The sequence below is a fragment of the Puniceicoccaceae bacterium genome (genome assembly GCA_040224245.1).
Classification (GTDB): Bacteria; Verrucomicrobiota; Verrucomicrobiia; order Opitutales; family JAFGAQ01; genus JAKSBQ01.
In genome coordinates this window covers 1-57,671 of sequence record JBEGIR010000047.1, presented here as the reverse complement: position 1 = coordinate 57,671, position 57,671 = coordinate 1, and the positions used below count along the sequence as shown (strand labels likewise).

Annotated in this window: 47 protein-coding genes and 1 tRNA gene (1 of these 48 running past the window's edge); 28 read left to right on the top strand and 20 right to left on the bottom strand. The window is 53.6% G+C overall.

The annotated features are described in order from the left end of the window. The 5 genes from gcvPB to ABQ298_07985 all read left to right on the top strand — a co-directional run. Positions 1-292, top strand: the 3' end of a protein-coding gene (gene gcvPB, locus ABQ298_08005; GenBank protein ID MEQ9824312.1) for an aminomethyl-transferring glycine dehydrogenase subunit GcvPB. It extends 2,693 nt beyond the left edge of the window; only the last 292 of its 2,985 coding nucleotides appear in the window; the start codon falls outside the window, past its left edge; its stop codon occupies positions 290-292. Continuing rightward, complete coding sequence (locus ABQ298_08000; protein MEQ9824311.1) at positions 289-990, top strand: hypothetical protein; 702 nt, start codon at positions 289-291, stop codon at positions 988-990. The genes gcvPB and ABQ298_08000 overlap by 4 nt, the downstream gene beginning before the upstream one ends. 128 nt (positions 991-1,118) lie before the next feature. Beyond that, positions 1,119-2,105, top strand: coding sequence for a biotin--[acetyl-CoA-carboxylase] ligase (locus ABQ298_07995; GenBank protein ID MEQ9824310.1), 987 nt, complete (start codon positions 1,119-1,121; stop codon positions 2,103-2,105). Further along, positions 2,102-2,911 (top strand): type III pantothenate kinase, encoded by an 810-nt coding sequence (locus ABQ298_07990; GenBank protein ID MEQ9824309.1) that lies wholly within the window; start codon positions 2,102-2,104, stop codon positions 2,909-2,911. Before ABQ298_07995 ends, ABQ298_07990 begins: the two co-directional genes overlap by 4 nt. Positions 2,912-2,934: 23 nt before the next feature. Then, on the top strand, positions 2,935-4,059 hold the full coding sequence (locus tag ABQ298_07985; protein ID MEQ9824308.1) for an LptF/LptG family permease: 1,125 nt from the start codon (positions 2,935-2,937) through the stop codon (positions 4,057-4,059). Positions 4,060-4,177: 118 nt separating this feature from the next. Here the strand turns inward: ABQ298_07985 and ABQ298_07980 are convergent, their stop codons facing one another. Together ABQ298_07980 and ABQ298_07975 are read right to left on the bottom strand one after the other, a co-directional pair. Continuing rightward, on the bottom strand, positions 4,178-5,332 hold the full coding sequence (locus tag ABQ298_07980) for an iron-containing alcohol dehydrogenase (protein ID MEQ9824307.1): 1,155 nt from the start codon (positions 5,330-5,332) through the stop codon (positions 4,178-4,180). A gap of 173 nt (positions 5,333-5,505) precedes the next feature. Further along, the gene (locus tag ABQ298_07975) at positions 5,506-5,697 is read right to left on the bottom strand and encodes a hypothetical protein (protein ID MEQ9824306.1); all 192 of its coding nucleotides are present in this window, start codon (positions 5,695-5,697) and stop codon (positions 5,506-5,508) included. 320 nt (positions 5,698-6,017) lie between these two features. Here ABQ298_07975 and ABQ298_07970 point away from each other — a divergent pair, with 320 nt between their 5' ends. Beyond that, the gene (locus ABQ298_07970) at positions 6,018-6,683 is read left to right on the top strand and encodes a response regulator transcription factor (protein ID MEQ9824305.1); all 666 of its coding nucleotides are present in this window, start codon (positions 6,018-6,020) and stop codon (positions 6,681-6,683) included. On the opposite strand, the gene ABQ298_07965 is transcribed toward ABQ298_07970, so the two are convergent. After that, complete coding sequence (locus tag ABQ298_07965; GenBank protein ID MEQ9824304.1) at positions 6,680-10,624, bottom strand: ATP-binding protein; 3,945 nt, start codon at positions 10,622-10,624, stop codon at positions 6,680-6,682. The genes ABQ298_07970 and ABQ298_07965 overlap by 4 nt on opposite strands. 379 nt (positions 10,625-11,003) lie before the next feature. Between ABQ298_07965 and ABQ298_07960 the strand changes: the two genes are divergently transcribed. From ABQ298_07960 to ABQ298_07950, 3 genes are all read left to right on the top strand, one after another. Then, entirely contained in the window at positions 11,004-11,915 is a 912-nt protein-coding gene (locus ABQ298_07960; GenBank protein MEQ9824303.1) for a hypothetical protein, read from the top strand. 173 nt (positions 11,916-12,088) lie between these two features. Beyond that, complete coding sequence (locus ABQ298_07955) at positions 12,089-12,532, top strand: NfeD family protein (GenBank protein ID MEQ9824302.1); 444 nt, start codon at positions 12,089-12,091, stop codon at positions 12,530-12,532. 45 nt (positions 12,533-12,577) lie between these two features. Beyond that, positions 12,578-13,513: a stomatin-like protein gene (locus ABQ298_07950; protein MEQ9824301.1), complete on the top strand. Its 936-nt coding sequence runs from the start codon at positions 12,578-12,580 to the stop codon at positions 13,511-13,513. 59 nt (positions 13,514-13,572) lie between these two features. Here ABQ298_07950 and ABQ298_07945 read toward each other — a convergent pair whose 3' ends face one another. Genes ABQ298_07945 through ABQ298_07935 form a run of 3 tightly spaced genes read right to left on the bottom strand, consistent with a single transcriptional unit; the run spans position 13,573 to position 19,291 of the window. Next, entirely contained in the window at positions 13,573-14,337 is a 765-nt protein-coding gene (locus ABQ298_07945) for an energy transducer TonB (GenBank protein MEQ9824300.1), read from the bottom strand. 60 nt (positions 14,338-14,397) lie between these two features. Beyond that, entirely contained in the window at positions 14,398-15,798 is a 1,401-nt protein-coding gene (locus ABQ298_07940; GenBank protein ID MEQ9824299.1) for an MFS transporter, read from the bottom strand. A gap of 37 nt (positions 15,799-15,835) precedes the next feature. Further along, positions 15,836-19,291 carry a hypothetical protein gene (locus ABQ298_07935; protein MEQ9824298.1) on the bottom strand — a complete coding sequence of 1,152 codons (3,456 nt, stop codon included), beginning with the start codon at positions 19,289-19,291 and terminating at the stop codon, positions 15,836-15,838. 373 nt (positions 19,292-19,664) lie between these two features. On the opposite strand from ABQ298_07935, the gene ABQ298_07930 reads away from it, so the two are divergent. Further along, positions 19,665-20,732, top strand: a complete 1,068-nt coding sequence (locus ABQ298_07930) for a LacI family DNA-binding transcriptional regulator (GenBank protein MEQ9824297.1) — start codon at positions 19,665-19,667, stop codon at positions 20,730-20,732. 86 nt (positions 20,733-20,818) lie between these two features. Continuing rightward, positions 20,819-22,255 (top strand): family 16 glycoside hydrolase, encoded by a 1,437-nt coding sequence (locus ABQ298_07925; GenBank protein ID MEQ9824296.1) that lies wholly within the window; start codon positions 20,819-20,821, stop codon positions 22,253-22,255. A gap of 10 nt (positions 22,256-22,265) precedes the next feature. On the opposite strand, the gene ABQ298_07920 is transcribed toward ABQ298_07925, so the two are convergent. From ABQ298_07920 to ABQ298_07900, 5 genes are all read right to left on the bottom strand, one after another. Beyond that, positions 22,266-25,184 carry a glycosyl hydrolase family 28-related protein gene (locus ABQ298_07920; GenBank protein ID MEQ9824295.1) on the bottom strand — a complete coding sequence of 973 codons (2,919 nt, stop codon included), beginning with the start codon at positions 25,182-25,184 and terminating at the stop codon, positions 22,266-22,268. Positions 25,185-25,344: 160 nt separating this feature from the next. Further along, positions 25,345-26,103, bottom strand: coding sequence for a 3-deoxy-manno-octulosonate cytidylyltransferase (kdsB, locus tag ABQ298_07915; GenBank protein MEQ9824294.1), 759 nt, complete (start codon positions 26,101-26,103; stop codon positions 25,345-25,347). A 41-nt stretch (positions 26,104-26,144) separates the two neighbouring features. Then, positions 26,145-27,197, bottom strand: coding sequence for a Holliday junction branch migration DNA helicase RuvB (gene ruvB, locus ABQ298_07910; GenBank protein ID MEQ9824293.1), 1,053 nt, complete (start codon positions 27,195-27,197; stop codon positions 26,145-26,147). 29 nt (positions 27,198-27,226) lie between these two features. After that, positions 27,227-28,525: a UDP-N-acetylglucosamine 1-carboxyvinyltransferase gene (murA, locus tag ABQ298_07905; GenBank protein MEQ9824292.1), complete on the bottom strand. Its 1,299-nt coding sequence runs from the start codon at positions 28,523-28,525 to the stop codon at positions 27,227-27,229. A gap of 97 nt (positions 28,526-28,622) precedes the next feature. Continuing rightward, positions 28,623-29,735 (bottom strand): hypothetical protein, encoded by a 1,113-nt coding sequence (locus ABQ298_07900; GenBank protein MEQ9824291.1) that lies wholly within the window; start codon positions 29,733-29,735, stop codon positions 28,623-28,625. A 269-nt stretch (positions 29,736-30,004) separates the two neighbouring features. Between ABQ298_07900 and ABQ298_07895 the strand changes: the two genes are divergently transcribed. From ABQ298_07895 to ABQ298_07880, 4 genes are all read left to right on the top strand, one after another. Continuing rightward, positions 30,005-30,376 carry a dUTPase gene (locus ABQ298_07895; GenBank protein MEQ9824290.1) on the top strand — a complete coding sequence of 124 codons (372 nt, stop codon included), beginning with the start codon at positions 30,005-30,007 and terminating at the stop codon, positions 30,374-30,376. Between the two features lie 21 nt (positions 30,377-30,397). Continuing rightward, positions 30,398-31,195, top strand: coding sequence for a uroporphyrinogen-III synthase (locus tag ABQ298_07890; GenBank protein ID MEQ9824289.1), 798 nt, complete (start codon positions 30,398-30,400; stop codon positions 31,193-31,195). Positions 31,196-31,215: 20 nt separating this feature from the next. Then, positions 31,216-31,881: a phosphoribosylanthranilate isomerase gene (locus ABQ298_07885; GenBank protein ID MEQ9824288.1), complete on the top strand. Its 666-nt coding sequence runs from the start codon at positions 31,216-31,218 to the stop codon at positions 31,879-31,881. A 70-nt stretch (positions 31,882-31,951) separates the two neighbouring features. Next, positions 31,952-33,058: a hypothetical protein gene (locus tag ABQ298_07880; protein ID MEQ9824287.1), complete on the top strand. Its 1,107-nt coding sequence runs from the start codon at positions 31,952-31,954 to the stop codon at positions 33,056-33,058. A gap of 118 nt (positions 33,059-33,176) precedes the next feature. Here the strand turns inward: ABQ298_07880 and ABQ298_07875 are convergent, their stop codons facing one another. Beyond that, positions 33,177-33,674: a low molecular weight protein-tyrosine-phosphatase gene (locus ABQ298_07875; protein ID MEQ9824286.1), complete on the bottom strand. Its 498-nt coding sequence runs from the start codon at positions 33,672-33,674 to the stop codon at positions 33,177-33,179. 269 nt (positions 33,675-33,943) lie between these two features. Between ABQ298_07875 and ABQ298_07870 the strand changes: the two genes are divergently transcribed. Further along, positions 33,944-35,101 (top strand): hypothetical protein, encoded by a 1,158-nt coding sequence (locus ABQ298_07870; protein MEQ9824285.1) that lies wholly within the window; start codon positions 33,944-33,946, stop codon positions 35,099-35,101. Between the two features lie 171 nt (positions 35,102-35,272). On the opposite strand, the gene ABQ298_07865 is transcribed toward ABQ298_07870, so the two are convergent. The 5 genes from ABQ298_07865 to panD form a co-directional block, all read right to left on the bottom strand. Continuing rightward, on the bottom strand, positions 35,273-36,133 hold the full coding sequence (locus tag ABQ298_07865; protein MEQ9824284.1) for a UDP-2,3-diacylglucosamine diphosphatase: 861 nt from the start codon (positions 36,131-36,133) through the stop codon (positions 35,273-35,275). Positions 36,134-36,415: 282 nt separating this feature from the next. Continuing rightward, positions 36,416-37,990, bottom strand: a complete 1,575-nt coding sequence (gene gpmI, locus ABQ298_07860) for a 2,3-bisphosphoglycerate-independent phosphoglycerate mutase (protein ID MEQ9824283.1) — start codon at positions 37,988-37,990, stop codon at positions 36,416-36,418. Between the two features lie 180 nt (positions 37,991-38,170). Continuing rightward, positions 38,171-40,693: a DNA topoisomerase III gene (locus ABQ298_07855; GenBank protein ID MEQ9824282.1), complete on the bottom strand. Its 2,523-nt coding sequence runs from the start codon at positions 40,691-40,693 to the stop codon at positions 38,171-38,173. 2 nt (positions 40,694-40,695) lie between these two features. Further along, positions 40,696-41,772: an alanine--glyoxylate aminotransferase family protein gene (locus ABQ298_07850; protein ID MEQ9824281.1), complete on the bottom strand. Its 1,077-nt coding sequence runs from the start codon at positions 41,770-41,772 to the stop codon at positions 40,696-40,698. A 65-nt stretch (positions 41,773-41,837) separates the two neighbouring features. Continuing rightward, positions 41,838-42,197 carry an aspartate 1-decarboxylase gene (gene panD / locus ABQ298_07845; protein ID MEQ9824280.1) on the bottom strand — a complete coding sequence of 120 codons (360 nt, stop codon included), beginning with the start codon at positions 42,195-42,197 and terminating at the stop codon, positions 41,838-41,840. 103 nt (positions 42,198-42,300) lie between these two features. Here panD and lpxK point away from each other — a divergent pair, with 103 nt between their 5' ends. The 3 genes from lpxK (at position 42,301) to ABQ298_07830 (ending at position 45,941) form a co-directional block, all read left to right on the top strand. After that, a complete protein-coding gene (lpxK, locus tag ABQ298_07840) occupies positions 42,301-43,518 on the top strand; it encodes a tetraacyldisaccharide 4'-kinase (protein ID MEQ9824279.1) in 1,218 nt (405 codons plus the stop codon). A 141-nt stretch (positions 43,519-43,659) separates the two neighbouring features. Further along, positions 43,660-44,886, top strand: a complete 1,227-nt coding sequence (locus ABQ298_07835) for a nucleoside monophosphate kinase (GenBank protein MEQ9824278.1) — start codon at positions 43,660-43,662, stop codon at positions 44,884-44,886. 56 nt (positions 44,887-44,942) lie between these two features. Beyond that, complete coding sequence (locus ABQ298_07830; protein MEQ9824277.1) at positions 44,943-45,941, top strand: RluA family pseudouridine synthase; 999 nt, start codon at positions 44,943-44,945, stop codon at positions 45,939-45,941. A 34-nt stretch (positions 45,942-45,975) separates the two neighbouring features. Here ABQ298_07830 and ABQ298_07825 read toward each other — a convergent pair whose 3' ends face one another. Beyond that, entirely contained in the window at positions 45,976-47,796 is a 1,821-nt protein-coding gene (locus ABQ298_07825; protein ID MEQ9824276.1) for a PAS domain-containing protein, read from the bottom strand. A 203-nt stretch (positions 47,797-47,999) separates the two neighbouring features. Between ABQ298_07825 and ABQ298_07820 the strand changes: the two genes are divergently transcribed. From ABQ298_07820 to ABQ298_07795, 6 genes are all read left to right on the top strand, one after another. After that, the gene (locus ABQ298_07820) at positions 48,000-49,316 is read left to right on the top strand and encodes a 3-deoxy-D-manno-octulosonic acid transferase (GenBank protein MEQ9824275.1); all 1,317 of its coding nucleotides are present in this window, start codon (positions 48,000-48,002) and stop codon (positions 49,314-49,316) included. 39 nt (positions 49,317-49,355) lie between these two features. Beyond that, positions 49,356-49,985, top strand: a complete 630-nt coding sequence (lexA, locus tag ABQ298_07815; protein ID MEQ9824274.1) for a transcriptional repressor LexA — start codon at positions 49,356-49,358, stop codon at positions 49,983-49,985. Positions 49,986-50,140: 155 nt separating this feature from the next. Then, positions 50,141-50,217: transfer RNA gene (locus ABQ298_07810), tRNA-His, on the top strand. A 181-nt stretch (positions 50,218-50,398) separates the two neighbouring features. Then, entirely contained in the window at positions 50,399-51,223 is an 825-nt protein-coding gene (locus ABQ298_07805; GenBank protein MEQ9824273.1) for a M14 family metallocarboxypeptidase, read from the top strand. Positions 51,224-51,293: 70 nt separating this feature from the next. After that, positions 51,294-51,947 (top strand): histidine phosphatase family protein, encoded by a 654-nt coding sequence (locus ABQ298_07800; protein ID MEQ9824272.1) that lies wholly within the window; start codon positions 51,294-51,296, stop codon positions 51,945-51,947. A gap of 388 nt (positions 51,948-52,335) precedes the next feature. Next, on the top strand, positions 52,336-52,989 hold the full coding sequence (locus tag ABQ298_07795; GenBank protein ID MEQ9824271.1) for a peroxiredoxin-like family protein: 654 nt from the start codon (positions 52,336-52,338) through the stop codon (positions 52,987-52,989). 41 nt (positions 52,990-53,030) lie between these two features. Here the strand turns inward: ABQ298_07795 and ABQ298_07790 are convergent, their stop codons facing one another. Both ABQ298_07790 and chrA read right to left on the bottom strand, forming a co-directional pair. Continuing rightward, entirely contained in the window at positions 53,031-54,068 is a 1,038-nt protein-coding gene (locus tag ABQ298_07790; GenBank protein ID MEQ9824270.1) for a glycoside hydrolase family 43 protein, read from the bottom strand. Between the two features lie 197 nt (positions 54,069-54,265). Then, complete coding sequence (gene chrA, locus ABQ298_07785) at positions 54,266-55,459, bottom strand: chromate efflux transporter (protein MEQ9824269.1); 1,194 nt, start codon at positions 55,457-55,459, stop codon at positions 54,266-54,268. 142 nt (positions 55,460-55,601) lie between these two features. Here chrA and ABQ298_07780 point away from each other — a divergent pair, with 142 nt between their 5' ends. The 3 genes from ABQ298_07780 to arsB are packed head-to-tail and all read left to right on the top strand — an operon-like array spanning position 55,602 to position 57,611. Beyond that, positions 55,602-56,021, top strand: a complete 420-nt coding sequence (locus tag ABQ298_07780; protein MEQ9824268.1) for a metalloregulator ArsR/SmtB family transcription factor — start codon at positions 55,602-55,604, stop codon at positions 56,019-56,021. A 1-nt stretch (position 56,022) separates the two neighbouring features. Continuing rightward, positions 56,023-56,502: an arsenate reductase ArsC gene (locus ABQ298_07775; protein MEQ9824267.1), complete on the top strand. Its 480-nt coding sequence runs from the start codon at positions 56,023-56,025 to the stop codon at positions 56,500-56,502. 17 nt (positions 56,503-56,519) lie between these two features. Beyond that, positions 56,520-57,611, top strand: coding sequence for an ACR3 family arsenite efflux transporter (arsB, locus tag ABQ298_07770; protein ID MEQ9824266.1), 1,092 nt, complete (start codon positions 56,520-56,522; stop codon positions 57,609-57,611). The last annotated feature ends 60 nt before the right edge of the window (positions 57,612-57,671 follow it).

The window sequence follows — 57,671 nt, the reverse complement described above, 5'->3', positions numbered from 1 at the left end:
AGCGTTTGGGGTGATGATTGAACCAACCGAGTGTTACTCCAAGGCAGAGCTGGATCGTTTTGTTCGCGTAGCGGTAACCGTTCTTGATCTCATCCGCAGTCGACCGGAAGTGCTCAAGCACGCCCCGTTTTTCACTCCGATTGATCGAGTGGATGAAGTGTTGGCCAACCGGAGTCCGCAGTTGAGCGAATGCATTGCTGAGTTGCCCGAACTTCATGCAAACCGACTCGCTCCGCTCGAACTCATCGATATGAACCCGGAAGACATCTTACAGCGCATCCTGGCGCAATGAAGCTTTGCATCCTTCTGGAGTCCTGTGAATCTGCTGCCGTCAACATGGCATTGGATGCCTGGATGTTGACTCAGGTTGATTCTGGTCGCCCTGTCTGGTTTCGGCACTACGGGTGGACGCACAGTGCCTTCACTTTTGGATATCCTCAGCGCTATGAAGAAGTCTCCGCTTTTGTGAAAGGCATCGAAGCTACGGGTGCGGAACTCTGCCGCCGTCCTACAGGCGGTGGCATTGTCGATCACCGGAATGACTGGACTTACGCCCTTGCCCTTCACAAGGATACAGACTGGGCATCTCTGCCGCCGCTCGAGCTTTATGGATGCTTGCATCAATGGCTCGCCGAAGCACTGTGCGAGGTCCATGCTCCCCAAGTGAAGCTCTTTGAGCCAGATGTATGGGAAACAGCCCCCAAGGCATGTTTTGAGCGACCATCTCCCTATGATCTGCTGGATGCTGAGTCGGGGATGAAAGTGGCAGGTGCAGCGCTCAAGCGAACACGTTCCGGTGTATTGGTTCAGGGCAGCTTGAGTCGGGAACGTCTGGCCGGGTGCGATTTTACCCGATTGGGAGATTGTCTTATGGAGGTGCTGCAACGGCAGCCATTTTTGGCGAAAGAGGGAGCGCGGGTTGTCGCTCCACCGGATTCGATCCCTGGTGTTGATGTCTTTGCATCCAGATCGTGGCTGGTGCGCAGGTGAAGCAACCCCGTTGGGCCTGTGTTCACCGCAGGCCGCATGGGTGACCGGAGTTCCCCTCCCATCGGATCTGCAAACCCTTTGAAAAGGGATTGCACCGTTTGGGTAAATGGGATGGGGTGAGGCTGCGAATGACCGATACCCGACACAGGATTCTTGCAGTATTGATTTCACACTGTGGCGAGTTTGTGTCGGGAGGGAAACTGGCGAACGACCTCGGCGTATCCCGTGTCAGCATCAAGCACCACATGGATCATTTTGCTACACTGGGATTTCAGATTGAAGCCGTGCGCAACCGTGGATATCGTTTGCTTGAAATGCCGAATACTTTTGAGGCGGATGCGTTTTTGCATCACTTTGGGGGAAGCCTGCCCAGCGAGCAATGTTGCCTCTTTGATTCAGTGGACAGCACCAATATGGAACTGGATCGAAGACTGAACCGTGGGGAACCTGCACCACTGTTGGCCATCGCAGGATCGCAGACACATGGAAAGGGTCGCCGGGGAAATGTATGGCACAGCGAAGATGGGGAAAACCTCTACCTGTCGCTCGGGTTTCGCCCTCATCTGACCGTGTCCCGAATGGGTATTTATACCTTGTGGATTGGACTTTGTCTGGCACGCCTTCTGCGGGAGCACGCTGGCGTGAAAGTCATGGTGAAATGGCCGAACGATCTCTATCTTGAAGACCGGAAACTGGGTGGAATTCTCACAGAGGCAAAGATTGATACGGATCATGTGCAGCACCTGATTGTTGGCTTGGGACTGAATGTGAATGCTTCCAGCTTTACGGGAGAGCTTGAACAAAAAGCCATCTCGCTGCGCATGGCGACGGGAAGGTTGGAAGCCTATAATTCGCTTGCGGCAGAGATCGCGCGTGAGGTGCTCACCGCGTCAACAGCCTATTTTGAAGCACCCAAAGAGGCTGAAATCCAGGAAATGTGGGGCGAATATGATTTTCTTGCCCATCGAACCGTGCAGGCACGGGCTGCCAATCGTGTGGTTTCGGGCGTCGCAGCCGGAATTGACGAACGGGGTGAATTGCGCATACGCTTGGACGGAAATGCCTTCTACACGGTGCACTCCGGGGAGGTGACCATGACTTTTGAAAACGAATGAATGTGCTTTGTCTTGATGTTGGCAACTCCAATACCCGGATCGCGGTTGTGAATGAGGAGGGCGTGTGCCTGAAGGAGAAATTTCCGACGCTGAAGATACCAAGCCCCGGGCCGGAAGTCGGAGAAATTCTGCACAGGATGGTTTCGAAGGGAAATGTATCTGGAATTGCGTTTTGCTCGGTGGTTCCCGGGATTTATCCCCACCTGATGAAACACCTGCGTATCTTTACCTCACATGTATTCAATTTGAATCCGAAAACCTGTCATGGTTTGGCCATTGACTACCCGAAGCCATCAGAGATCGGGCAGGATCGATTGGCAAATTCGATAGGTGCGCAGGCCAAGTATGGAGTGCCAGCCATTGTGATCGATATGGGCACTGCAGTTACCTTGGATATTCTCAGTGCTGACCGCGGGTATGAGGGGGGGGTAATCGCTCCGGGGCTTGCCCTCATGTCAAAATATCTTCACGAAAAAACGGCACTGCTTCCCGAGGTGGATCCGTCAGAATGGAAGGATGTTGCACTGATCGGAAAGAGCACTCGCGAGGCCATCAGTATCGGTTGCAAGCGGGGGTTTGCAGGGATGATTACGGCTCTGGTGGAACCCGTATATGCCGAGCTGGAGCAACGCCATGGAAAGCCACCGGTTTTGATTTCTGCTGGGGGCGATGCTTCTTTTCTTGAGAAGGGGCACTTTCATCAGCTCATCCATGACGAAGACATCACGCTGAAGGGCTTGCATGAAGCATTTTCTCGGGACTTGCAGGTGCGTGAACATGAGGGAGATGCGGAATACTCCATGTAACCCTGAATCGAAGTCGAACGAATATGGGGAAACGAATCCAGCGGTACATCTTTGCAGAGTGGCTGAAGGTGTTTGGCATCGCCTCGGCATTGATTCTGGGACTGCTTGTCGTGCAGGAGGTTTACAATCGCCTGGATGCCTTGCTGACGCGTGGGGCGACGACAGTTGAGATTTTGCTGAGCTTTGCCTACGCACTACCGCTGTATTTGCCGTCCATTGTTCCGATGATGTTGCTGCTTTCCATACTGTTCTGCGTGAGTTCGCTGCACCGTAAAAACGAAATCATTGCGATGAAGGCGGCCGGAATCAGTCTTTGGACGATCACGACGCCTCTGATCGCAGCGGCAGGGTTGTGCGCCCTCATGATTTTTGCGTTGAACAGTGTGGTCATTCCCTGGAGTGTGCGGGCACAGGAATCCCTGCGGCAGGAATTTCTGTTGCGAGGGTTGAATGAGGGGGATGTGCAGATTCCCGACAAAGACCGCAGGATCTTGAACCTGGGATCGCTGAACTTTCGGGAGAATCGGCTTTGGTTGATCGGTGTGTTTTTTCCGATTGAAGGATTTGCCGAAGACGTGACGGTGTATGATATCGATCCAGAGTCCGGGAGGGAACGCTATCGGGTTCGTGCTGCGTCCGCTCGGTTTGATATGGCAGCGGGACATTGGGTTTTTCGTAACGGGCACGAGTTGTTCTACGATGGAGAAAGCGATGAACCCTACCGAAATCGTGCCTTCGAAGTCCTTGAGAAACCAGCCTACACAGATCCTCCCGGATTGATGCTGACGCTGCGCAAGAAACCGCGTGATCTTTCCCTTGTGGAGCTTGGAGACTTGATCAAGGCCCACGAAGGGCATGAAAACTCGGAAATCCGTCCCTACCAGATTCGGTTCTACCGCATCCTGGCATCACCTTTTGTATGTTTTCTGGTGGTTACCTTTGGAGTCCCATTTGCGGCTGCCGGAGTTCGCACAAACCCGATGATAGGCATTTCCAAGGCAATCAGCATGTTCATGGTGTTTTTCCTGGTTTCCAATGTCTCAACTGTGATGGGGGAAGGCGGGCTGATCGCACCTATTGCGGCTGCACTGATACCGTTGGTTTTGATCGGGGTAATTTCATCCCGAATTTTTGTGAAAGCCCTTTAGCCACGACGCATTCGGTATCGACTCGAAGGTAGGCTAGGCATGACTTTCGATTTGAAGCCTGGGTCTTCTTCGCAATGGATTGGCGGTGTAACAGGACTGATTGCTGCGATGCAGGATTCTATGCCGCTGCTTCGAGAATGCGCTGGACCTTGTCGGGTGTGATATCGTTGTGCTCGCCGATGGCAGTGCTGCCTTGTGATCGAAGCCGATTGGCCACCTCTTGTGGAGTCGTTCGCGCGTCCAAGTCGTATTCGGAAAAGCGGACCCCGATGCCGAGTGAACGAAAGAACTTCTCCACGGCCTGAATCGTCTGTTCGATTCGTTCGGATTCGCTTCCGCTGCGGATTCCCCAAATGCGATCTCCGAACTGGAGCAATTTTTCTCTTTTTGAGTCTTTCTGTTCCCGTAACAGACTGGGTAGCACGATGGCGAGGGTCCGCGCATGGTCGAGTCCGTGCAGTGCCGTGAGTTCGTGTCCGATTTGGTGGGATGCCCAATCTCCAGGAACCCCCATGGATAGCAGGGTATTGAGAGCGAGGGTGCACGCCCACATGAAATTGGCCCGAATCTCGTAGTCCGTGCTCTCCACAGCCTGGACTCCCTGTTCGATAAGCGTGTGAAAGACGGCTTCTGCAAGGCGGTCCTGGAGATGTCCTCCGACGGGGTAGGTTAAATACTGCTCGACGACATGGGTGAATGCGTCGGCAACTCCGTTTGCAATCTGGTGTTTCGGGAGGCTAAAGGTCGTTTCGGGATCGAGTATGGAGAACCTGGGAAAGACTGCAGGTGAGTAGAATGAGCGCTTGGCAAGCGGTTCGATACGACTGATCACTGCATTGCCATTGGCTTCCGATCCCGTGCCGGGCAGAGTGAGAACCGTGCCAATCGGAAGGGCTTCCTTTACACTGTATTGCCCTGTCAGAATGTCCCAAGGGTCTCCTTCATACAGGGCCGCGGCAGCCAGCCATTTGACGGCATCGATTACGGAACCCCCTCCTGCTGCAAGGATGAATTGAATTCGGTGTTTTTGAATCAATTCGAGTCCGGGAAGCAATTGCTCATATTTCGGATTGGGGTCGATGCCTGAGAATTCGATGGTTTCGAATCCATTTAGGGCCTGTGTGATTTGATCATAGACCCCGTTTTGTTTGATGCTGCCGTGCCCGTAGGCAAGCATCACTCTGGAACCTGAGGGGATCAGTTTACGGAGCTTTGGAATCGTGTGGCGACCCAATACGATGCGGGTTGGGTTGTGGAAAACAAAGTTCTGCATAAGAACACAATGTAAAGGATTTCCTCAATTGGCAAAAGACAGAATCATAAAAGGTCCGCGCAAACAATGATTGTGGCATTGGACTCGGGGCAGGCGATCCGCAGATGGAACCTGCGCATCTAAGCAATGCGGTGAATTGCGCTCAGATGCATTGAGGGCGATTGCAACAAGTGTCAGCAACTGGAGACTTCGGCTTGCTGAGCGCGCGCTGCATGGATCATGGCCTTGAAAAGTGCATTCCTCCAGTCCTTGTGAATGGCAATGCGCTGCTCACTTGGAAGGTTACTGATCAGGGACTCAAGTGGGACGAGATCCGTGTCGAGTCCGCTTGTGTCCAGAACAACATAGTGGAACGGGCCGCTCATGTGACGTTGCAGCTCAAGCGTATGATCGGGAAACAAGTGCACTAACTGCAGCCGAGTACTCAAGATCACCGTGTGAGTGTTCACTCGAATTGCAAGAGAAGGCAGTTCCGGAATCTCAGTGATTGAAATTGTTGAACGGCGTAACAATTCGCTTGAGTCAGTGTACACTTTGGCCAAATCTTGCACATCATGCAAGCTGGGCGGTTCTCGGTCGAAAAGCGAAGCATTAAAAAAAGGTTCCATTGTTGATGAATTGCTCAATATACCGACTTTTCCTGTAATCGCCATCTGACTCGCCTACCTTAAATTGGGTATCCTCCGTGACTAGCAACGTTTTAGAAATCGCCATCATCGAAGATCAGAAGCTGTTCCAGGAGCTTCTGACGCACGTGGTAACTTCGGTTTTTGGGTATAAGGTGGTTGGTGTTGCAGGTGACGGTATCCACGCTCTTCGACTTTGTCGGGAAAGCAATCCGGGGTTGGTTCTGCTGGATATCTGCATTCCGCAGACCTCGGGTTTGGTCGTTGCTGAGATTCTCAAAGCCGAAAATCCGGAGGTCAAAATTCTTGCGGTTTCATCCGAAAGTGACCCGGTGACCATTCATCGGGCGTTCAAGATTGGGTTCCAGGGCTTTTTGGATAAGAGCACTCAGACCTTGGAAACCTTGACGGAAGCGATCCACAAAGTCTCAACAGGGGGCACGTATTTCAGTTCGTCAATTCTGAAAATCCGGGACCGTTTGCTCGAAGAGCCGATGTCATTTCAGAAAATTCTCAGCCCTCGTGAACAGGAAGTTTTAGCACTGATCGGAGGATGTTATTCGGATCAGGAAATTGGTAACCTGGTTGGACTTAGCCCCAGCACAGTGCAAACCCATCGAAAGAACATCATGGGCAAGATTGGTGTGCACAGCACTCCTGAGTTGATTCGCTATGCACTCGACAATGGGTTCTGGAAACCCCACGAAGAGAGATTGAATCATTAATCCTGCTCAGCTGGAGAGGATGAAACGTCTGCATGCGATGCATCCCGGTGGGCGGTGAGTGTTCCAGGCAGTGATAGACTAAATCCAGATTCAAAGGCGAGATAGGCCTCAACGCATTGTTGCAGCCAGGATTGTTCGAGCGGCAAGCGGTCAAGATAACGTTGAACGGTAGCTTCAGAACCACGATCTATGGCATCTTGAAATTCTCCAAAGTAGGTCACCGAGCGATGTGCCTGCAGGATACCGAGCAGGTTTTTGATCTCGTGCACAGCGGATCGCATGGATGAAAGATTTTGGGATCGGTGATGGTTGTGAATCTCATGAATCAACTGCTGTACAGGAGATAGGATTTCGATCTTAACTTCCTCTTCAAGGCTTCTCTTGTGCAGCATGGCCATCATGCGGCTGGTTTCGAGGTTCATGTCATTTCTCCCCCGACCTTCGTTGGAATCTTTGTTTCCTTTGGAGGCTGTCGGATCGGTTGGCACGATGACAACTCTGTCGGGCACGAGTTGGGTGAGTTCACTGAGGATTTTTTCCGGACTGAATGGTTTTTCGATGAAAGCGTTCATGCCAGCCATTCGACAGACTTCCTTTTGCGAATCACTGGTATAGGCTGTCTGGGCAATGAGTGGGGTTTCGGTATTGAGCGGAAAACTCCCGTTACGAATGATTTTTGCAATTTCAGGACCCTTGTAGTCGGGTAAACTCCAATCGAGAAAAATCGCATCATAGCGGTATTGCTTCAGTAGTTCAAAGGCTTCGCTTCCGCAGCTTGCCACATCGAGACTGGCATTCCACTGCTGCATGAACGCCTGAAAGATGGAGACATTGTATTCCTGGTCGTCGGTGATGAGGTAGCGACCCTTCAGGCGAACTGAGTCCCCTGCCCAAACGGACTCATTTTCATCCTGAGTTCGCAATGCCACCGGAATTTTGATTTTGAAACTGGTTCCTTCTCCAAGCTGGCTTTCAAATTCCTGTGTGCCGCCGAGCGTTGCAATGATGTCCTTCACGATTGCCAATCCCAGACCCGTTCCCTTTTCGGCAGGACCCATTGGCGAGACACTCGAACCTTGTTCAAACGGTTCAAAGATGCGCTGCTGGTCTTCCGGGGCAATCCCGGTTCCCGTATCACGAATCCAGAGACTCAGCATGGCTTCGGTCTCATTTTCTTGCTGAATGTGGATGCCTACCCTGACTGAACCCTCCGTAGTGAAGCGAATGGCGTTGCTGATAAGGTTGACGAGCACCTGTTCGATGCGACTTTGGTCGGAGTAGATGGAAATGCGGGAAGGAGCAAAATAGGCAACAATGAGTGCAATTTGGCTGCGATTGGCCATGTCGTTGAACAAGTGGCTGACGGTTGCCCGAAGGGGTTCGGGATCAAACCATGCTTTGCTAACGGTGCGTTTTTGAGAATCGATTTTTGAAAAATCGAGAATGTTTCGTACCAGGCGATTGAGGTATCCGCTCGAATAGCTCAGCGATTGCAGCAGTGTGGGATCGACGGGTTCATGAGGACGAAGCAGTCTCACATTGTTGATGATGCCATTCATCGGATTTCGAATTTCGTGACTCATGTTGGCCACAAATTCCGATTTGACGCGATTGGCTTTCTCAAGCTCGGCCGTTCGCTCCTTCACCTTGAGTTCAAGTTCCATGCGCCGTTTATGAGATTCTCTGAGACGCATGTAGAAGAGCATGAATCCAAACAATACCAATGTGAGTGCATAGCCAACGAAGGCAGGGACGGTTTTGTACCAGGGTGGAAGTACGCGAAAGTGCAGTACTGCAGGATTGGACACCTGCCCCAGTCCATTGACGGTCCGAACCTCAAAGGAGAAGCGACCGTCCTTGAGACCTGGAAATGAGCGTGTCGTCAGGTGGGTCGGTTCACTCCACTGCGATTCCAGGCCAGAGAGACGGGTCTGAAAATACATGGGTTCATCGGAACGCAAATGAGGAACATGATATCGGAATGAAGGGACGAGTTCGCTGCCTTCTTCAAAAGCAGCGTCGAGTTGACGGTTTGAGAGCTGGCGCATGCCTGGTGTTGCGAAGCGAAGAACAGGAGTTTGTGGAGCCAGAACAGGTGGCAACTGCTCGAGGTCGATGAAGTGTAGACCATCTGTTCCGATGAGGACGATGAGAGAATTTCCGGCGATTTCAATTTCCTGAATTTTGCGGATGGGGCCGAGAAACTCCTGACTTCCGATCGCCTGGCCATTCCAATGGGATTGACCGGTGCGGTCCATTGTGAGCTGGCCGATTTCGTAGCCTCCAAAACGCTGGTGTCGTCGAAGCAGCCAGATCTTGGAATCCTGCGGAAAGAACAGCGGGACGATCCACTCCCAGTCGTTCGATGTATCAGGGGAATTCGCAGGGGATACCTCTTCATACAATGCCTCGGTCTTCCATTGATAAAGTGATCTTTCGGTGAGAGCAAAGGGGTATCCCTGCAGACTGAAAAGTCCCAGGTTTGAGGCGGAAGCAGGCAAAGGTTGCTCCCCAAGTTGGGCGGTCTGATCGTAATGGGTCACCCGGCCTTGTGGCTGAGTGAAGCGGACCAGATGACCGCTGTTGCTGACAACCCAAAGAGCTCCGTCGGGATCGGAAACAGACTGAACAGCAGCTCCCCTGAAACCGGAGAGCTGGGCGGTTTCCTCCCATCCGGTCAAGGTGGGTTGTATCCGTCGCACGTCATTCTGAGTCGACACCCAAACGGAACCGTCCTGATTGAGTCCGGAGGCAATCGCAACCACATCATCCAGAACCTTTTCATACCGACCACTTTCATACAGTCGAACAAAGTCCCATGGGGTAGAGAGGTAGAGATCGTTTCCGTCAGGTGTCAGTCCGTAGACTAGATTATTAAAGAGAGGTTCGGGGGCAGATTGGGGGCGCGACAGATGGACGACATAAACTCCTTCATTGCAGGAAAAGTAGAGCTTGTTTCCGATGGCAGCGAGATCCCAGTAATTCGTATGCGGGTGATTGAGTGTGAAGTGGAATACCCTGGAGCCGGAGTTGATGTTCACCCTGAACAGATGATGTCGTGTGACCAGCCAGATGAAGTTTTCATCTTCGATGACGACATCTTCGATATTTTTGAAATCAATAAAATGCCGGGGGATGATGGGATAGGATGAGCGGGTTGCTGTATTGATGACCAGTGCTCCTTTATTGCTGGTAGTGGTGAACAGGAAGTTTCCGAGCCGCTTGGTGGATCGCCCTGGGATCAGTCCTTCCGCACCCAAATCGCGAAAACGGTGAGAGGTGAGAATCTGTTGCGGTTGAAATGTCTCGATTCCTCGTTGAGTAAGGATCTGCTTTGTTCCATCTTCATTTTTCCATCCGAGAAAAATCTGGGTTTGGAGAAGTTCGGGGGAGGAGTGTTCCAATACAAACTGGTTCCCATTCCACTGGTACAGGTTGGCTCCGGATTTGCAGTAAGCGGCATTGTCGAAAGTGAAGGGAAACAGCTCTGCATCTTCCGGGAATCGGTGTTCGGAGACCTTGTCGTTTTTGTAGCTGTAGATGGCAGCCTTTCCACAGAAGAAAACGGTGTCGCCCAATGTTTGGATATGGTAGATCGAATCCAAGCTGGTTTCTGTCTCCACCAGGCCCGAGAGGGACACGTATTCGGCACTCTCTTCAGAGATGGTCAGGCGACCAAATCCAGAGCGCAACCCAATCCAGAGCTGGTTCGTTCCGGCGCTAACCATACACCACACTGATTCGGGAAATGTGATTGAGAGATTTATCCAATTCCAACCGTCATATATCGAGATGGTATCACCGTCGCCGGCGAAGAGCATTCTTCCATCATCGAGGCGGATGCCAGTCCAGAATTCAGATAGTTCCGTGTCTTGAATGGCGTGAACTTCCTGCTGTGGACTTCCCAGTTCGATCGCAGCAACGAAGACAGGAAGCAGCATGCCGCATGTGAGCCAAATCAACAGTCGAAGGAGGGGGAAAGATTGGAAAATTGGGCACATGAATCATGTCAGGATGGCACTGGCAATACCTTAATTCAGGTATTTTGGCCCATTTCAAGCTATGCGGTACTTTGTTAGAAAGTAGCTCTAACCTATAACCAGTACCTATCATGAAACAATTCAAGAATCAAATTCTCGGAACCGTCGCATTTTTCCTTTTGCTCGTTGGTTTTTCCAACGCTGCTCAGTCCCTAGATCCAATGACTAACGACACCGATGTAAAGCAAGAAATTCGTGAATTCGTAACATTCTGCACGAAAAACGGAGATCCTCGTTGAGGGATTGTTATTCTTGCTATTGATTCCGGTGAATGCGGAGTTTGGCACCAGTTAAATATGCGAATTGTTTTGCATCCAATGGCGGTCCAATCGATTCACTGGAAGAATCTAAAATTCAATTTGGAGACGTAACGTGGTCGGTCGCAAATGCACGCTTGCGACCAGGCCTGCGTGTCGCTGATTTCTCAAATATCCTTTTTGCAGCGATGGATGGCACCGGTTTGGACCGGAATCCACTCGTTGCTCGCCACAAAGCGATATCAGAGGCGTTGGAACGCTGGGCGCATCATGTCTCCAGTTCGGGTCCAGAGCGGGAGAGGTTTGGATTTGACGCAGATCCAACCTCGAACGGAATGGCTGCCTTCCCGGGATGGTTTACCCGTCAGGCTCGCTCGTTTGCACTCGCAGAGGCGATTGAGCGATATGCAATTGTAGCCTGGTGGAGCGGATTGCTGCCGATAGTGCGCTGCCCGGGAATTCGATCAGGAAAAGCAGAGTTCACAGAGTGTTTCCGAATTCTGCATCCCTTTGCCAAGCATGAAGTGGCACTCGTGCGTCGGGAATTCAAGCAAGGCTTTATGGCGTATGGGTTTGCGGGTTCCCGAAGCTGGAGTAAGGCCTGCGAGTCGGCGACGCTTGAACTGGAACGCTGCGGAGTTTTGCTGGAACGCTACTACCAGCAAAATCCCGGGTTGGAAGTGGGGGACTTGGGAACAGTGCAGGACTTCATGGAGCAACGCATCCTTTACTTTTCGCTTCCTGAAGGGGCCGAGCAGTTTGAAGGTAAAGTCAAACAGAGCGAAGGTCTTGAGATGAAGTTGCAGAGTCCGGAAGTGTTGTTTGATGGAGAAATCCGTGGACCATGGTCTCGCTATGCAACGGTATGGAGGGTGTGTTTTTCCATGCCGTCGGATGCATATCTCGATACAGATCCGTGTTTTTTTTATTGGTAATACTGTGGTCGAGTTCTGGAAAAATGGACGGCACAGCTCTGTGAATTTGCAGATTATCCTACACACGCTAAAGATTGAAAAAACAGGAATCGAATAATTCGGAGCGTTTCAGGTTTATAAGTCGGGCGAACTTCATTATTATGGAGTTTTCCATCTCTTAAATTCCTGTTACCATGAATCTTCATCTCCCTGAAATATGGATCCTTATTGGATTCGTTTGCATCCTGTTGGAGTTTATTCTTCCGGGTGCGGTTATTGTTTTTTTCGGCACCTCGGCAATTCTTACCGGGTTGATGCTCAAGTTTGGCCTTCCGACAACAGGTGGCCTTCCCTTCTGGATTTTTATGGCACTTTCTGCTGGGCAGATATGGTTCCTTCGAAAGCACGTAAAATCTTGGTTCACGGGTTCGAGCATTGGTGCAGATGAGCAAGCCGTTGAAGAGTTTCTCGGAAAACCTGCAACTGTCATTCGAGGCTTCGAAAACGGAAGGGATAACGGGATCGTAGAGTTTAAAGGTTCGAACTGGGAAGCGGTTTCGGGCGATACACTGCTTCCCGGTGACCGAGTGGTGATTGCCCGGCAGGAGGGGCTTACCCTTTACGTGAGCAAAAAGTAAGCGCACTCGTTGGCCTACATCTTTTAACCTAAAACCATCAATACCATGGGCACTTCAACTCTATTGACCCTGGGGGTCTTGTTCATCTTCGTCATCACCGTCTTCAAAACAGCAAGGGTGGTGCCGCAACGCCAACAGTTTGTTGTCGAGCGACTTGGGAAATATTCCCGAACCCTGGATGCAGGATTTCATTTTCTGATTCCGTTTCTGGACAAGGTGGCTTACAAGCACTCGCTCAAGGAACGGGCGATTGATGTTCCCTCACAGCAATGCATCACCAAGGATAATATTTCAGTCGAAGTGGATGGCATTCTTTACATGCAAATCATGGATGCCAAAGCTGCGAGCTACGGTATCGAAAACTATGAGTTCGGTGCGTCCCAGCTCGCCCAGACTACACTGCGTTCTGAAATCGGAAAAATCGAATTGGACCGCACGTTCGAGGAGCGGGAAACGATCAACGCACAGGTGGTGGAAGCTGTAGACAAGGCGTCAAATCCATGGGGCGTTAAAATCCTGCGTTACGAGATTAAGGATATTGTGCCTCCCGTTTCTGTGAAGGACGCCCTGGAAAAGCAAATGCGTGCCGAACGGGAACGCCGGGCTGTTGTCGCTCAGTCGGAAGGCGAACGCCAGGCAAAGATCAACGTGTCGGAAGGCATGAAGCAGGAAACCATTAACATTTCCGAGGCCGATAAAATGCGTCAAATCAATGAGGCCGAGGGTCAGGCACGTGAGATTGAATTGATCGCAACGGCTACCGCTCAAGGTCTGCGCATGGTGGCGGAAGCGCTCAACAGTCCTGGAGGTCTGGAAGCCATGAACTTGCGGGTTGCTGAGCAGTATGTGCGGGAGTTTGGAAAGCTCGCTCAAACTACCAACACGCTCATCCTGCCTCAGAGCATGTCTGATGTTGGATCATTTGTTGCCGCAGTAACCAAAACGCTTGAGGCAACAAAAAAGCCGAATCCGGCAACTTGATCAGGGTTTTCCCATCTGGTGGCACGCGGAACTGAGAATCCGGGTGTCACCAGAGTGAATCAAAGTTTCTCTTGCGCGGAAGTGTTTCCAAACTGAAAACGCTGTCGCACCTTGACGTAAGTGGGGTTGAGATCTTTTCGAAGCGGCTTGAAACGCATGCTTTGCAGGCTTGCGAGTCCCGAAAGGCTTGCAAGCTCACTATCGGATTCCAACACGGACGGCAGGCGCGGTACTCCGTCAGAATCGATATAAAACTCGATCGTGCAACTCCCGGCTGGTGGTTGGCCTTCAGGACCCTCCACAATCCGCAGGGTCCCCTGTTCCAGTTGCAGTGGGACATCGAGTTCTGTCACTTCAGATTGAGTGTAGGCAAAAGCACTGGGTGCCTGGTCAAAGAACTTTCGACCCGTGCCGTCCGTGCTGACGCTGCCCATGGGTATTTGGCCAGAATCTCTCCATGCCTGTTGTTGAAAGTCTTCAAAGTGGATTCGAATGGTATGGCGAATCGGAATGGCCTTGCCCTCTTGTTGTGCAGGCTCAAAGTGCAGACGCTCTACCAGGCGTTGCGCAGGTGGAAGCAGTTTTGCATGATTCGATGCGGTTGCGACAAAATCTTTCACGACACCCGTTTCATCGATCAGTAGAAGGAAATCGACGTAGGGTTTCTGGATCAGCAGGTGCTTGAGGTCCTGCGGAATGGGCAGGTGAGTCACTTCCAGTGGAACCGGAGCTCTGACTTCCTGCGCAGGATCAGCTTCCTGTGAGAATCCCAAGGCAAGGCTTGCAGCGAAGTAGATGAACAGGATGGAAATTTGAGTTTTCATGGGAATGGTTGCATTCATGGGCGAAGGTGTTTGCGGGCTTCGCCCACTCGTGGAAATCACCTAGGTTCGGGTGGGGTCGTTGCTGCGCCGAGCTTCGAGATCGGACTCGATTTGCCTGAGCAACGGAGTGTTGATCTTGTAGAAGAGAATGGCGGCGGTTGCGATCATCAGCAGCAGAAAGGGAACAATCGTGAACATGAAGCGGATGCCAAAAATCGCCATGTCGCTCTGAGGTTGGTTGGCAATGAATCCGAACCAGCTCAGAATCCAGCCAGAGAGTCCCGCGCCGATGGCTAGGCCAGTCTTGTGTGAAAAAATGACCCCGGAAAAGACCAGGCCCGTCGTGCGCCGGTGAAACTTCCATTCTCCGTAGTCCGCAACGTCAGCATACATGGACCAGACAATTGCGGGTGTTGGGCCATTGATCAGCGTTGCAATCGTATTGACGATGAGCATGGTCCAGTACATCTCGGGCGGTATGAAAAAGAAAAGACCCAGCATCAGTCCGTGCAGTCCGAAGAGGCCGAGCATGAGACTCTTTTTCGAGAAAAACCGGGTGAGCAGTTTGGTGAAGGCAGCTCCCACCACCATTGATGCGGTTCCGCCCATGAAAAAGAGTGAGGTTTTGTCGAAGATCCAGAACACGGGTTCAGAATCCACCTGCGCATAATATTTCATGTAAAACAGGGTGGCACCCCCGCGCACAGCAACCATCATCAGGGTGAACAACCCACAGACCACCAGTGCAAGCCAAGGGCCGTTGCGCAGCAAAACCTTGAGATCTCCCTTCAAATCCTTGCTCTGGGTTGGTGATACGGGTACGCGTTCCCGCGTGCTTGCAAAGGTGAACATCCATAAGGCGATCGACAGGAACGCAAAAATCGCCATGGTGAGCTGGTAGCCGAGGGCTTCGTTTTCACCTCCGAGCAAGTTTTTCAAAGGAATCACGAAGGCTGAAATCAGCAATTGCGCCAGAAAGGCCATCACAAAGCGGTAGGTCGACAGGGAGGTGCGCTCGTTGGAATGGGGAGAGATCACGCCCAACAGTGAGGAGTAGGGTACGTTGATCGCGGTGTAGACGAGCATCATCAAGGAGTAGGTGAGGTAGGCATAGATCAGTTTGCCGTTGGAGGAGAGGTCAGGGTTTGCGAACATCGAGTAGCCGATGATGCCGTAAGGGATTGCCATCCAAAGGATCCATGGGCGAAATCGTCCCCACCGTGTTTTGGTGCGATCCGCGACCATTCCCATGATGATATCGGTGAAGGCATCCACTAGCTTTGTGACCAGAAACATCGTACCGACTGCAGCCGCTGTGAGTCCGAAGACATCAACATAGTAGCTCAGTAGAAAAATGTTGAAGGTGTGAAAAAAGAAATTGGACGCAGAATCTCCAGAACCGTAGGCGATTTTTTCGACAGTGGAAATCCGGTTGTGCGAATCAGATGGGGTGTTGCTCATAAGGATGGGTTTCGGGGTGAATCAAAGGCAGGGTGGTTCAGAGAGTGGCGGATGGGTTTGGGTGTTGCAGGTGGGCGGGAAGGGTGACCGTAATGTGCTCCACAAATCCCTTCCGTTCAAAGAGCTGAGCTGTCAAGGCTGTGTCGAGTTTTGCCTCTTTCATGGTACGGATGCTTCCATCTCTGAAGTGAACTTGAACGGTCGTCTTGAGCGCATTTTCGTCAAGGTGGTAGGTGATCGGGGTGTGGCAAAACGTAAACGCAATACTTCGGGATGAAACAGGTTGTTTCGTCAGCTTATGATTGTCATCAGCGTGAAGCAGTTCCATGGATTCCGTCGTGAAGTCATCGCATTGCAACAGTACGGGTTCAAAGTGCAGGGATCCGTTGCGAATGTGCAATCCCAGCTCCCCGAGGCGCACCAGTAAATCCTCCTTGACCTGCCCGGTCATTCCCGGTTGTTGGGCACCTGCATGTGCTGGAGTGTGTGAGTAAGCGTCTGTTGGGAATGCGCCATACTCTGCAGGTGACTTGTCGAGGCCAATGCCTTTTCGGATGCTGAAATAGTGTTCGATGAGCCGTGATCTGGCTGGTGAGGAAGAGGGGTTTTGGAGGATCACTTCCTGAACGGCCAAGAGCAGTTTGGAAACCATGTGCCAATAAATGCTTCCGAGTCCTTCGTAGGCAAAAAAAGTTCCCGAGCGACCAGTGAATGCGTGATGGTGAAAAGTAGCCTCGTAGATGCGGTGAATTTCCTCTTGCAGCCTGGTTGGCAGGTTGAGCCGCTGCATGGCAGCTTCCAGGTCGCCAGCATTGCGGAACGAAGCATGGAAGCGCAGACGCTGGTCGGGACCTTGCTGTGCCAGGCCTGAATCAGTGCGTTGCAGCAGCTGAGCAGCGTCGGGGTATTCGGCAAGCACGGATGTTGGTATCGCGCCCTTTTCGATGAAGTTGGGCAGGGATCGATTGGGGTAGAGCAGAAAACTCTGCTGATCTTCGCGATAGAGGTCACTGGCCATCAGCGAAGTGGTCAGCTCGACACACTCTTCAAGATTCAGAATTCCGGAGGAAAGAATTGATACCTGTCCTTCAAGCATCAGTGCGAGATTTTCGACGCTCACACTGCCATCAGGCAGGAAATGCAGCAGGTTGTAGGCGTGGTAGAGGGCGTCCTCGCGACGGTTGTGGCGCAGTGTTGCGGCGACATGCTTTCGGAAACAATGCAACGCTTCGAGGATGCGCTCTGCGTTTGTGTTAGAGATCGCTTCACCAAATGATCCATCATAGCAGCTAGTGCGATAGAGGGTTCCCGCTCTGCCCAGTGCATGCACCGCACTGCCACGCTCACGGTCGGAGAGTCTGGATTCGGGGTTCAGGTTGGTGAAAATCCCGTGTACGTTGTCGAGCAACTGCAGTACGGGTGTATGCAATTGCAACTCGGCGGGATGCATGGTTTGCAGCAAATGTTCAAGAAACTGCAGATAGCGGTGCAGGTATCCGAGCGTGACGACCGAGGCTCCATAGCCTGCGAGGGCGTTATTTGCATCGTTCCATTCCGGGCGCTGTGTGTTCATCCAGATGCCGGCATCAGGCACGAAATTGGAGAGTTTGGTGATCAGCGGAATGAGCAACTTCTCCATGAGGGTTGCATGCAGGATGCGACCCTTGGAATCATGCAAGAGTTGTCCATCCGATCCTTTTTGCAGGGTGCGCGCGTCGATGCGATCAGAATACGCATGGTCATAGCATATGGAGTTGCGCGCATTTTGCAGGATTTCGTCGTGGGACTTGATTCGATAGGGAACGTCTGCAAATGCGTAACGTGCCTGATTGAGCAATGTGGGAAGGTGCGTCGGCTGTGCCTTGCTTGAGAACTCCAGGAGTTTGAGCAGGTAAACGATCTGATGATCTCCCCAATACCCGATGTTGGACCATGGAGAGCCGGGTTCTTCGCGTTCCCACTCGAAACCGGATTTGGTCACTCGGTAGGGATTGTAACCGTCCGCAGTGCTTGCGTTAAGAAAGCGTGAGATTACCGAATCGGTGTAGAGCGGGTAGCTGTGCAGCAATGCTTCCCAGTTTTGAAAAATATCCCGCCAGTTGCCCTGGTAGGCGTAAATGGGCTGATCATGGTCATCACTGATGTCGATGCTGAAGCGATTCCAGGGGCGACTCGGATCGCCATGGCGACGTGAGAAGGTGAGGGGAAGATATTCTTCGGCAATGCGAGTGAGTTCGGGTCCGGCAAACTCCGAGAGGGTGTCGCGGAGCTTGCTCAATTCGATCACGTCGGGCAGGGCCTCCAGTCGCCTTTGGTGGCGTTCGAAACTTTCGCGGTTGCAGTGCTGAATGTGCTGCAGCAAGTCACGTGTGGGTACTTTGTATCCGTGGGGAAAGGTGCCTCCCCTCATGAGATTGAACAGGGTGTTTGAGAAGTGACGTGCATTGTTGCGATCTTTGCCGCAGCATTGGATGCCGTCGGCTTCCGAGACCATGGCGTAGAGTTGGTCGCAGTCCTCACGAATGGCCGTTTCGATCTTTTGTGCGAGGTCTCGGTCGGTGCGCAGGAGTTCGCGCGTGCGGATCACTTTGGCTGCGGACTGATCCATGTCTGCGACCATCCACCAGTTGTGAGAACTGCACGCCTCCATGCGAAAGCTGGCATATCGAAGATAGGCGCCCCGGCGTCCCCGGGTTTCCGTTTCCGGGTGGAGTGCTTGCCCTGCGCGGAATCGTTGCACCTGATCGGTGCAGAGCAGCTGACCCTCGCCCGGGAATCCGGTTGCCCAGACAGCGGTGCAGCGGAGGGATTCGCTGGGTTCGGCCTTATCCGTTGGTACAGAACTGAGGGAATAAGTGGCCAGGCCAGGTTCAAACCATTCGTTGCGCTTGTAGGCATCAACAAGGATGGAGAATTCGTTTTGAAATTGTTGGTCTACCGAGGCTGGAAGGATGTTTTGCATGCCATCGAGAATCTCGACTGACAAAGCCTGGGTTTCATTCTGAATGAGTGAGGTTTGGCGCAGAATGCCATAGGCATTACTGGTTGTCCAGGTAATGCGAACCGTCAGGCCGAGTCCGTGGTGATGCTCTTCGAGGGCAATTTTGGAGCCACTGAAGCTCTTGATCACGCGCCGTGTGCAGGGAACCAGTGCGGCGCAGGGTTCTGAAAATGGGGTCCACGCCACGGGAGTAGTGCTGCCGATAGGAGTGACGCGTAGATGGATGCAGGACCCGGAGCAGTGACTCATGTCGAACAACTTGTCCTGCGTGTAGTAGGGGAAGAGCGCATGGTCGGGGTTGCGACGTCCTGCCGTGATGGCACCTTGGCTGCCGATGAATGCCCACAGGTCGGAGCTGGAAATGAGCTGCATGAGGAAGGGGCCTTGCAGTGATGCGGTGTCGATTGCAAATGCGGGTTCACCCAGCAAGTGCAACGATTCGAGATCGCTTGCTTGAGAGGGTGAGGGAGTTGCGAGTCTATATGAATTCATGATATAGCGCAAATTTGTGAAAGAAATTAAAGATGATTGAGGGGTAAAACGATGCATAATGCGCATCTAAGAAATATTGATGCCTTGATTAAGGCAGAATTATAGAATGAAAATCAATGCAAAAAAGTTGACTGGGAGCAGTTTTTTTGTTCAGTGAAGGTGTGCTTGCTTCTCCAGTCTTCCCAAGGCAAATCGAAGTGCAGCCCTGTTGCTGTGGATGGGATGCTTTTGTCGGGCTGTTTTGCAGAATCTGCAATGTACAGCGGAAATCATTGGCATCGTATCCTGCGATACCTGTTCATGATTTCAGAGTGATCCTCTTGTATGTTTTTCTTGCTGCAATTGCTTCAATATCTGAATAGAAGGACGAAAAATGGGAAAGATTAACCAGAAATACATTGCGGATCGCCTCGGTTTGTCCATTACGACGGTTTCCCGCTGTTTCACCAATCACCCGCGCATCAATCCTGAGACTCGTGCCAAGGTCTATCAACTTGCTGCTGAGCTTGGGTACAGTTACAACGCTTTCCGTAATCAGAAGCCGGGTCAGCGAACCGACAAGGGAACGATCGCGGTTTTGGTGGGAGCTTCCGAAAAGGTTGCAGATGCGGCAGGAGTTGCGGGAAAGATCTTTGCCGGCATCACCCAGAAAGCTGCGGCACTCGACTACCGGGTGGAGTTGTTTTTTCTGGATCCGTCGGAATTTGAACCCAACATGCGTTCACGCCGCATCATTCCCAATTCTTCCAGCAATAATTGGACAGGAGTGGTGTTGGTTTTTCCGTTCAGAGAGTCTGCCGTTCGTTCCTTGATGAACAAATTTCAGGTGATTTCGGTGCTTGATGAGTATGAGGAACTTGACATCGATAGCATCAATCCGGATCAGGGACGCGGCATCGCCAAGATGCTCAAGCATCTATTTGTATCGGGTCATCGTAATATCGGGTTTTTGAGCTGGAAGTATAAGAACAACCTCGATACGCCATGGGTTGAGACCCGTCTGGGTTCCTACTTTGAACACCATGTGCGTTTTGGACTGCCCTTTGATCCGGAAAAAGTGATGATTGTGGATGAGACCGACGCCTGGGAATCGTGCAAGGCAGCGGATCTGGTGATTGAGAGAATCAAGGCAGGCATGACCGGATTGGTGTGTGCTGCAGATCACCAGGCTTATGAATTGATTCGACGACTGTCGGAGCGAGGTGTGCGGGTGCCGGATGATATTTCGATCACGGGTTATGACGGTATTCCAGTGCCTCCGGGGCTTCCGCAACTGACAACCTACAGCACTCCCTTCACCGAGATTGGAGTCACCGGAATGGTGGCTTTGCAGCGCCGGATCGATCACCCGCTTGCGAGTCGCAGTCATGTATTGGTGGACGGAGCGATCATTCGAGGAACCACGACTCGCAGCCTGGTGGATGGATTTGCATCCAGATAAAAGTACCGCATCGAACTTTGCTGGCCAGTCGGATGCGATTGAAATCGGGCTTTCCATTGGCACTTGGAGGCGATATACTAAGATTCATGTTTCGTCAGCTTTGCGGTCTTTCACTGATTTTTGCATCCATTTCACTGTTTGCTGAGAGTAAATCATCATGGATTCCACTCTTTGACGGGCAATCCCTGCAGGGATGGCGTGCGGCTGAGCATCCCGATTCATGGTCGGTGGAACAGGGAATGCTGGTGACCCATGGACCACGGAGCCACCTGTTCTACGACGGACCTATTGCAGCGCATGATTTTCGAAATTTTGAATTGGAACTGGAAGTCAAGACTGAGGCGTTTTCGAATTCAGGAGTGTACATCCACACGGAATACCAGGAAAGTGGATGGCCGGAGAAAGGCTACGAATGTCAGATTTACAATGCGCGACCTGAAAGCAGGAATGGGGCTTATCGGGAGCACAAGATGACAGGCAGCATTTATGCGATCCGCAATACCTGGAAATCTCCCGTCAACGACGGGGAATGGTTCCAATATCGAATCCACGTACAGGGAAAATCGATCCGGACCTACATTAACGGGGAATTGATCTGTGAATACACGGAACCGGAGGACCCCTATCGCCCGGATTCGATGCCAGGACGATTATTGGGATCGGGCACAATTGCGCTGCAGGGCCACGATCCGGAGAGCAGGGTCTATTTCCGCAACGTTCGCGTGAGGCTGTTGCCGGATGATTTGCCTTCGCTGGGAACTGCTCTGGAGGATGCGGCCTTTGAGCGTCGCTTGATCGATCTCGCCTCGGCCAACATTCCTCTGGTGGATCTGCACACGCACCTCAAGGGTGGTTTGACGCTAGAACAGGCCCTTTCCAATGCGCGTCGTTACGGGTTTACCTATGGCATTGCGGTCAATTGCGGTTTGCAGATGGGACATGAATCTGATGCTGAGGTGATCGACTACTTCGACGCATTCGTTTCTCCTCCGCACACCTGGCACGGCATGCAGGCGGAGGGCAGGGAGTGGGTCGATTTGTTCTCCGATGATGTCATTGAACGCTTTGACTACGTGTTTACGGATTCCATGACCTGGACAAATGACCAGGGCAAACGCATGCGCCTGTGGCTCCCGGAGGAGACTGAAGTTGGAGATCCGCAATCGTTCATGGAACAATTGGTGGATCGCACGGTCGAGTTACTCGCACGTGAACCGATCCAGATATGGGTCAACGCCACCTATCTTCCCGACTCTATCGCAGATCGCTATGACGAGCTGTGGACACCGGAACGCATGGATCGTGTGATTCAGGCACTCGTGGATCATGATATCGCGCTCGAAATCAATGCGCGCCGTGAGATTCCCAGCGCAACCTTCCTGCGTCGTGCCAAAGCGGCGGGGGTTTCATTCACATTAGGCACCAACAATGCCGGAGCTGATGATCTTGGGCACCTTGAATATGCGATCAAAATGATTGAGCTGCTCGGCCTGAAGGCCTCCGATATGTGGCTTCCAGAATAAGGCTAGATGATTACTGCAGTGGAAGGGTCGTGCGGTACAGGTGTTGGCGCGCCAATACGTAGAGGTAATGGACTCCGTCGACAGAGGGTCCCACCGCGATTGCGGTTGGACGATGGGGCGGCGTGAGTGTCTGCAACAACCGACCATTTTGATCATAGACAAACAGGTGTCCGGCTGCGATGAGAACCCTGTCAGTACCTGGGAGTTCGATAACACCACTTTCGCCCTCCTCGGCAAACAGGGAAGGTGAGTCAAGGGTTCCATCCTCCCGCACAGTAAAACGCCAGGTCTTTTGGGCGAACTCATCTGAGACGTAGGTATGGGTGCGGGGAGAGACGCTCTGAAGATCATACGTCCGCTGCAGGTCGACCGTATGGAACCAGGTGGTGAGAATGCCCGCATTCACAAAGGACGCTTCGGCGGGAAGGGCAAACTCCCCAAACTCGAAGAAATGTGGCTTGCGAGAGCTGACAACCTCCAGGAAATCGTGGGAATCCCGCCAGCGCGTCGTGGGAATCACCAGTTGTTGGAATCCAGTCGAAGCATCGGTGGGTGGGATTGACTCCAGTCCATGATATCCGTTGCCCGTACTGAGGTCCTTGCGGTACACCTTTCCGGTTCGCGTGAGAATGATGAGGTGATGCTCATCCTCAAGAATGAGTTGGGAAGGTTCGATGGGCAAATCGAGCACCCGTTCCGTGCGGGAGCGTTGATGATTCCAGCGCCAGACATGCTGGTGCTTTTCATCGACAAAATACAGGTTACCGGAGGCGTCAACCTCGGGGCTGTCGATGTGGTTGAAACCACTGGCCAGCAGCTCATAGTTCAGACCATCGCATGGGGTTTGCATGGTTGCTGAATCCTCAATGTGCAGCCATGCAACCTCGCGGCTGCGAACCCCCGCACCGGTATCAAGGATTCGCAGGGTATCGTCGACGGTGAATTTGCTGGGTCCATAAGCATGGATGCCGTGGAAATGCAGGTTTTGGGAATCCCGGACCGTGATGCCGAATGGATAGGGAGTAAAGGTCCGCATCACCCGATAGATCCAGGTGTTGTGGAAGGAGAGGTTCTTCGATTGTTCAATGCGAAGGGCCAGGGTGTCTCTTCCCTCCCACATTTCTTCCTCGAATTGCAGCGCGTAGAATTTCCAGTTCTGTACATCGGAAATCATGATCTCGTTACGCAGGTGGTGCTCACTGGAGATTTGGTAAACCCAGCCGGGCGTGGAAGTTTGTTCGATGAGCATGCCAGCATGAGCAAAAGGACTTGCCGTCCAGAGGTTCCTGAAGGTCCCCCCACCGTCTTCGGTGATCCACAAACTTGCCGGCATGCGATCCCATCGCCTGCGAACGTCTGCATCTGCCGAACGGTTGTTGTTGTAGATTTGCAGATATTTGCCATCGGTATCGTAGGTGCCATGGCCGCCAAGGAAGCGAACATCGCTGACCAGAGAGCGGGATGAACCTGTCCATTTCAAGGCGACCGCACGGTGGTTGATCGCACCCGCGTCAATGCCAATCCCCTGCAGGATGTTATCGCCACCTTCAGCGCTTTCAATGACTGCTTTGGGTGGACCTGCCGGATGAAATGCAGGCGTTTCATCCGTGATGAGGATTTGGGTGGTGATGGGACTCAGTCCCACCAGGCAGCTGTTGGGTGCGAGGGTCAGCGTATCGGAGATTCGGTATCGCCCCGAAGGGAAATACAGCACTTCGTGTTCGCGTACGGCCGCCTGCAGGATTTTGGTGTTGTCAAAATTTCCATCACCTATCGCTCCGAGGCTTTGCACATTGATCCATTCATTGTTGGGTGGCAATTTGCGCTCGGGGCGATGGAGGGGGAGCGGCAGATTTGGCAATGGTACCGCGCGGAGTTGAGTCTGCATGCTGGGCAAGGTCGTTTGGGGGCCGATGTGCAGTCCGTGTGAGAAAAGCTCGATCTGGTAGTGAGCACTATCCGGAGCAGTTACCGGTGCTCGTTTGTCCCGAAAGCGGGCGATGGTGGGTGTCCATTGTGCCAGGCATTGCAGGAGGTTGACCTGGCTGCGAGCGTTGTCGGGTTCGCTGATGCAGGTGATGGCTTCGTGGATGGAGGCGAAGGAGCAAGCCTCCATCACCAGCTCTTCAGAGCGCTGTTCACGAACGACGACCGCAAACGGGCTTTGCTCGAAGTGACAGCGAACGACGCACATGCCGGCTTCTTCCGTGAGTATGCTGGCAATTTGCTGTTCCTGAAAGTGGGAGTCGAGAAGAACAAACGGCCAGCTTGGGGATGGCTTGGTGGTCATGATGCCATACTGTCCACCAATAAATTCACAATCGTGAACAAGATTGCCGACTTCATCGATTCCGGCAAGGGCATCGGAGAGTGTAAAACGCACATGCGAAATGAAACTGTGCTGTGCCCAGTGTGACCGAACCGCGACAGCCGCAGGATTGCCCGGTTCGATCATAAAATCGATGTTGCTCAGTGCACTGTAGAATGTGCCAGGATTTGCGTCGCGAAAGGCGGCGCCGGGTTTGGGTTTGTCAGAAGCGTAGTGAAGCAGGTAGCGCGGGGATGCTCCAGAAAACCCTGTTGTATGGGATGGCAGGCGAAAGACCGGGCGAGTTGAGCCATAGCCGATCAGGCGAATCCCCTTCCACACATGCACCGTATCCGTGAGCAGGTAGTCCCCTTGCGGGATCAGGATGATGCCAAAAGTCCCGCGCTCGGCGACAGTATCGATGGCCTGTTGCAGGATTTGAGTGATGTCATCCCCACTGTGGATCGCAGCATCGGAATAGGTTCTGAGATCGAGTGCCTGCGGATCCTGAAAGCCGGATGGGTAGATCGATTCGGTTGCATGGATGGGTTCAACTGCGTGGAGCAGGAAAACGAAGCAGGGCAGCAGATTACCCAGGATCAGGGAATTCAGAAGTTTCATGGGTCAATAGGGGGTGGGGATCCGTTCCGGAATGTTCGGACAAAGCGACTCATGTGAGAGTTGGGTAAAATGAAAAGTAGTGCAACTAAATTTCGCGAAATGGTCAGGATTCGGGAAAATGCAAAACGTGCAGGATCGTTTTCCCTGCTCCCGAGCGTTGTTAGCCCGAGGGTTGATCCCGAAGCAGACGTTCGAGCAGTTGGGCGTCTTCCGGAGTATCGACTCCGATGGATGGATGATCGGTGATTCCAACAGCGATGCGAAATCCGTTCTCCAGCGCGCGGAGTTGTTCGAGTTTTTCAATGGATTCGCAAGGACTCGGTTTGAGGCGGGTGAAGTTTTCCAGGAATTCGCGGGTGTAGGCGTAGAGACCGAGGTGGCGGTAGCAGGGTTGCGTTTGCAACCATTCCTTCGTCACGGTGCCGGATGTATCCCTTGGGTAGGGAATGGGAGACCTGGAAAAATAGAGTGCGGTGCCTTCAGAGGAAATTACCACTTTGACCTGGTTGGGATTGAGGAAATCCTCGGGCGAGTGGAAGCGGTGTGCCAGGGTTGCCAGGTCCGTTCCGGGGGATTGAATCAGAGCGCAGAGTTGGCGGATCTGACCTGCCGTAACCATTGGCTCGTCGGCCTGTACGTTGACCACACGTTCGGCGCCGATGTTGGCGTTGGCCTCGGCCAGGCGATCCGTGCCGCTGCTGTGGTCGCTTCGCGTCAGGATGGAGTCAAATCCATGTTCACGCAATATCTGGCTCAGGTCCGGATGATCGACTGCAAAGAAGAGCGGAAGATCGGGCACCTGATTTTGAATGCGTCGTGCAGTGTGCACGATCAGAGGGATGCCAAGTATGGGATGCAGCAGTTTTTGCGGGAATCGGGTGGAGGCCAGGCGTCCGGGAACGATGAGTGCAAGTTGCATGTTGAGAAACAGATAGCGAAATCAAATGCGGGTGAATTGCGTTACAGTCCAAGCTTTTGCTGGGAGGGGTCGCGAGTCAGTGGATCCAGTCCAATGGCGTGCCATGCACGTTCCGTGAGCACGCGCCCCTGTGGTGTGCGCTGCAGATAGCCTTCCTGGATGAGATAAGGTTCATGCACGTCCTCAATGGTTTGCGTGTCCTCATTGACAGCGACCCCGATCGTTCCGAGTCCCACCGGACCTCCCTTGTAGTTGACTGCGATCAGGCGCAGGATGCGCTTGTCCATCTCATCGAGTCCATTTTGATCAATCTCCAGCAATTCGAGCGCATCATTGGCCGCTTTCTTTGTGATGACTCCATTCGCACGTTGCTGAGCATAGTCACGGACGAAATGGATGAGATTGTTGGCAATACGGGGAGTGCCGCGCGAACGGCGTGCGATTTCCTCAGCTCCGTCCGGTGAAATCTGGATTTCGAGAATTCCGCAGGAGCGTTTGATGATATGTGTCAGATCGTCTCTGTCGTAGTGTTCGAGGCGGGTTTGCAGGGTAAAGCGGCTGCGCAGGGGAGCCGTGAGTGAACCGACACGCGTGGTAGCTCCCACGAGGGTAAAGCGCGGGAGTTCCAGGCGCACACTTCGTGCGTTGGGACCTTGGTCGATCATGATGTCGATGACAAAATCTTCCATGGCGGAGTAAAGATATTCTTCCACGACCCGGGAAATGCGGTGGATTTCATCAATAAAGAGGATATCGCCCGTCTCGAGGTTGGTGAGCAAACCCGCAAGGTCACTCGGTTTGTCGAGCACGGGACCTGAAGTGATTTTCACATTTTTCTCGAGTTCATTTCCGATGATGTTGGCCAGGGTTGTTTTGCCCAGACCTGGAGGTCCGCTCAGCAGTACATGGCTGAGGATGTCGCCTCTGTCCCTTGCCGAACCGACCATGATCTGTAGCCGTTCGACTGTCTTGCGCTGCCCTGTGAAACTGTCAAATGCGGGTGGGCGAAGGCGATTCTCAAGATTTGCAGCGAGCGGGCGTTGCTCGTTCTTGAACGAAAACGGGGTCGAATCGGATGCTTGCGAAGGGTTCATGGTGAACGGTCGGGGTGACTGGAGCAAGATCAGTCCAGGAGCTGAATGGATGCGGGCATGTCGGTATCGTCAAGCCGATCCATGCGAATGCCGAGATGACTCAGTTTTTCGTGGATGCGCTCGTAACCGCGCTCGATATGATAGATGCGCTGTATCCAGGATTCCCCCTTTGCTGCGAGTGCGGCGATGACCAGGGCCGCGCTGGCGCGCAGGTCGGATGCCATCACTGGAGCTCCCGAGAGTTGGCGAGTTCCCTTGATGATGGCGCTTGCACCTTCGATAGCAATGTCGGCGCCCATGCGCTGCAGTTCGGGGATGTGCATGAAGCGGTTGGGATAAATGCGTTCGGTGATGATGCTCAGACCATCGACCAGACTCATCAGACTGCACATCTGGGCCTGAAGATCCGTCGGAAAACCGGGGAACGGAAGGGTGATGATATCGACAGGGCGCAATTGACAGGGATCGGTATGGATGCGTATCGAATCCGCTGCAATCTGGAGCTTCACTCCCGCCTCTTCGAATCGGTCGAGAAGTGCTCCAATGAGTGGAGCGGGCAGGTTTTTGACCGTAAGGTCACCTCCGGTCATTGCGGCACCCATGAGGTAAGTGCCGCCTTCGACGCGATCCGGTATGATGCGGTGTTGCACTCCGCTGAGTTGTTTGACTCCCTCGATGCGGATGGTGTGGCTGCCACCGCCTTCGATGTTGGCACCCATGCCCTGAAGCATGCGGCAGAGATCCGCGATTTCGGGTTCGGCTGCAGCATTTTCGATGTGAGTTACTCCGGGAGCGAGCGTTGCAGCCATGAGAATATTGGCAGTGCCCGTTACTGTGCTGCCCATGCGTCCGCCAAGGAATACGTGGTTTGCCCTCAATTCGGCGGCGTCTACCTGCACATATCCTCCCTCGACATTGACCTTGCATCCCAGCTTTTTGAGTCCCTTGATGTGCAGGTCAATGGGGCGAGGACCGATCACGCATCCTCCGGGAAAGGAGACATTTGCCTCCCGCAAACGTGCGACCAGTGGACCCAGCAGGCAGATCGAAGCGCGCATCTGTCGTACGAGTTCGTAAGGGGCTACTCCGTTGAGGGTTTTTGCCTCAATGGCCCAGGTGCCGGGTTCCAGGCGCTCGACGTGTGCTCCGAGGGTTTGGAGCAGTTCGGCCATGAGTCGGATGTCGCTGAGATCAGGGACGTTCGAGATCACGCAGCGCTGATCGGTTAACAGGCAGGCAGCGAAGATCGGCAGGGCCGCATTTTTGGCTCCTGAGACTTCGATCGTTCCCTCCAGGGGATGACCTCCTTCGATTCGAAACACTTTCATACCAGTATCAACTCCGGTTGCGTGAGGTGTAAAATGCAACAGGGCACCATGATCATGGTGCCCTGTGCAGAATTTGATAAGCTAAAAAATACTCTTTTTAGTCTTCTTTTGGAGTCGATGGTTCGACCGGCTTGATTTCGATGGGATGGGGCACAAACGAAGCTGCGGACTTTTCGGAAGTGGCAGGTGCCTGACGTGCTGCGCTGTTTCGGTTGCGGCGCCCTCCGCGACCACTGGGAGTGGTCGTGGCTGCTGGCTTGGACTCCTTGTTCGATCCGAGGTCGATCGCCCCTAATGCAATTTCATTTCCTTCGGTACGCGGAGCAGCAACCGATTCGACCTTGCGCTCGCTGCGCTGTGGACGTTCCGTGCGCTCAGAACGTTCAGGTCTCTCGCGCCGATTGTCAGATTCGGACTGAGCTGCTGCTTCGGGAGCGGAATCGCGGGGAGGGCGTGGTCCACGGCGTGGGCGCTCGCGGCGTTCGCTTCGTGCGGAACCTCCACGGTGTTCACGGTCCTGAGTGTTCGATTCACGTTCTGAAGCCTCTGCTCGCGGGGAGTGACCTTCTGCCCTGTCTGCGTTGGAACGACGGGAGCGTCGTCTGCGCTTGCGATTTCCGCCCTCACTGGCGTTGGCATCGCCATCGAGGTCATTTCTGCGATTGCGGGAACCCTGCTCGCGTGGACTATCTCCTGAACGTCGGGACTCGTTGCCGTCCCGCGAACCGCCACGTTTTCCGCGCTGTCCGCGTCCGCCGCGGCCCTGACGGTTGCCTTGGCGATTGTCTGCGTCGCGGGATTTGCCCTCTGCGCCTGAGCGCTGACGACGGTTTTTGTCAGCACCTTTGCCCTTGCGGTGTTTGGGCTTGATGCCGAAAAATCCCAGAATCTTTTCCCAGAGGGTAAGTTCGCGGCGTTTGCGTCCGCGTCCGTTTCGGGGGTGGTTTCCTTTCCCGCGTGATTTGCGGGAGGTATCCGATTTGGCTTCGCGCTGGCGCTTGGGACGCCGTTCCTTTTTGGGGGGCGAGTAGGAGGTGCTGGTGGCAGCTTCCACCCAGAGGCTGGGGGAATCATTGTCGGTGTGACTTCCTTTTTTCCGGAAGTTGGGCTCTCGGGATTTATATTTCTCTGCGTTGCGGCCCGGTTCATAGTTCAGGGACTGATTGCCCTGACTTTTGCGTTGGTATGTTTCCTCGTCAAACTCTGGCATGGGAATACATTTGTTGGTCGTGAGTCATATTGGTTTGGCTTCAACCTCGGGTAATTCAGGTGAATAGCGTTCGTTGAATAGAGATGATTGATTTTTTGGTTTGTGCGTGTGTCGCAGGGACTCCATAGTCATCGATATGGCTGATGGAACCGTCGTGGTGAAGCCTCGATACGGGGAAGATCTTGATGATCCTCAAAACCCGTTCTTGAATACAGACTCATTCGTTATGGATGAATTCGCTATTCGGTGAACGACAGCACTTGGAAACTATGGACAAACTTGAGGAAATTTTTCAACTACAAAAAAAGCTGAACGAACGCATCGGGGTGAATCTGGACGACCTGGATGAAGCGGGCAAGACCGAGTGGTTGCTCAACTACGTCAGGGCGATGCAGCAGGAGCTTGCCGAACTGGTAGACTCGGTCCCTTGGAAATGGTGGGCCAAATATCAGACCTTCGATGAACAAAATGCAAAAGTGGAGATCATTGATTTGTTTCACTTTCTCATCTCTGCTGCGCAGGTCATGGGTCTCAGTGCCGAGGATGTCTATGCTTCCTACGTGAAAAAGAACCAAGTCAACCTGGAGCGCCAGGCACAGGGTTACACGGTGAAGGATGAGAATGACTCCAAGCACATTTGAATGCAAAGGAACCAGGATACCATGACAGGTGTGAACCATGCCGCCGCGCTGAAGGGAAAGCGCATTGTACTCACGAAGAGCGAACAGGAACAGGATGAGATCGGGGCTGCGCTGGCGGAAGCCGGGGCGGAGGTCTTGTCAATGCCCTTGATACAGGTCGAGCCTGTTGTGGATGCGCAGCAATCGCTCGAAATCCTCAAGGGCTTGGCTACCTATGAATGGATCGTTTTTACTTCGGTTAACGGAGTGAAGTATTTTTTCGAGACCTTCTTCAAGGCCTTTAAGGATATTCGTTCGTTCGGAGGAGCGCGCATTGCCTGTGTGGGACATCGAACCGCAGCAGAGGTGCAGGCACTGCACCTTGAAGTGGACTTGATTCCCGAGCAGGCGACGGGAGTTGCGTTGGCAAAGGAATTGGTCGAAACGGGCAGTCTTCCGAGTGCATATGTGCTCTGGGTGTGCGGTGACAAGGTGAACAAGGAGGCACTGTCGATGCTTGAGGGAAAGGGTGAAGCGATCCTGGACGTTTTTGAGGTTTACAAAAGCTCATTGCGAGATCTCAAACATGACGAGGTCGCCGCATCGTTTCGCAAGCACGGTGCACATGGGATGTTGTTTGCCAGTCCTTCGGCTGCGGAATCTTTTGCGGACCAGGCGGCCAAGTTGCTGCGTGGAACAAAGGCGATCATCCCCAAAACCGTGAGCATCGGACCGACAACCACTGAAGCGATGAAGCGCCTGCGCATCCCGATGGACCGGGAAGCGGCATCTCCAGCAGCAATTGATGTAGTTGCTGCGTTCAAAGCTTTGCTGTCGTGAGATTGGAATATCCTTGTTGAATGGCTGATCGAAATTCCATCCAAGTCAAAATCTGCGGGATGCGTGACATCAGCCTGGCACTGGATGTGTTGCATTGGGGCGCCGACTTCATCGGCATGATCCATCATGTTCGATCCCCACGACACGTATCCCTGACGGAGATGACTTCGCTCAGCTCGAACTTGCCGGAGGGCACCCGTGTAGCGGTTGTTGTCGATCCGGAACCCATGCTGGTACGTGCGATTTGGCAGACTGGAGTCGATCATCTGCAAGTGCATTTGAAGAACGGGTCGGAACAACGGCTCGAGCAGTTGCAAAAGTCGGTACCCCCGGGGAAACAATTATGGCTCGCTCCTTCGTTGCCTCCGGAATGCGTGTTCCCATCGGAGATTCTGCCCTTCGCTTCGCGCGTGGTTGTGGATACCTATGTTCCGCATCAGGTCGGGGGGACCGGAAAGACGGGGGACTGGTCTGGGTTTCGAAAGCTGGCGACCGCGAACCCCATGATGCCATTTGTACTTGCAGGTGGACTGCATCCTGAAAATGTTTGCGAAGCCATCCGAGTGAGCGGAGCGACTTGTATTGACGTGAACAGTGGTGTCGAACGTGAGCCTGGGGTCAAGTGCCCCGAGAAAATCCGTGCCCTGTTTCAAGCATTGCATGAGCAGTGTTCAGATGTGCCCTAACGGTTGAAGCGGGATGGATATGGGCTTGTTCTTTGTGGCAAACCTCCCTATGTATCGATGGATCAGCGCTATGAAGTGTCGCAATATTCTCGCATTCCTTTTGCTTCTCCCTGGATCGCTTGTCGGAGTTGTGTCGATGCAGGCTCAGGATCTGTCACCCGACCAGTTTCGAGCAACGCTGGATCCCTATGTGGGTGTGTGGCAGGGAGAATACCGCATTTATTCGCAGGAGGATGAGTTGTTGAACCAGTTTAAGGTGAACCGCAACTACTGGTGGGACGGATCGGTGTTGATGGGGCGTGTGAGTTACGATTTTGGAGAGTCCAGGCAGACCTTCTTTCACCGCATCATTCTCAGTGAAGGTGTTCCCTTTTCGTTTGTAACGGACTCTGCCAGTTCGAGTGAAGTGCGCTCAGCCCTCAAAGGTGAGCTATTGAAAGGCACACTGGTGTGGACCCGTGTGATGCCCCGGGAAACCTTGCCAGTGCGCATCAGTGAGCGAATTGTGGAGAGTGGAGATGGGCGCTTCATTGAGTTTTGGGGAAATCAGGAAGCCAAAGACGCGGCAGGTGCCTCGTTGCTGGTTCGCATCGAAGGATTTGCAGCCTACCTGCCGGAGAGTCGGGAGTTTGTGGTTGCGACCGAATCGGTGGATGATCCCGGGTTGGATGTGCCGGAGGTTTTGCAATCCGAAACCTCGCTTGCCGACTCTGCCGGTACCGTGAGTGATCGGACCCGGCGGCTCCAAACACTCGACCCGGACCGACGGGTAGCATCTTCTTCTGTTGATCCGGGAACCCTCGCATCCCGTCGATCTGGTTCCCCTGTTCAAGCGGAGCAGGAGTTGCGGTCACAGCAGCATGAAGCAGCATCCAACGCCGATACAGAACCTGACGAAATTACTCAGCGAGATCCTGAGCCAGCAAAACCGTCATCCGCACCTGTGGAAGATCCCGAAATCATGGCTGCGTTGCAGGCACTCAACATTGTGGGCATCAATGATCGACCGGGAGAACAGTGCATTGTGGTGGATTATTTTCTTCTCTATGAACCCGGAGATGCTCTCGACTTGGGCAAACCCTGCAAATTCGTCGAGTTGGATGATCAATACCTGTATTTTGAGGATGGGGATGGATACCGTTACCGGCTCTTCCGCAAGGATGCTGTCTTACCGTGAGTGCAGGTGTTGGTTGTGGACGTGTGTTTCCCCGCAGCCTGCTGCAGAATGCGACTGGACGCATCAGCTATTGCAGATCTGAACTGTAACACGGGCCATCGGAAGGCATCATTGCCCTTCATGCGGTTGAAGCATCATCGTTTGCCAGCGATTGAAAGCGCTCGATCAGCTGGTCGCTTGCGCGTTCCAGCAATTGAACCACATGGTCAAATCCGGCAGTTCCACCATAGTAGGGATCGGGAACTTCTGCCACATCGGAGATACCCGCGAATTCCAGCATGAGTCGACAGTGGTCGCTGGATTTACCGCTGGATGCAGCCAACTGCTGTAAGGCGTGAAGATTTTCCCGGTCCATCGCGAGAATCCAGTCAAATCGATCCAGATCGCGTGCCTCAACCTTGCGCGAATGCCCGAAGGGGCGATATCCGGCTTGTTTCAAAGCGCCCTGCATGCGCGCGTCTGGCGGTTCTCCCTGATGGTATCCAATGGTTCCAGCGGAGTCGCAAGTTCCTTTCAAGCCAGCGTCCTGAAGCTTTTGGCTCCAGATTATTTCTGCACTCGGGGACCGACAGATATTGCCCATGCAGACAAAGAGGATGGATGGTGTCGACGACATGTTGGGGTATTTTTAGAATTGCCTAGGTCAGCTCGATCTTCGTGTCAACCTTCGTCAAACACAAGGAAACCCGGTGCTGTATTGACCGTATGAGGCTCGAATGTGCAAATGGCAGTGTGCAAAACTTCCGCAGGAGAACATTTTTGAAATGTGTATGATGTGGGCCGATTGGAAAATCCGTTTCATTTGAAATTGACACTGGTCGAGTGTGAGCGGTTATATTGTAGACCAATTAGGTTTTCCTGTAATTTCTTTTTACTCCTGTTGTTATGAAAAAAAACCAAGGCTTAGCAGTCATCCCTCTGATCGTTGTCATCGTTCTCGCTGGGGTAGCTGGATATTCGATTTTTAGTTGGGTCAAAACAAACAAACAAGCTGCGGCTGACAAAGTTGTCGCCGAGCAGCGGGAAAACGAGTTGAAGGCGGTGCTTGAAGACGCACAGCAGGAAGCTGAGGAAAATGCGAAAAAGGCCGAAGAACTCGCGACGCAATTGACCCAGACAGAAGAAGCCATGAAGCTCGCCGAGGAAAAGGCCAAGCAGGATGCGGAAGAAAAGGCAGCCATGCTGGCCGAACTCGAATCCAAGCTTGAGGCTGAGGCAACTGCCAAGGCAGAAGCACAGGAGCGTTCTGAAACACTTGCCGAAGAAATTGCTTCGCTCGAATCCAGCATACAGGAAGCCAGAGAGCGTGAGGCGATTCTGCGGGCTAGCCTGGGTGGAGCGGTGACCGAAATCAACCCCAAGGCTGCTGCGAGTCTTGCAAGTCTTTCCTCTTCCCTGACATCCCAGCAGGACGGACTCGACCGGATCAAAGCATTGCTCGCCAATGCGGATGGTCCGATTGCTTCAGCTGATCTTGAGGCACTGGTTCGTTCGTTTGAGAGCGGACTTGTGGATGCCGAGCGCGGTGCAGCGGATCTGAAACGAGACTTGGTGACCAGCGGCGATTTTTCTTCTTCTTCCACTGTAGGGCAGGCCATTGCCGACCTGCAGCAGACGACAGCCAAGCAGCGTGCGATCGTCAACAGTCTGAAGGCCATGCTCGCCAATTCCGGTGAAACCATTGATCCTGCCCGTGTGCGTTCCATGATTGCGGACCTGGAGGCATCGGTCATTGAACTGGAGCAGCGTCAGGCTTCGGTAGACAGCAGTGTGAACGCTGCTGCATCGGGTGGTGATAGTTCTTCTGCAATGGCAGAGTTCCAGCGCACGATTCAGAAGGCGCAGACCGAATTGGCAGGATTGAAACGCCAATTGGCTGAAAGTGAAGCCGCAAAGGCTGCAGCCATCGCTCGCCAGGAAGAACTGGAAAAGCTGAGCATCGAAGTGAAGTACGATATCGATTACAAGATTCGATCCCTCACCTATGCACGCCGTTTGCATGCGATGTACAATCAGGTCGCCAATCCGGTAGAGGAGCGTTAATCATTGCCTGAAATCGACTTTCTGAAAGAAAAACCGGGATCCCAATGGGGTCCCGGTTTTTTGTCGAGCGTCAAGTGGAGCATGCCAGCCCACTTGTGAAAGAATTGCAGATTCGCCGTTGCGAAAACCCGTAGATCGGATTCGCCAGAATCCGTTTGAGTCTCCACTCGGTCAGTGAAACGGGGTAAAATCAGGATCGAGGTCTTCGCTGCGTTTGCGCTCACCCGGCTTTCGCTGAAAACGAAAGCGTTGGGAGGCATCGGACTTCCACTGGCGCAGTTTCGGAAAATCGATGACCTCAAATCCGCCTTCATAGTGCTCTACGATTGCGGTATTGGACTCAACCCAGTCTCCGGAATTGAGGTAGTGGAAGTTTCCCAGGGTTTTGTTGGCAGGGGTATGGATGTGGCCGCAAATGATACCACGGTAGCCCTGCTGCTGGGCGAGTTCCTGAAGTTGTTCTTCGTATTTGTCTACAAAAGCCACGACGGATTTCACTTTTGCCTTGGTCCATTGGGAGATGGAAAATGCGGGCAGACCCAGGCGCGCGGCATGGCGCTGATAAAGCTGGTTGGTCTTCATCATCGTCTGGTAGCCAATGTCGCCCAGAATGGCCATCCACTTGTGCTCGGTTGTGACGGAGTCAAACCCATCACCGTGAACGATGAGATACGTTCCCTCGCGTGTGCGATATTTGAATTCCCTTACGATTTCGATGTTGGAGAATCCCAAGGGCAGCACGGTGTCGAGATAATCGTCGTGATTTCCCCTGACGTAGATCAAGCGGGTACCTTCAGTTTCGATTTTGCGGAGAAGAATGCGGATAACGCGGGTGCACCGATGGCTCCATCCACCCCTGCGGGCAAGACTCCAGCCATCAATAAAATCTCCGTTGAGCACAAGCGTCTCTGAGGTGGTGGAGTGGAGGAACTCGATGATTTTTTCGATCTGGCAGTACGGAGATCCAAGGTGCAGATCCGAAAGAATAATCGTTTTGAAGTGAAGTTTGTGGTCGACCGGTGCGCTGCTCATGGTGTCCTTCGGGTGAAGATGTTCGCAACTTATCCACAGCCTTTTCCACCGGTCAACGGCATTGCCGAGCTTTTCGGAAATCTTAACCTGCCTGAAACAAACGTAACTGCAGCGTAACAAAATGAGTGCTGCAACTCCTTGATTTGGGCTTTTTTAAGACGAATTTCACATGGGCAGGATTCGTTGATCAGACAACAAAACGGCTCTTTCCCAAAAGGAAAAGAGCCGTTGCTGAAAAGTTGTTCACAACCTTCAACTCGATTCGCTCCCTGCGGTGCAAGGTCAGAGATCTGCAATCAGATTGTTGCCCGTCATCGCATCGGGCTGATCCATTCCCATCATGCAAAGAAGCGTGGGTGCAATGTCTGCAAGGCGTCCGGTCGAACGCAGCGAATGGGATTTGAAGCGATCATCTACGATGACCACTTCGACTGGATTCAGTGTGTGGGAGGTGTGCGGTCCCTTGCTCGATTCGTCGTACATCTGATCGGCGTTGCCATGATCGGCTGTGATCAGCAGGGAACCCTCAACGGAACGCGTCGCTTCGATCAGTTCGCCAACGCAGGCATCCACAAACTCGCATGCCTGGATGACTGCCGGTACGGACCCTGTGTGCCCGACCATGTCCGGATTTGCAAAGTTGACTACGATGAGGCCGTACTTCCGGCTGAGGATTGCATCTTTGGCGGCATCGCGAACTCCGGCAGCCGACATCTCGGGTTTCTGGTCGTAGGTCGATACATCCTTTGGACTGGGAACAATGACGCGGTCCTCCAGTTCGAACGGTTCTTCGCGGTAGTCGTTAAAGAAAAACGTTACGTGGGGAAACTTTTCGGTTTCCGCACAACGAAACTGGGGGATACCTGCCTCGCTGACGACCTGTCCCAGAATGTCCTTCATCTTGGGAGGTTTGGTGAACAGGATGTTGGGGCAGAGACCTTTTTGGTACTCGGTCATGGTGACGAAAAGAATATCGAGCTTCGGACCGCGATCAAATCCGTCAAAGCTGTCTTCAATGAAGGCGCGTGTCAGTTCACGTGGACGGTCGCCACGGAAATTGTAGAAAATGACGGCATCCCCATCCTCAACCGTACCAATGGGCTGACCATCGGACTGAACGATCTGGGTAGCCGGAATGAATTCGTCGCCCTTCATGCTCGGTTCTGTTGGATTGGAGTAGTAGCGCTCGATGGCCTCGGTTACCGAATTGGCTTTGTTGGCCACCGCCCTGCCAGTGATACAGTTGTAGGCTTTTTCAACGCGATCCCAGCGCAAGTCACGGTCCATCGCCCAGTAGCGACCGGTGATGCTGGCAACTTTGCCAGCTCCGATTTCGGAAAACCTGGCTTCGATCTGTCGCAAATATTCGAGACCACTTTCCGGAGCCGTATCACGTCCATCGGAGAAGGCGTGCAGGAATACCTCACTGACACCGAGTTCCTTGGCAGCGCTCACGAGTCCGTAGAGATGCTCCAGCATGCCGTGTACGCCTGCGTCGGAGGTGATGCCCATCAGGTGTAGCTTGCCCCCTGCCTTCACCTTGTCGATGACTTGCAAGAATACCGGATTCTTAAAAATGGTACGCTCCTCAAACCCTTTGTCGATGCGCACGATTTCCTGATCTACAATGCGCCCAGCCCCGATGTTCTGGTGGCCGACTTCGCTGTTTCCCATGATACCGTCAGGCAGCCCGACATCGCGACCACAGGCCATGATTTCGGTGCGGGGATATTCGCTGCTGATGCGATCCGCAACTGGAGTTTTGGCGAGTTTTACGGCATTGAAACGATCATGTTCGCTATTGGGATTGGAACCCCAACCATCGCGAATGACGAGCACTACAGGTTTTCTGTCCATACCTGTCTGAGATACAGGGATTCCGCAGGCGAGTGAAGCGCGAAGTTTAGGAGATAGTGAAATTGAGTGCGCTCATTGTGGCGCCAGTCCCTGCGCTCCGGAGAAAATACACACCAGAAATCCCGTCTCAAACACCGCTTTGAAATTCGAAACCTTGCTACGCCGATCAGCATTCCCGGATCAGGACGTTTTTTCGGAATCGCTGGCAGTTTTTTGGGTCTTCGCTCCGGCCTTTGCCTTGGGTTCGCGAGGTGGGAACTTGAAGGTGATCTTTCCGGTCTTGTCGAGCAGCAAGGAGGCGGAAAACAGCTTTCGTGTGCGATTGGAGCGGAAGTTCTGGATGACTTCGGTCTCGCCATCCTTGAGGAGTTTCTCCACCTGTTCGCGTGGCAGGGTTTTGCCGAGCATGGTGCGACTGAGGCGAAATCCCTTTCCGTCCCGGTGATAGGATTCACACAGGTATGCGTTGGGTGTTTCGTAGACCGTCGCTCCGTCGATGGGAGACACTCCCACTTTGGGAAACTGGGTCAGGTCTTCGATTTTACCGTTCTCCCCATTCCCGTTATCTCCGCCGTTTCCGTTGTTGAAGACAAATTTGACCTTGTGCTCGTCATCGAGAGTCAGCATGGCCGAGTAGGGCTTGCCAACTTTGGAACGAAAACCATCCAAGGGACCGAGCTTGCGCTTGCTGAGCAGTTCCTGGATTTCGGCTTCCTCCATTTTGCGATTGCCGATGGTTTTGTAGATTTTGACGGTTCCACACTTCGATTGATAGAAGCGCATGCCTTCGAGCAGGGGTTCTCCATCAATGGGAGAGCGCAGATTGCTGGGTTTGAGATCCTCAGCCTTTTCTTCAAATGCACGGGCATTTTCGACGATTTTTTGGGTCAGCCCGACAATATCGGACATGAAGGCCTCTCGACTGATCTTGCCGAGTTCAACCTGCCGCAGCTTGTACTCCCATTCGCCAGTGAGTGCCGGGCTGGTCAACTCCTCGACGTGCAGGTGGTTGAGAAAAATCATCAACTCCTCTGCCTTCGCTGTAGGGAGGAGTTCGCGGTTTTCACGCATCATGTAAGCCTCTTTGATCAGGTGATCGATGATGGAGGCACGCGTTGCAGGCGTGCCGAGCCCTTTTTCCTTCATGGCATCGGCAAGTTCCTCATCTTCAACGAGTTTTCCTGCACCTTCCATTGCGGAAAGCAAGGTGGCCTCGGTGTAGCGGGCGGGTGGTTTGGTCGCTTCGTTGAGCAGACGGAAGTCCCGGTTGGTCGCACGGCAATTGCCTGTGTCGTCCTCATCTGCCTTGCTCAGGGCCGGCAGGGTTTTTTCCGCATTATTGGTGCGGTCATATGCGGCGAGCCAGCCCTGGTGCACGAGCACCTTGCCTTCAGTCTTAAACGTATGTTCGCCGACAACGGAGAGGCGCGTGGTCACGTCATATTCCGCCGGGGGAAAAAAGACTGCCAGGAAGCGGCGCACCACCATGTCATAGATTTTTGCTTCGTCCGGGCTGAGTTTCTTCGGTGGATTATTCGTGGGAATGATCGCAAAGTGATCCGAAATCTGGGCATTGTTGAATACCCGCCGGTCTGATGGGTCGATGCGGTTGTTCTTGAGGATGTAGTCCTTGGAACTCTGGTAGGTGTCGGGGAGATGCTGAATCGCAGTGCGGCAGGTCTCCGGGTAATCCTGGGGCAGGGCACGGGAGTCCGTTCGCGGATAGGTCAGCACCTTGTGTTTTTCATAGAGCGACTGAGCGATTTTCAGGGTCATGCCTGCGGGAAATCCAAAACGCCCGTTTGCTTCCCGCTGCAGGGTTGTCAGGTCATAGAGGCGAGGTGAACTCTGGCGGGTGCGCTTTTTCTGCTCGCTGACCATCGCCCTGTCTGCCCGTTCGAGTTCGGCAAGGATGGTTTTGGCACGGTCTTCATCCCAGATGCGGTCGAGCTTGTCGTGCGCATTGGAGTCATCCTTCTTTTTGTCAGCGCGTTGGTAGGTGCCTTCATACTGCCCTTCGGTGATCTCAAAGTCAGCGGTAATGCGCCAAAAGGGCGTGGGCTTGAAATTGCGAATCTCCAGTTCCCGCTGTACGACGAGCGCGAGAGTTGGGGTTTGCACACGTCCGACCGTTGCAACCTTGCCACCGCGGAAACCAAACAGCTTCATGGTGACGGCACGTGTGCCGTTGATGCCGATGAGCCAGTCGGACTCCGAGCGTGACTTCGCTGCGGATTTGAGCGGTTCCATTGCAGTGCCGTCCTTGAGTTCCGCAAATGCCTTGCGAATGGCATCGGGAGTCATGGAGGACATCCAGAGTCGCTTGATCGGCACCTTCTTTTTGGCCAGATCGTAGATGTAGGCGAAGATCAGTTCTCCCTCACGCCCGGCATCGCAGGCGTTGATCACACAGTCGATATCCTTGCGTCCGAGCAGTTTCTTCAGTTCGTTGAAGCGCGATTTGGTTTTCTCAATTGGCTTTAGCTGAAAAGTCTCTGGGATGATGGGAAGGGACTGCATGCGCCAGGACTTCCACTTTTTGTCGAAGTCTTCGGGCATGTAAAGTTCGACCAGGTGACCAATTGCCGAGGCAATGATCCATTCGTCGTTCTCAAAGTAGTCCCCGACTTTTTTGACTTTCCCGAGCACGCGGGCGAGATCGGCTGCGACACTGGGTTTCTCGGCAATGATCAGTTTCTTCATCCTTACGAGATCCGGGCAAGCAGCGTCGAGAGATTATTGAGCAGTTCGGACAGGGTTGCCTCGGTTTCGTCTCCCATGTTGGAGATGCGGAACGTTTTCCCTTTGATCTTTCCGTATCCTCCGTCGATGACCATTTGAAACTCGCTCTTGAGAAGCTGGTTGAGTTTGGCGATGTCGACCTCACGGGTATTTGCCACGCAGGTAAGGGACTTGGAGCGGTAGCCCTGTTTTGCAAAAAAATCAAATCCTTCAGAACGCACCCAGTCGTGGACCAGCTGGTTGTTGTTGGCGTGCCGGGCATAGCGTGCCTGCAGGCCCTCCTGTGCGATGTCCTCGAGTTTGGATTGCAGCGCGTAAATCAAGGAAATGCTGGGCGTGCTGGGAGTCATGCCTTTCTGGTGATTGTCCAGAAATTCAAGCAAATCGAAATAGTATCCCCGGTGCTGTTGGCTTGCGGCTCGGTCAAGTGCCTTCTGGGAAACACTGATCAGGGCCAGTCCGGGAGGCATTGCAAGTGCTTTCTGCGAGCCGGTGATGATGATGTCGATACCGAGATCGTCCTTGTGAATGGGCACTGCGGAAAATGAACTGACCGTATCCACGATGGTAATCACATCGGGATATTTCTTCAGCACATCGGCGATCTCTTCCAGCGGGTTCATGACCCCGGTCGACGTTTCGTTATGCACCAGGGTCACAGTGTCGTATTCACCAGAACTCAAAGCCTTGTCCAGCTGTTCGGGAAGGATGGGATCTCCCCATTCGACCTGAAGTTTGTCTGCCTGCAAACCGTTGCGCAGTGAAACGTCGTTCCACTTGTCCGAAAACGCACCGCACATGCAGTTGAGCACCTTCTTTTGCGTGACGTTGTTGACCGCGCCTTCCATGATGCCCCAGGCACTGCTGGTCGATAGGAAGACCGGGTCCTGCGTATCGAGCAGCTCTTGAAGTCCGGGCTGGATGGATCGGTACAGATTGACAAAATCGGCCGAACGGTGGCCGATCATGGGTGTGGCCATCGCACGAAACGTCTTTTCAGAGACGGCGATGGGTCCGGGAATGAACAGTTTGACACTCACAGTGATGGTAGGTTGGTGCGGTTACAGTGGTTGAGTTGACGATGGGTTTGGGGTCTGATCGATCTTCAGACGGCTTTGATGATTCGATGATTTTGGTCCGCAAGCGTGATGGTACGCGGACGCCAGGTTGCAGCTTCGCCAGCATCGATCCAGGCAAAGGACATGATCACGAGCAGATCACCGACCATTCCTTTGCGTGCTGCTGCACCGTTAATCGAGAAAATTTTTGAACCTGCCTGAGCGGGAATGGCGTAGGTTTCGAAACGCTCTCCGGTGCTGAAATTGGCGACCAGAATTTTCTCCCCCGAGAACAGGCCCACCTTCTCCATCAGTTCGGAATCGATTGCGAGGCTACCTTCATAATCCATGTGTACATCCGTCACGGTTGCACGGAGTATTTTGGATTTTAACAATTGAACTTGCATAGCATTTGACCTTACTTTTTTCGCATCGTGCGTCGAACGAACCTGAAAAAATGTGACATCAGCTGAAGTTCATTCCGCCAGATCATCAAGTGAACCACAACAGATGAAGAGTCGTTTTAAGGATCGAGTTGACGAAACACTCAGGGGCTTCGAGCAATTTACGGTTGATGTGATTTACGACCGGCGTCAAGGCGGAAAAGCGACATGGTTCGCACTTTTTCTCAAAACTTTGTCCTATCTTTACGGCTCCATTGTCGCTTCTAAATTGTTTTTGTACAACCACATGGTGTTCAAGAATCAGCCGTTGGGCTGTCTCGTGATTGTGGTGGGCAACCTCACGGTTGGAGGCACGGGAAAGACTCCGATTGTGGAGCGAATTGCGAAGACCCTCGCCGCGCGCGGGCGTTCGGTATGCATTCTGAGCAGGGGTTACAAGAGCAAGAAGGAACCCAAATGGAAGCGGGCCTGGAGAGCGATAACGCATGGCAAGGCTCCCGAACCCAAGGTGGTGAGCAACGGTCGCCAGGTGCTGCTGGATTCGCGCTTTGCCGGGGATGAACCCTACATGCTGGCAAAGAACCTTCCGGGTGTGGTGGTTGTCGTCGACAAGAACCGTGTGATGGCGGGTGCGTATGCCATCAAGAAATTTGGTGTGGACACGCTTATCCTGGACGACGGGTTTCAGTACCTGCCGCTCAAGGGCAGATTGAATCTGGTGCTTGTGGATAAAAACAATCCATTCGGCAATGAGGAACTCCTGCCACGAGGCATCTTGCGTGAGCCGATTCGCAACATTCGGCGTGCATCTTATGTCTTCATCACCAAATCGGACGGGACTGATTCGAGTGCCCTGCGTCAGCAGATCCTCGCCCACAAACCTGATGCCGACATCATCGAATGCACGCATCGACCGACGAAGCTCTCCCGGATCGACACGACGGAGGAGCAGGAATTGCAGGTGTTGCAAGGTCGCAGGATTGCGTGTTTCAGCGGCATCGCGGTGCCCGAGAGTTTTGAGAAGTTTCTTATCGATCTTGGAGCTGACCTGGTGCTGAAGGAACGGTTTCTGGATCACCATCGCCTGTCAGACTATGAACTCTCCAGCATGTATGATCGCTTTTCCAGTGCGGGTGTTGATTGGGTGATCACCACCGAAAAAGATGCTGCGAGGCTTGATGTGGGCTATAAACCTCCTCTGACGACCTTTTACCTGCGGCTTGAGATCGACATCCTTGACGGAGCCGACGATTTTGAGCAGGCGATCAATCGCATTTGCTTCCCCAAAAAAGACAAATTGAGACCCACACTGGTGAAGGGATGATGCCGGGGCTGGTTCGGGTGGAACCGCAGGGCACTGTTATTGAGCAGATACGGATGGCTGGATTGGCCTTTTCAGATCGAATGGATTTACGGATTTTCGGCTCTCCCGCTTGACTTGACCTGATCTGCAAGTGCCGTCTTAATGGAACGTTTTGACCCTAAGCCCAACGACACTGTGAAGAACGAAGCAATCAAGTCACACGAGGATGTAGAGATCAAGGATGCCGCCCTGATCTTCAACTCGGTATGGAAAAAACTCCTGGCCCAGCACGGAGAGGAAAACATGAGTTTTCCAAAGGAGATTTTCTGGCTCAACGGAGCACCGGGATCCGGCAAAGGAACCAATACCCGCTTCATCATGGACACGCGCTCCATCACAGCCGATCCTATTGTCGTGAGCAGTCTGTTGAAGACGCCGGCGGCTCGAGAGTTGATTGATCGCGGAAAACTCGTTGGGGATCGTGAAGTGACCGAGATGGTCTTTGACGAGCTGCTCAAACCGGAGAACCAGAAGGGCGTGATCGTGGATGGTTATCCGCGCACCCAGGTGCAGGTGGACTGCCTCAAAATGCTCTACGTACGTCTGAATGAGCTGCGCTCCAAATACTTGGGCACCGATCATTCTCAACGCTTCCGTCGACCCAATTTTCACATCGTTGTCCTGTTTATCGATGAGAAGGAGAGTGTGCGGCGTCAGCGCAAGCGCGGTGAAGAAATGATCGCGCACAACCAGAAAGTGGAAGCCTCAGGAGTCGGCACACTTTACGAAATTCGTAAAACCGACCTGTCGGAAGCAACTGCACTGGGTCGATACAATACCTTCAAGTCGATCACGTATGAAGCCCTGAAGTCGCTTCGTGAGGAGTTTTATTATCACTACATCGATGCCTATGGGACGATTGATGAGGTGCGTTCCCGCATTCTGGACGAACTCGAGTATCAAAGTTCGCTTGAGCTAGACGAAGCTACGAATGATCGCATTTCGGTGATTCCCGTTGCTCAGCAATTGGTGGCGCATGCGCGTCAGGATCTCGTCAGTCGTCTCGACAATTATGAGCGGCATCACCAGGATCTGTTTGCAGAAGTGGTGCGCTTGATTGATGAAAATTTCATGCCGATCATCATTCGCCATGCGATTTCCGGCATGGCCATCGTGAATTCGGAGGATCGACTCTTTCGGGATGCTTTGGCACTGGCCATGTTGATCGATATTTTTTCAGAGCGTGGTTACCATGCTGTTGCCGATATTCACAAGGTGGAGGTGCCGATCCGCATCGATCCGCAAACCCATCGCATTGAAAACACCGTCAAGCGTATCTATCGATTTACGATTCGTTTCCAGGGGACCGAAATCCGTCGCACCCGCTGAATGCAGTGGCAGTCGGCTCCACTGGCGAACTGTTTTCCTGACCTACAAGCCCCGTCATGAGTTCGCATGCCAGTTCAGCTTACACTTCCTTTCTTGAGCAGACTGCCAGTTGCGCCAGTGGAAAGGAACGCGTTGACCGCTACTTGTCTGTGCTTTTCCCGGAGCTGAACCGCTCCCAACTGCAGCGGGCGCTGAGGGATGGGCGAGTCAGCGTGAACGGGAGAGTGATCCTGAAAAAACAGGGCATTTTGCCTGGAGATGTGATTCGCATTCTCCTGCAGCCAGAACCTTCAGCAGTTCCCCATGCCGTGCCCATTCCACTGGATGTGCGTTACGAAGATGAGTTCATCATTGTGGTGAACAAACCTGCGGGCATGGTCACTCATCCGGGCAGTGGAACGGGCGATGATACGTTGGTTCATGCATTGCTGCATCATTGTAACGGCCAGCTCAGCATGCTCAATGGTGAAGATCGTCCGGGCATCGCTCATCGCCTGGACAAGGATACTTCGGGCTTGCTGGTTGCTGCCAAAACCGATGATGCCCTGAGGACTCTCATCGAGTCCTTTCGAAACCGACAGCCAGACAAGCGCTACCTTGCCATTTGCAGCGGAGTCCCGTCGACCCAATCGGGCATCTGTGACGGTGCAATCAGCCGCCACCCGGTTCATCGCCTGCGCATGGCAGTTCTGGCACAAGGCAAAGCAGCGCAGACCGATTGGCAGTTACTGGCGCAGAGTGATAACGGTCAGTTTTGCCTGCTGGAGTGCAAAATCCATACGGGACGGACACATCAGATCCGCGTGCATCTCAGCCACATGGGACACTGCATCGTCGGCGACAGGCTCTACGGGTTTCGTCCGGGGAATTTGAAGCACCTGAACCTGCTTGCGGAACGCCCATTGCTGCATTCCTGGAGTCTTTCACTGAAGCATCCGTCATCGGGTGAATGGTTGTCCTTCTGTGCAGCACCTCCTGATGACTTCAGCCCGTGGATTGCTGCTCTGAATCTACGGGATCGCGATCTCGCTGAGCGGCTGTCGTCTCGAGAATAAAAGGGATAATTGCGAGGCAGGGTGCCTCCTGTCTTCAGGCAGGGTATGCGGCCACCTCTACGCAGGGCAATTCGACGATGAGCTGCATTTCTCCGACCTGTGCATCGGTTTCCACGAAGCGCAGCTTTCCGCCCAGGTTGCGGGCCAATTCCTTCATCAGACGGATACTGGCCATGTGGTTTTTGAGGGAGCTGCTCGATTGCAGTTTTTGGACCAGTGGACTTTCAGGACGGTTGATGGAAGCATCGAAAAAGCGATGGGAGTGCTCGTCACCGGGGAAGCGTGTACTGATGGTCAGACGCCGCTGACTCTGAATTTTGAGCTGCTGCCCGTTGAATGTGACGGTTTTTGCCGGATCACCAGAAGATTGGGTGACTTCCGATTGAACGACCAATTCGATTTCCTGATTTTCCGCACTATTCAGGGTGATGTTGATCAGGTTGCTCAAGGCCTTCTCAAAATACTCTTCATCAGAAATGACGATGAGGTCGTTTTCGCCGCGATCAAAGCGGATTTTAGAACCTTCCTCTCCGCTGACATTGCTCGCAAGGCTGACGAGATTGCTCATCAGGTTGCCAAGGTTGAACGGGTGTTCCTGCATCGCAATTTCGGAAGTCTGAGCACTCACCAGCATCGACATTTCTTCGATCTGTGAAAGGATGCGGTTGCTCTTGGCCTGAATCGCCACGGCATACTTTTTCAGGTGTGGAATTGCCTTTTCGTCCGAGGCAATGAGTTGCGCAAGCTGCGCGATCGACTGTAAGGGTTGACCCAGCTGCGATGAAAACATCTCGATGGTTTTGGAGTCGAGTGCTTTGCCCGTTGAAGTAACGGCGCCGCCCGACTGGAGGGCCAGGGAATTTCCGCGGTTTTTGGGACGCGGTGGAGGCGGAAGCGGCTTACTGCGCACAGGTGTTGCAGTTGGTGGTTCTGGCGACTCATCTTCCCGGGCGAGTTTGAGTTTTTCGGCGGAAGGCTGGGGTGCTGCTTCGGGAGCGGGTGTCGGCTCGGGTTCTGGGATGGAAGTTTCGGCGGCGGGTTGGGGTGCGCCAATGACCTCATTCAGGAATGGCTGGAGCCGAACCATGATGATGCCAAACTCGCGGTCTGCCATCTCCAGTTCCACTTCCACGGGAAAATGGGAACCGTCTTTGCGGTGGCCTTTGGCTTTTTGAAGTCCATCCGCGTCGGAATCGGAGGAGTCCTGTTCCTCGAGAAAGATGATTTCATCAATCTTTCGATCCTCGATGTCTTGTTTCTGGTATTGAAAGAGCTCGCTCGCTTCTGCGTTCAGATCGAGAATGCGTTCTTCCCGATTGATCAGCATGAGCGGACCGGCAGGTGCCGAATCCAGAATGGTGGAAATGCGTTCCAGTTTGCGCCGGTTGTGATCCTCTTCGCTTTCCGGTTCGGAATCACGATCAGCTGTGGAATCATCAGAATCGGATGTTGCATCAGCCGACTCATGCTCCGGATCGGACTCGTCGAGGGTGAGCGTATCGCCTTCGTTGCTGTCGTGTGGTGCCTCCGGAGGCATTTCCTGCTCGCGAATTTGGGAGTTGAAGACGATGGGTTCGTCAAGCGCATCCGCGTTCGCATCGGTTGTTTCAGGCGATTTCAGCGCATCGAGCGGAATCGATCCCTCCGTGTTCGACTTAAAAAGCGAACCATCTTCGGTTGCATAATCAAACGCATCTTCATCTCGCTCCCTGGGTTCTTTCGGTGCCTTGTTCGAACCCATGTTGAAGAAGAACACAAGCAGGATCAGCACCAGTCCCAGGTGCCCCATGGCGAAGAGTGCCAGATTGTTGTGAACCAGGGATTCTATAGAACTGGCAGCGAGCAAACTGAACATGGCTGAGGTGTGCGGGCGTGTGAATTCAATGATGGATCGAGCAAGAAGCAGCTTGGCTATCTCCGGTTGTTCAGGTCACAGTGAACGGATGCGGAAGATTTTGATACCAAAAGCATCAATTTAGTGCTAATCCTTTGCAATGCAAACCTTAATCAATTGAACGCAATGCTGTTTACCGACGCTTGCCGCGCTGCTGTTGACCCATGATTTGGATCTATCGACTCCTCTTCCCTGTCCTGTTTCTGGTGGGACTTCCGTTCTACCTTTTTCGCATGCTTCGTCGCGGTGGATACGGGAATATGCTGGCTGGAAGGTTCGGGTGGTACCGCATCCCGAAACCCAGTCCGGAGAAGCGCCGGGTCTGGCTGCAGGCTGTGAGTGTGGGTGAGATGCTCGCGATTGAAGGGTTGTTGGAACGGCTGTGCTCTGTGCCAAATCTGGAACTCATCCTGTCCACAACGACCAGCACCGGATTCAAACTGGCCGGGGAAAAATATGGCTCGAAAGTACTGGCGGTGATCCCGTTTCCACTCGATTTCTGGCCTGTTGTGTGTGGAGCCTGGCGACGCATTCAACCCGATGTGTGCGTGATTACTGAAGCTGAACTGTGGCCTGAGCATTTGCACGAGGCGCGCAGGCGCGGTGTTCCGCTCATCCTCATCAATGCGCGCCTGTCGGACAAGAGCTTTCGCCGCATGAAACGTGCGATGGCGTTGCAACCGTTGTTCTACCATGCCGTTTCCCACATTGCTGCGGCGTCCGAGTTGGACGCCGAGCGCATTCTTGAACTCGGTTATCCGGCTGAGCAATTGTCGATAACGGGCAACCTCAAGTTTGATGTGGCAGATGGAGTCTCACTCTCGATGGAGCAGCGTTCTAAACTTCTCGATACCCTGTGGCAGGATGAAAACCCGGTGCCAGCTCCATTTACCCTCATCGGAGCGTCAACCTGGCCCGGAGAGGAGCGTCTGCTGCTCGATGCCGTCTGTACACTCTCCCAGCAGCATGGACTGGCGGTTCGCCTGATTCTAACTCCACGCCACGCTGAACGTCGTGCGGAGTTGCGTTCCCTGCTGCAGAACTATGGTGATGCCTTTTCCTGGCAGTTTCGGAGTCGACCGGAGTGGAAGTCAGAATCGGCGAAGCAGGGATGTCCTGTGGTGCATGTGGCGGACACGACTGGTGAGTTGAAATTCCTGTTGCAAGTGGCGGATGTGGCGGTGATTGGCCGCAGCTTCCCCCCGCACACCGAAGGTCAGACCCCGATCGAAGCCGCTGCCCTCGGAATCCCGGTTGTGTATGGCCCGTCCCTGAGTAACTTTCGTGCAATCTGTCGCGCGCTCGAGGCGGAAGGAGGAGCTTGTCGCATTCTGGAACCGGCATCTCTCAGCACGACGCTCGCAGAATTGCTGCAAGACATGGATCGACGTCAGGCCCTCAGCCAGTCGGCCAGAAGGGTGTTTAAGCGCAGCCGTGGCAGCACGGAACGAACGTTTCAGCGGGTGATGTCGTATTTTTAGCTTGCGGTTGAACGCATGTGCAATATACAAATGTGCATCATGAAGGGTATCACGAAGCGCCAACGGGAAATGCTCAATTTCATTCAGTCATTCTTGCGCGAGAATGGGTATTGGCCGAGCATTCGGGACATTCAGCACCATTTTGAGTTTGCAAGCACGAATGCCGTGATGGGACATCTGCGCGCACTCGAACGCAAGGGCATCCTCAGCCGCATTCCGGGTCAGGCCCGAACATTTCGTTTTGCGGATCAGGAGATTGATTTTCCCGGGCAGCCCAAGGCCATGCTCGACATTCCGATCTATGGGTCCATTGCCGCAGGGTATCCCGACCGTGTTGAAGCATCAGGTGAAATTGGTCGTCTGCAGATTGACATCGAAACGGCAGGCATTCGTCCAGGGCAGAACACCTTTGCTCTCAAAGTGCGTGGGGACAGCATGATCGATGTGGGAATTCTCGATGGCGATACGGTTGTCATTCAACCCGGGATTGCACGGGACGGAGACATTGTTGCTGCATTAATTGACGGGGAAACCACATTGAAGCGTTACATCCAGAAACCCGGAGCAACCCCTTACCTGAAGGCTGAGAATGAATCCTACCCGGAACTCTACCCGTTGACCGAGCTACTGATTCAGGGGATTTGCAAAGCTGTGATTCGCAATCTTTGAGGGGTATTCAGACGCGCTGCGGCGCAGAGCACAGAGATGCCATGGCCTTGCAGGGCCGAATCAAAAATTTCATCAAACTTCGAGAGTTTGTTCTTGAAATGAGAGATTTGCTCCCGTTATGTTGCACCTTCACAGGTCCATGAGGCCTGTTCGTGGTGGTTGTAGCTCAGTTGGTTAGAGCACCGGTTTGTGGTACCGGGGGTCGCCGGTTCAAGTCCGGTCTACCACCCCAGACTTTCTTTCAAACCCCGTCTACAGGACGGGGTTTGTTGCGTTACACTGCCTGCGTTTGAGGGTGAGGGATGTGAGATCCCAATCGATGACAAGTAGCGAACATGAAGTAAATGTGTTCCTGCAACTCAGGGTGAACAGTTTTGTTTTGTGCAGTAAAATCCGAAATCCCACGTGAACACTTGCCAGATGATGCCATTGGGTTTCATCAGAAGGGCATGGATGTCAATGCATTGCTGGATCGGTTGAGGGACGCAGCGCGAAGAGCCGGATTTGTCGAGTCCTGTTTTGGGAATCGAGGGGATTTTCCGCTGATTGCGTTTGAACGCAGGCCAACGCAAGCTCGGGCACGCATCTACCTCTCATCCGGGGTGCATGGGGATGAACCTGCGGGACCCATGGCGTTACTGGAGCTATTGCGTCGGAATTCCTTTCGAGATGATGTGGAGTATTCGATCCTGCCCGTGATCAATCCAGTGGGATTGCAGGCGGGGACTCGCGAAAACAGTGATGGCGTGGACATCAATCGCAGCTATGGACCTGTGCCGACAACGCCGGAGGCGAGGGCGCATCAGAGCTGGCTGGAAGATCGGCGATTCGATCTGGCTGTCTGTTTGCATGAGGACTACGAAGCCCAGGGATTTTATCTCTATGAATTGTCACCAGCTGATTTGCCCGATGCGCATGCAGCATGCACGAATTCGCGTCCTTCTCCGGCTCGAGCTTTGCTCACTGCCGGAGCAGCTCACCTGCCGGTAGAGCTTCAACCCATGATTGACGATATGCCCAATGACAAGGGGTTGATGCAGCCACCGCACGATCACCTGCATTCCTGGGTGGAGGCCTTACCGGAAGCGATCCATCTGTTGCGCCGACACACTCCGTGGTGCTTCACGACCGAGACTCCCAGTCGAGCGGCACCCATTTTGGATCGCATCGCGTGCCAGTGTGCACTGGTAAATGCTGCGATGCATTGGGTGGTGGATGAGAGCGTATCGGACACGTAGGGAAGGGGAATTCCGTGCGTTCCATTTGGAATGATTGCCTTTTGGCAAACCTGCACCACGCTGGAATTTCATGGAACAGGATCGATCCAACCGAACACAACTCGTCGTTATTCGACACGGAGAGACCGAATGGAACGTTCGCGGAATCTGGCAGGGACAGCAGAACAGCCCGCTTACAGATCAGGGCATGCGTCAGGCTAAGGCTGTGGCTGAGCGATTGAGAGAGTTTCCAGTTGCTGCAGTCTATTCGAGTGATTTGGGACGCTGTATCCAGAGTGCACAACCGACCGTTGACGCACTTTCGCTGAAACTTTCGCTCGATGAACGCCTCCGGGAGCGATCCTTTGGAGTGCTGGAGGGCATGGACAAACAGGAAAGTCAGCGACGTTATCCTGGGATTTGGGAGGAGCTTGGGCGCAAAGACATTGATTTTGCGCCAGAGGGCGGAGAGAGTTTGCGCCAGAAGCAGACACGCTTTGAAGCCGTATTTCTGGATCTGGCGAAACGCCATGCAGGTCAATGCATTGCGGTGTTCACGCATGGAGGTGGAGTGGATGCCTTGGTGCGCATGGTGCTGAATCTGAACTTGAGTGCCGAGCGAAAATACACCCTCTGGAACAGCGCCCTGAATGTCGTGACTTGGGAGGAACAGCACTGGACGTTGGATACGCTCGGTGATGTGGCGCACCTCCATGGAATGCAAAGTGCTTTTCGTGCACGATGATGGTTGAGCTGAGTTCCAAGCTGAATTTTTCACGTGAGGTTGATTGCGAATCCGAGTTGATATTTGGCAAATCATTGCATGAAAACGAACGTTAGCACGTTGATGAGAGAGTTTCCCAAAATCAGGAGAGCAGCATTTTCAGGTCAAGAAGTCATCGTGGTCACAAGAGAAGGAAATCTAATCCGTCGTTCCAAGAGGGGAATATTGGGAATTTCGGACATGACACTGTAGGAGATTGGCATGTTGGTGTTCTAGAAACGGATCGCGCTGATCACCAGGGATCGGCTGATTGTCAATAGTGCTCTGGTTGAAACCGTATGGGACTGATTTGAGTTTTTGGGGAAAAGGTGCGACTTGTCAGTCCTCTGAAACATTCAACTTCATCATCATGAATCCCATTCGAAATACCGCCTGTTTGATATCTCTTCGTCTGCTTGCGATCTGCCTGTGCATCGGTGGAACCTCTACAACACTTCATGGCGCGGCAAACACACCGCAAACCATCACCCCACTCTTTGAGGGGCTTTCTGTTCCCGATTCGGTCACTGTCTTCGATACCGATGGAACGGCTGTAGATTTGAGCGAACAGCTCAGGACCAAACCCACTGTGCTGGTGTTTTATCGGGGAGGGTGGTGCCCGTACTGCAATCAACATCTTTCGGATCTCGCAGGCATTGAAACCGAGCTGCAAAGCCTGGGTTACCAGATCATCGCGCTCAGTCCAGACAGTGCTGAGAGCCTCCAAGCCCATTTGAACAAGAGCGATGTGGGGTACACTCTGCTCTCAGATCATGAGCGCAATGCTTCGGATGCTTTCGGGCTTACCTTCAAGGTCGATGCCAGTACCCACGAGATGCTGTTGGGTTACGGCATTGACATCGAAAAGGCTGCGGGCAATTCCTCCCGTGAGCTGCCAGTGCCCGGAGTTTTTCTGATCCGTGAGGGTCGGATTCACCTCGCTTATGTGAATCCGGACTACACGATTCGCCTCAGTGGAGAGGTGTTGCTCGCCGCAGCACGTGTGGCGGCAAAGAAGGAGTGAGGGGAAGCGAAAAGCAGTTTATCTGAAGGGCACCGTAGCCATCAGTTCAAAGTCAGTTCGCGCTTGATCCGCAGGGTGTCGCCGAGATCCTCCATCTCAAAAAAGCGAGCGCGTTCGATGCGACGGTTGGGCTGATGGATCACCATGACAAGGCGACTATCGAAGGTGTTGAAGAGCATCGGGTGACCACCATCGTCGCTCCAGATCGGTTCGGCTTGCTGTTCCCACGGACCGAATACGCTGCCAGTGGTTGAACGGGCTACGCCGACGGCATACTTGGTCGGGCCGTAGCTGGACCAAAGCATGAGCAGGGTGCCATCCTTAGTGTAATGCAGCCAGTTGCCGTCGCTCACATAGGCATGGTAGCGTTTTCCCTGATACAATTCACCGATGTCGCCCCGGCAGCGGACCCACGGGCCTGCGGAGGCGTGAAAGAGTGTCTGCGGCTGTCCGATGGGGTGCGAGAGATCCTCGCTCAGTTCCACAATCTCGAAGCTGCCGTCGGTGATCTGGGCCCATTCGTGACAGAACACCATGTAGGGTACGCCGTCCTCGATCCAGAGACTGCCGTCGAGGGCCATCCAATCGTGCGGTGTCTGGGGTCCGTCACCGATGGGTTTGAAGGGACCGAGCGGGCTGTCCGCGACCAGAATCTCGGTGCCGCGCATCACGTTTTGCGGACGGCCCGCCGGAGTCGGCAGGGTCTGGTCGGACGTGATCGTGGCGAAGAGATAGTAGCGCCCGTTGTAGCGGTGTACTTCCGGTGCCCAGACAGTCTCACGACCCCAGTGGTTCTCCGGAATCTCCCAGACTGGCACTGGGTCCTCCCAGTTCTGCAGATCGCGTGTGCGAAACACCATCACGGCCTTGCGCTCAACGTCGCCGTCAAAGATGCCCGAAGTGGTTGTGCCGTAGATGTAGTAGATGCCGGTGTCGGGGTCTGGCAGCACAAAGGGATCACGGATGCGAATTTCCGTGCGTGGCGTGGTTTCGGCGGCGCCATCGGTGGCCATGCCAAGGGAGAGCGCCGCGAGCGTGAGTCCGAGACGGGTGAATGTGGGGAGGGATGCAGAAATCACGGGGAAAAGGTTGGAAAATCATTTGGGTGGGTCAATCTCAAAGGGAAAGCCTGCAGGCATCTTGAAAGTCAATCTGCATGTCGGATTTGAGAATGTTGAGGCTGGGATTGGGTGTTGGGTGGCTGGGCTGGTCAAGACCCGATGGCGCAGGGTTTCACGATCTGTTCAACTCCGTTCAGCCTCGCTTTTGTGAGTGTTCAACTCCCCCACAACAGTGCTCCGCCAAGCGCGCTGCCAATGACGATCAGCCAGGGTGGCAACGATGCGAAGCGCAGCAGGGCGAAGGCAAGCAAGGCAAAGGCAAAGCGATGGGAATCGGTGATCGCGCTGGTCCAGATGGGGTCGTAAAAGGCGGCGAGCAGCAACCCGACCACAGCGGCGTTGGTGCCCATGAGTGCGGCGCGTGCAGTGCTCACCCCTCTCAGGCGTTCCCAGTAAGGAAGCACACCCAGTACGAGCAGCCAGGATGGAAGATTGATCGCAAGCAGTGCGAGCAAGCCACCGGACAATCCTCCCGGACCTGCTTGAAGGGTCGCTCCGAGAAATCCGGCGAAGGCAAAGAGTGGACCCGGAAGGGCCTGTGCGGCACCATAGCCTGCAAGAAAAGTGTGGGAGTCCACCCATCCCTTTGCTACTGTGAGTCCGTCCAGCAGGGGCAGCAGTACATGACCGCCTCCAAAGACGAGCGACCCTGCGCGATAGAAGCCTTCGCTCGCCTCGAGCCACCCACCGAACCGATGGCCCGCCAACGGCCACGCGATCAGCAGAACCCCAAATGCAGAAAGGTAGAGCCATGCAAAACTGCGTGTGGGTTGAGAAACATGGGGTTGAGCTTCGTTTGCAGCGATCTTGTGACCGAAGCAGCGCCAACCGATGCCGGCCCCGATGAGCAGCACCAGGATCTGCCAGTGGGGTTGTTGAAAGATTAGCAGCAATGCGGCCGAACAAAGAGCAAGCAATGCGCGGTCACGGTCCGGACAGAGTGTTTCGGCCATGGACCCGATGGCATTGGCGACCACAGCGACCGCCGCCAGTTTGAGTCCAACGATCCAACCCGCAGCCTGAAGGTCGCCCAGAGCCGTCAGGCCGAGCGCAAAGCCGATCATGAGTATGGCAGAGGGTAGGGTGAAGCCAAGCCAGGCCAGGAATGCGCCGATCACTCCGCGTTGCTGGTAGCCGATGGAAAAGGCAACCTGACTGCTGGCAGGACCCGGAAGAAACTGGCAGAGTGCGACCAAATCTGCGTAAGCATCCTGTCGAATCCAGCGCAGCTTCTGCACGAAAGTCTCCTGAAAATAGCCGAGATGGGCCACCGGGCCGCCAAAAGCCGTGCAGCCAAGTTGTAGAAAATGCAGGAGTATGGATGTGAGTCGAATGGGTGGCGAACTCATGTGGATGATGGGATGCAGGGATGTTGAGCTTCGCAAGCATAGGGCGGAGTACGATGCGGTCAACTGGATGAGAGGGTTTGGTGAGCACGGTGACAGTTTCGTCACAATGAATAATTAAATTGCAGTATATACATAAAACAGTATGAACGAGTGCATGCTGACCGAAGCCATCTACAAATGTTTCTCAGACCGGCAGCGTCTGCGCATGCTCAACGTGCTGGCAGACGGTCCGCTCTGTGTCTGTCATGTCATGGATATTCTCAAATGCCCGCAGGTCCAGGCCTCGAAACAACTGGGCTACATGAAACGACTGCAGGTTGTTCAGTCCCGGCAACAGGCCCAGTGGCGGGTGTATCGCGTTGCTCCCATCGCAGAATCCCTGATTCGGGTCAACCTGGAGCACCTGCGCAGTGATTCCCCTGTTGCTTGCGAACTGCAGCAGGATCTCTGCAAGCGCAAAGCCATTGTGGAGCGCATTGCGCAGACTGGCGATCCTTGTCCCAGGTTCGTGCTGCAACCCGCAAATGAAGCGGAAATCGATGAGTCTCTTTCCCAATTCTGAAATGAAACACCTGAATAAACCTAACGTGCTCATCCTTTGCACAGGTAACTCCTGCCGCAGCCACATGGCCGAGGGCATTCTGCGAGAAGCGGTCGGCGATGCCATGACCGTGCAGAGCGCTGGCTCGAAACCGGCGGGATACGTGCACCCGCTTGCCATCGAAGCGCTACACGAGATCGGTATCGATATCTCGCATCATGAATCCAAACACCTCGACCGCTTCCTGAATGCGGGTATCGACACCGTGATCACGGTGTGCGGTCACGCAGATCAGGCCTGTCCCACTTTTCCAGGAAAGGTTTATCGCTATCACTGGGGATTTGAGGATCCACCCAAGGCGCAGCGCGCTGGGGAGAGCGAAATGGATGCATTTCGCCGGATACGTGACGAGATCCGCAAGGTGTTTGAAGCCTATGCTGCGGGATTCCTGCAAGCGTTGCACACTGGGGCTGAAGACAGGGAACTGCCACCGCAATCATGAACCACTCTGATACTTAAATGAAACCTTCAACGAACCAGCCGGGCACTTGTGCGCCCTGTCGCAAACAACTGGGCTTCCTGGACCGTTTCCTGACGGTCTGGATTTTCCTGGCGATGGCTCTCGGAGTCTCGATTGGGGCATTGTGGTCGGGTGCAGAATCCTTTCTCAATCGCTTTCAGGTAGGAACCACAAACCTACCCATTGCGGTTGGCCTGATCCTGATGATGTATCCGCCGCTTGCCAAGGTGCGATATGAGGAAATGCATCGTGTCTTTCGCAACGTGAAGGTGCTCCTGCTGTCGCTGATCCAGAACTGGGTCATCGGCCCCGTGCTGATGTTTGCACTCGCGGTCTGGCTGCTTCCGGATCACCCGGAATACATGACTGGAGTCATCCTGATCGGACTTGCGCGCTGTATCGCAATGGTGATCGTCTGGAATGAACTGGCGGAAGGTGACAACGAATACGCCGCCGGACTCGTTGCCTTCAACAGCCTCTTCCAGATTCTCTTTTTCAGCGTGTATGCGTGGCTGTTCATTACGGTGCTTCCAACCTGGTTTGGACTCGAAGGCAGCGTCGTGGCAGTGACGATGGTGGAGGTTGCGAAGAGTGTGCTGATCTACCTCGGTATCCCATTTTTCGGGGGAATGCTGACGCGCTTTGTGGGCGTGCGCTGGAAAGGCCGGGAGTGGTATGAGCAAAAATTCATTCCCAAAATCAGCCCGATCACCCTCATCGCCCTGTTGTTCACGATTGTGCTCATGTTCAGCTTCAAGGGGGAGAAAATTGTGGAGTTGCCCTTGGATGTGCTGCGCATCGCGGTGCCACTGACGATCTACTTTGCCGTGATGTTTGGCGTCAGTTTTGTGATGGGCAAACTCGTGGGAGCAGACTACCGGCAGAGCGTGACGCTCAGTTTTACGGCAGCCAGTAACAACTTTGAACTCGCGATTGCGGTGGCGGTTGCGGTCTTTGGGATCGGTTCCGGCGTGGCGTTTGCGGCGGTCATCGGTCCGCTCGTGGAAGTACCCGTGATGATTGCTTTGGTCAATGTGGCGTTCGGGTTCCGACGGTATTGGTTTGCGACGGAAGTCAGTTCGAAGGCATAGCTGTGCAAACGATCCGGGCGGAATGCTGAGTCCGGATCAGGCCTCCTGCGCTTCGGACTT

Coding starts and splice junctions, on each gene's coding strand:
- ABQ298_08000 (MEQ9824311.1), top strand. CDS start 289: ATGAAGCTTTGCATCCTTCTGGAGTCCTGTGAATCTGCTGCCGTCAAC.
- ABQ298_07995 (MEQ9824310.1), top strand. CDS start 1,119: ATGACCGATACCCGACACAGGATTCTTGCAGTATTGATTTCACACTGT.
- ABQ298_07990 (MEQ9824309.1), top strand. CDS start 2,102: ATGAATGTGCTTTGTCTTGATGTTGGCAACTCCAATACCCGGATCGCG.
- ABQ298_07985 (MEQ9824308.1), top strand. CDS start 2,935: ATGGGGAAACGAATCCAGCGGTACATCTTTGCAGAGTGGCTGAAGGTG.
- ABQ298_07980 (MEQ9824307.1), bottom strand. CDS start 5,332: ATGCAGAACTTTGTTTTCCACAACCCAACCCGCATCGTATTGGGTCGC.
- ABQ298_07975 (MEQ9824306.1), bottom strand. CDS start 5,697: ATGAGCGGCCCGTTCCACTATGTTGTTCTGGACACAAGCGGACTCGAC.
- ABQ298_07965 (MEQ9824304.1), bottom strand. CDS start 10,624: ATGCTGCTTCCTGTCTTCGTTGCTGCGATCGAACTGGGAAGTCCACAG.
- ABQ298_07955 (MEQ9824302.1), top strand. CDS start 12,089: ATGAATCTTCATCTCCCTGAAATATGGATCCTTATTGGATTCGTTTGC.
- ABQ298_07950 (MEQ9824301.1), top strand. CDS start 12,578: ATGGGCACTTCAACTCTATTGACCCTGGGGGTCTTGTTCATCTTCGTC.
- ABQ298_07945 (MEQ9824300.1), bottom strand. CDS start 14,337: ATGAAAACTCAAATTTCCATCCTGTTCATCTACTTCGCTGCAAGCCTT.
- ABQ298_07940 (MEQ9824299.1), bottom strand. CDS start 15,798: ATGAGCAACACCCCATCTGATTCGCACAACCGGATTTCCACTGTCGAA.
- ABQ298_07935 (MEQ9824298.1), bottom strand. CDS start 19,291: ATGAATTCATATAGACTCGCAACTCCCTCACCCTCTCAAGCAAGCGAT.
- ABQ298_07930 (MEQ9824297.1), top strand. CDS start 19,665: ATGGGAAAGATTAACCAGAAATACATTGCGGATCGCCTCGGTTTGTCC.
- ABQ298_07925 (MEQ9824296.1), top strand. CDS start 20,819: ATGTTTCGTCAGCTTTGCGGTCTTTCACTGATTTTTGCATCCATTTCA.
- ABQ298_07920 (MEQ9824295.1), bottom strand. CDS start 25,184: ATGAAACTTCTGAATTCCCTGATCCTGGGTAATCTGCTGCCCTGCTTC.
- kdsB (MEQ9824294.1), bottom strand. CDS start 26,103: ATGCAACTTGCACTCATCGTTCCCGGACGCCTGGCCTCCACCCGATTC.
- ruvB (MEQ9824293.1), bottom strand. CDS start 27,197: ATGAACCCTTCGCAAGCATCCGATTCGACCCCGTTTTCGTTCAAGAAC.
- murA (MEQ9824292.1), bottom strand. CDS start 28,525: ATGAAAGTGTTTCGAATCGAAGGAGGTCATCCCCTGGAGGGAACGATC.
- ABQ298_07900 (MEQ9824291.1), bottom strand. CDS start 29,735: ATGCCAGAGTTTGACGAGGAAACATACCAACGCAAAAGTCAGGGCAAT.
- ABQ298_07895 (MEQ9824290.1), top strand. CDS start 30,005: ATGGACAAACTTGAGGAAATTTTTCAACTACAAAAAAAGCTGAACGAA.
- ABQ298_07890 (MEQ9824289.1), top strand. CDS start 30,398: ATGACAGGTGTGAACCATGCCGCCGCGCTGAAGGGAAAGCGCATTGTA.
- ABQ298_07885 (MEQ9824288.1), top strand. CDS start 31,216: ATGGCTGATCGAAATTCCATCCAAGTCAAAATCTGCGGGATGCGTGAC.
- ABQ298_07880 (MEQ9824287.1), top strand. CDS start 31,952: ATGAAGTGTCGCAATATTCTCGCATTCCTTTTGCTTCTCCCTGGATCG.
- ABQ298_07875 (MEQ9824286.1), bottom strand. CDS start 33,674: ATGTCGTCGACACCATCCATCCTCTTTGTCTGCATGGGCAATATCTGT.
- ABQ298_07870 (MEQ9824285.1), top strand. CDS start 33,944: ATGAAAAAAAACCAAGGCTTAGCAGTCATCCCTCTGATCGTTGTCATC.
- ABQ298_07865 (MEQ9824284.1), bottom strand. CDS start 36,133: ATGAGCAGCGCACCGGTCGACCACAAACTTCACTTCAAAACGATTATT.
- gpmI (MEQ9824283.1), bottom strand. CDS start 37,990: ATGGACAGAAAACCTGTAGTGCTCGTCATTCGCGATGGTTGGGGTTCC.
- ABQ298_07855 (MEQ9824282.1), bottom strand. CDS start 40,693: ATGAAGAAACTGATCATTGCCGAGAAACCCAGTGTCGCAGCCGATCTC.
- panD (MEQ9824280.1), bottom strand. CDS start 42,197: ATGCAAGTTCAATTGTTAAAATCCAAAATACTCCGTGCAACCGTGACG.
- lpxK (MEQ9824279.1), top strand. CDS start 42,301: ATGAAGAGTCGTTTTAAGGATCGAGTTGACGAAACACTCAGGGGCTTC.
- ABQ298_07835 (MEQ9824278.1), top strand. CDS start 43,660: ATGGAACGTTTTGACCCTAAGCCCAACGACACTGTGAAGAACGAAGCA.
- ABQ298_07830 (MEQ9824277.1), top strand. CDS start 44,943: ATGAGTTCGCATGCCAGTTCAGCTTACACTTCCTTTCTTGAGCAGACT.
- ABQ298_07825 (MEQ9824276.1), bottom strand. CDS start 47,796: ATGTTCAGTTTGCTCGCTGCCAGTTCTATAGAATCCCTGGTTCACAAC.
- ABQ298_07820 (MEQ9824275.1), top strand. CDS start 48,000: ATGATTTGGATCTATCGACTCCTCTTCCCTGTCCTGTTTCTGGTGGGA.
- lexA (MEQ9824274.1), top strand. CDS start 49,356: ATGAAGGGTATCACGAAGCGCCAACGGGAAATGCTCAATTTCATTCAG.
- ABQ298_07800 (MEQ9824272.1), top strand. CDS start 51,294: ATGGAACAGGATCGATCCAACCGAACACAACTCGTCGTTATTCGACAC.
- ABQ298_07795 (MEQ9824271.1), top strand. CDS start 52,336: ATGAATCCCATTCGAAATACCGCCTGTTTGATATCTCTTCGTCTGCTT.
- chrA (MEQ9824269.1), bottom strand. CDS start 55,459: ATGAGTTCGCCACCCATTCGACTCACATCCATACTCCTGCATTTTCTA.
- ABQ298_07780 (MEQ9824268.1), top strand. CDS start 55,602: ATGAACGAGTGCATGCTGACCGAAGCCATCTACAAATGTTTCTCAGAC.
- ABQ298_07775 (MEQ9824267.1), top strand. CDS start 56,023: ATGAAACACCTGAATAAACCTAACGTGCTCATCCTTTGCACAGGTAAC.
- arsB (MEQ9824266.1), top strand. CDS start 56,520: ATGAAACCTTCAACGAACCAGCCGGGCACTTGTGCGCCCTGTCGCAAA.